The organism is Streptomyces sp. NPDC091292 (assembly GCF_044757265.1).
GTDB lineage: Bacteria > Actinomycetota > Actinomycetes > Streptomycetales > Streptomycetaceae > Streptomyces.
In genome coordinates this window covers 423,376-481,046 of sequence record NZ_JBIVUQ010000001.1, presented here as the reverse complement: position 1 = coordinate 481,046, position 57,671 = coordinate 423,376, and the positions used below count along the sequence as shown (strand labels likewise).

General features: G+C 70.4%; 43 protein-coding genes and 2 tRNA genes (2 of these 45 only partly in view). 13 read left to right on the top strand and 32 right to left on the bottom strand.

Going from position 1 to position 57,671, the window contains the following annotated elements; translation table 11 throughout:
- The 14 genes from ACIQNU_RS02015 to ACIQNU_RS01950 form a co-directional block, all read right to left on the bottom strand.
- Positions 1–1,201 carry the 5' portion of an Rne/Rng family ribonuclease gene (locus tag ACIQNU_RS02015; RefSeq protein WP_401359811.1) on the bottom strand. The gene continues 2,891 nt to the left of window position 1, outside the view, so 1,201 of the gene's 4,092 nt are visible here — the first part of the coding sequence; it begins with the start codon at positions 1,199–1,201; the stop codon falls past the left edge of the window.
- A 237-nt stretch (positions 1,202–1,438) separates the two neighbouring features.
- Positions 1,439–2,284 (bottom strand): TIGR03936 family radical SAM-associated protein, encoded by an 846-nt coding sequence (locus ACIQNU_RS02010; protein ID WP_401359808.1) that lies wholly within the window; start codon positions 2,282–2,284, stop codon positions 1,439–1,441.
- Between the two features lie 47 nt (positions 2,285–2,331).
- On the bottom strand, positions 2,332–3,501 hold the full coding sequence (locus ACIQNU_RS02005; RefSeq protein ID WP_401359806.1) for a hypothetical protein: 1,170 nt from the start codon (positions 3,499–3,501) through the stop codon (positions 2,332–2,334).
- A gap of 78 nt (positions 3,502–3,579) precedes the next feature.
- Positions 3,580–5,508 carry a TIGR03960 family B12-binding radical SAM protein gene (locus ACIQNU_RS02000; RefSeq protein ID WP_401359804.1) on the bottom strand — a complete coding sequence of 643 codons (1,929 nt, stop codon included), beginning with the start codon at positions 5,506–5,508 and terminating at the stop codon, positions 3,580–3,582.
- 39 nt (positions 5,509–5,547) lie between these two features.
- Positions 5,548–7,083, bottom strand: a complete 1,536-nt coding sequence (locus ACIQNU_RS01995; RefSeq protein ID WP_401359802.1) for a CHAD domain-containing protein — start codon at positions 7,081–7,083, stop codon at positions 5,548–5,550.
- 207 nt (positions 7,084–7,290) lie between these two features.
- Complete coding sequence (rodA, locus tag ACIQNU_RS01990) at positions 7,291–8,490, bottom strand: rod shape-determining protein RodA (protein ID WP_401359800.1); 1,200 nt, start codon at positions 8,488–8,490, stop codon at positions 7,291–7,293.
- Entirely contained in the window at positions 8,490–10,670 is a 2,181-nt protein-coding gene (gene mrdA / locus ACIQNU_RS01985; protein WP_401359798.1) for a penicillin-binding protein 2, read from the bottom strand. The genes rodA and mrdA overlap by 1 nt, the downstream gene beginning before the upstream one ends.
- A gap of 124 nt (positions 10,671–10,794) precedes the next feature.
- Positions 10,795–11,487 carry a rod shape-determining protein MreD gene (mreD, locus tag ACIQNU_RS01980; protein ID WP_401359795.1) on the bottom strand — a complete coding sequence of 231 codons (693 nt, stop codon included), beginning with the start codon at positions 11,485–11,487 and terminating at the stop codon, positions 10,795–10,797.
- Between the two features lie 11 nt (positions 11,488–11,498).
- Positions 11,499–12,446: a rod shape-determining protein MreC gene (mreC, locus tag ACIQNU_RS01975; protein ID WP_401359793.1), complete on the bottom strand. Its 948-nt coding sequence runs from the start codon at positions 12,444–12,446 to the stop codon at positions 11,499–11,501.
- Positions 12,447–12,649: 203 nt separating this feature from the next.
- Positions 12,650–13,669: a rod shape-determining protein gene (locus ACIQNU_RS01970; protein ID WP_401362371.1), complete on the bottom strand. Its 1,020-nt coding sequence runs from the start codon at positions 13,667–13,669 to the stop codon at positions 12,650–12,652.
- Positions 13,670–13,960: 291 nt separating this feature from the next.
- Positions 13,961–14,374, bottom strand: a complete 414-nt coding sequence (gene ndk, locus ACIQNU_RS01965; protein ID WP_401359790.1) for a nucleoside-diphosphate kinase — start codon at positions 14,372–14,374, stop codon at positions 13,961–13,963.
- Between the two features lie 154 nt (positions 14,375–14,528).
- Entirely contained in the window at positions 14,529–14,933 is a 405-nt protein-coding gene (locus tag ACIQNU_RS01960) for a DUF4233 domain-containing protein (protein ID WP_401359787.1), read from the bottom strand.
- A 3-nt stretch (positions 14,934–14,936) separates the two neighbouring features.
- Entirely contained in the window at positions 14,937–16,451 is a 1,515-nt protein-coding gene (locus ACIQNU_RS01955; protein ID WP_401359784.1) for a bifunctional folylpolyglutamate synthase/dihydrofolate synthase, read from the bottom strand.
- A gap of 465 nt (positions 16,452–16,916) precedes the next feature.
- Positions 16,917–19,541 carry a valine--tRNA ligase gene (locus ACIQNU_RS01950; RefSeq protein ID WP_401359781.1) on the bottom strand — a complete coding sequence of 875 codons (2,625 nt, stop codon included), beginning with the start codon at positions 19,539–19,541 and terminating at the stop codon, positions 16,917–16,919.
- A 136-nt stretch (positions 19,542–19,677) separates the two neighbouring features.
- Here ACIQNU_RS01950 and ACIQNU_RS01945 point away from each other — a divergent pair, with 136 nt between their 5' ends.
- Complete coding sequence (locus ACIQNU_RS01945) at positions 19,678–20,622, top strand: hypothetical protein (protein ID WP_401359778.1); 945 nt, start codon at positions 19,678–19,680, stop codon at positions 20,620–20,622.
- Positions 20,623–20,695: 73 nt separating this feature from the next.
- Here the strand turns inward: ACIQNU_RS01945 and clpX are convergent, their stop codons facing one another.
- The 5 genes from clpX to ACIQNU_RS01920 all read right to left on the bottom strand — a co-directional run bounded on the left by clpX (position 20,696) and on the right by ACIQNU_RS01920 (position 25,642).
- On the bottom strand, positions 20,696–21,982 hold the full coding sequence (gene clpX, locus ACIQNU_RS01940; RefSeq protein WP_401359776.1) for an ATP-dependent Clp protease ATP-binding subunit ClpX: 1,287 nt from the start codon (positions 21,980–21,982) through the stop codon (positions 20,696–20,698).
- Positions 21,983–22,138: 156 nt separating this feature from the next.
- Entirely contained in the window at positions 22,139–22,819 is a 681-nt protein-coding gene (locus tag ACIQNU_RS01935) for an ATP-dependent Clp protease proteolytic subunit (RefSeq protein WP_401359774.1), read from the bottom strand.
- Positions 22,820–22,887: 68 nt separating this feature from the next.
- Entirely contained in the window at positions 22,888–23,493 is a 606-nt protein-coding gene (locus ACIQNU_RS01930; protein WP_401362368.1) for an ATP-dependent Clp protease proteolytic subunit, read from the bottom strand.
- Positions 23,494–24,010: 517 nt separating this feature from the next.
- Complete coding sequence (gene tig, locus ACIQNU_RS01925) at positions 24,011–25,396, bottom strand: trigger factor (protein WP_401359772.1); 1,386 nt, start codon at positions 25,394–25,396, stop codon at positions 24,011–24,013.
- Between the two features lie 169 nt (positions 25,397–25,565).
- Positions 25,566–25,642, bottom strand: a tRNA-Pro gene (locus ACIQNU_RS01920).
- Positions 25,643–25,794: 152 nt separating this feature from the next.
- Here ACIQNU_RS01920 and ACIQNU_RS01915 point away from each other — a divergent pair.
- Positions 25,795–25,868, top strand: a tRNA-Gly gene (locus ACIQNU_RS01915).
- Between the two features lie 277 nt (positions 25,869–26,145).
- Here ACIQNU_RS01915 and ACIQNU_RS01910 read toward each other — a convergent pair.
- The gene (locus ACIQNU_RS01910) at positions 26,146–26,340 is read right to left on the bottom strand and encodes a hypothetical protein (RefSeq protein WP_389881636.1); all 195 of its coding nucleotides are present in this window, start codon (positions 26,338–26,340) and stop codon (positions 26,146–26,148) included.
- A gap of 646 nt (positions 26,341–26,986) precedes the next feature.
- On the opposite strand from ACIQNU_RS01910, the gene ACIQNU_RS01905 reads away from it, so the two are divergent.
- Complete coding sequence (locus tag ACIQNU_RS01905; RefSeq protein WP_401359770.1) at positions 26,987–28,195, top strand: acyltransferase family protein; 1,209 nt, start codon at positions 26,987–26,989, stop codon at positions 28,193–28,195.
- Position 28,196: 1 nt separating this feature from the next.
- Here ACIQNU_RS01905 and ACIQNU_RS01900 read toward each other — a convergent pair whose 3' ends face one another.
- From ACIQNU_RS01900 to ACIQNU_RS01890, 3 genes are all read right to left on the bottom strand, one after another.
- On the bottom strand, positions 28,197–28,652 hold the full coding sequence (locus ACIQNU_RS01900) for an HD domain-containing protein (protein WP_401359767.1): 456 nt from the start codon (positions 28,650–28,652) through the stop codon (positions 28,197–28,199).
- A gap of 99 nt (positions 28,653–28,751) precedes the next feature.
- A complete protein-coding gene (locus ACIQNU_RS01895; RefSeq protein WP_401359764.1) occupies positions 28,752–31,244 on the bottom strand; it encodes an ABC transporter permease in 2,493 nt (830 codons plus the stop codon).
- The gene (locus ACIQNU_RS01890) at positions 31,244–32,104 is read right to left on the bottom strand and encodes an ABC transporter ATP-binding protein (RefSeq protein WP_401359762.1); all 861 of its coding nucleotides are present in this window, start codon (positions 32,102–32,104) and stop codon (positions 31,244–31,246) included. Before ACIQNU_RS01890 ends, ACIQNU_RS01895 begins: the two co-directional genes overlap by 1 nt.
- Before the next feature lie 308 nt (positions 32,105–32,412).
- Between ACIQNU_RS01890 and ACIQNU_RS01885 the strand changes: the two genes are divergently transcribed.
- A complete protein-coding gene (locus ACIQNU_RS01885; RefSeq protein ID WP_401359760.1) occupies positions 32,413–33,609 on the top strand; it encodes a cation:proton antiporter in 1,197 nt (398 codons plus the stop codon).
- 28 nt (positions 33,610–33,637) lie between these two features.
- On the opposite strand, the gene ACIQNU_RS01880 is transcribed toward ACIQNU_RS01885, so the two are convergent.
- Positions 33,638–34,786 carry a PP2C family protein-serine/threonine phosphatase gene (locus tag ACIQNU_RS01880; RefSeq protein WP_401359758.1) on the bottom strand — a complete coding sequence of 383 codons (1,149 nt, stop codon included), beginning with the start codon at positions 34,784–34,786 and terminating at the stop codon, positions 33,638–33,640.
- A gap of 130 nt (positions 34,787–34,916) precedes the next feature.
- Between ACIQNU_RS01880 and ACIQNU_RS01875 the strand changes: the two genes are divergently transcribed.
- Positions 34,917–36,146, top strand: a complete 1,230-nt coding sequence (locus tag ACIQNU_RS01875; protein ID WP_401359755.1) for a GNAT family N-acetyltransferase — start codon at positions 34,917–34,919, stop codon at positions 36,144–36,146.
- A 25-nt stretch (positions 36,147–36,171) separates the two neighbouring features.
- Here the strand turns inward: ACIQNU_RS01875 and ACIQNU_RS01870 are convergent, their stop codons facing one another.
- Together ACIQNU_RS01870 and ACIQNU_RS01865 are read right to left on the bottom strand one after the other, a co-directional pair.
- Positions 36,172–36,981: an Fpg/Nei family DNA glycosylase gene (locus ACIQNU_RS01870; RefSeq protein ID WP_401359752.1), complete on the bottom strand. Its 810-nt coding sequence runs from the start codon at positions 36,979–36,981 to the stop codon at positions 36,172–36,174.
- Positions 36,982–37,246: 265 nt separating this feature from the next.
- Positions 37,247–37,732, bottom strand: coding sequence for a ribose-5-phosphate isomerase (locus tag ACIQNU_RS01865; protein ID WP_401359750.1), 486 nt, complete (start codon positions 37,730–37,732; stop codon positions 37,247–37,249).
- 73 nt (positions 37,733–37,805) lie between these two features.
- Between ACIQNU_RS01865 and ACIQNU_RS01860 the strand changes: the two genes are divergently transcribed.
- Positions 37,806–39,284, top strand: a complete 1,479-nt coding sequence (locus ACIQNU_RS01860; protein ID WP_401359748.1) for an amino acid permease — start codon at positions 37,806–37,808, stop codon at positions 39,282–39,284.
- Positions 39,285–39,409: 125 nt separating this feature from the next.
- Positions 39,410–40,723 carry an FAD-binding oxidoreductase gene (locus ACIQNU_RS01855; protein WP_401362365.1) on the top strand — a complete coding sequence of 438 codons (1,314 nt, stop codon included), beginning with the start codon at positions 39,410–39,412 and terminating at the stop codon, positions 40,721–40,723.
- 37 nt (positions 40,724–40,760) lie between these two features.
- Here ACIQNU_RS01855 and ACIQNU_RS01850 read toward each other — a convergent pair whose 3' ends face one another.
- Positions 40,761–41,354, bottom strand: coding sequence for a biotin transporter BioY (locus ACIQNU_RS01850; protein WP_401359745.1), 594 nt, complete (start codon positions 41,352–41,354; stop codon positions 40,761–40,763).
- A gap of 309 nt (positions 41,355–41,663) precedes the next feature.
- On the opposite strand from ACIQNU_RS01850, the gene ACIQNU_RS01845 reads away from it, so the two are divergent.
- Together ACIQNU_RS01845 and ACIQNU_RS01840 are read left to right on the top strand one after the other, a co-directional pair.
- Positions 41,664–42,305 (top strand): superoxide dismutase, encoded by a 642-nt coding sequence (locus tag ACIQNU_RS01845; protein ID WP_401359742.1) that lies wholly within the window; start codon positions 41,664–41,666, stop codon positions 42,303–42,305.
- A 196-nt stretch (positions 42,306–42,501) separates the two neighbouring features.
- Entirely contained in the window at positions 42,502–43,068 is a 567-nt protein-coding gene (locus tag ACIQNU_RS01840; protein ID WP_401359739.1) for a DUF4240 domain-containing protein, read from the top strand.
- Here the strand turns inward: ACIQNU_RS01840 and ACIQNU_RS01835 are convergent.
- Positions 43,065–43,694, bottom strand: coding sequence for a DsbA family protein (locus ACIQNU_RS01835; protein ID WP_401359737.1), 630 nt, complete (start codon positions 43,692–43,694; stop codon positions 43,065–43,067). The two genes, ACIQNU_RS01840 and ACIQNU_RS01835, sit on opposite strands and share 4 nt — an antisense overlap.
- 215 nt (positions 43,695–43,909) lie before the next feature.
- Here ACIQNU_RS01835 and pepN point away from each other — a divergent pair, with 215 nt between their 5' ends.
- Positions 43,910–46,510 carry an aminopeptidase N gene (pepN, locus tag ACIQNU_RS01830; RefSeq protein WP_401359734.1) on the top strand — a complete coding sequence of 867 codons (2,601 nt, stop codon included), beginning with the start codon at positions 43,910–43,912 and terminating at the stop codon, positions 46,508–46,510.
- A gap of 228 nt (positions 46,511–46,738) precedes the next feature.
- The gene (locus ACIQNU_RS01825) at positions 46,739–47,824 is read left to right on the top strand and encodes a hypothetical protein (protein WP_401359731.1); all 1,086 of its coding nucleotides are present in this window, start codon (positions 46,739–46,741) and stop codon (positions 47,822–47,824) included.
- Positions 47,825–47,936: 112 nt separating this feature from the next.
- Here the strand turns inward: ACIQNU_RS01825 and ACIQNU_RS01820 are convergent, their stop codons facing one another.
- A complete protein-coding gene (locus ACIQNU_RS01820; protein WP_401359728.1) occupies positions 47,937–49,067 on the bottom strand; it encodes a serine hydrolase domain-containing protein in 1,131 nt (376 codons plus the stop codon).
- A 178-nt stretch (positions 49,068–49,245) separates the two neighbouring features.
- On the bottom strand, positions 49,246–51,027 hold the full coding sequence (locus ACIQNU_RS01815; RefSeq protein ID WP_401359726.1) for a TIGR03767 family metallophosphoesterase: 1,782 nt from the start codon (positions 51,025–51,027) through the stop codon (positions 49,246–49,248).
- 543 nt (positions 51,028–51,570) lie between these two features.
- On the opposite strand from ACIQNU_RS01815, the gene ACIQNU_RS01810 reads away from it, so the two are divergent.
- A complete protein-coding gene (locus ACIQNU_RS01810; protein WP_401359723.1) occupies positions 51,571–54,906 on the top strand; it encodes a S8 family serine peptidase in 3,336 nt (1,111 codons plus the stop codon).
- A gap of 116 nt (positions 54,907–55,022) precedes the next feature.
- Here the strand turns inward: ACIQNU_RS01810 and ACIQNU_RS01805 are convergent, their stop codons facing one another.
- Positions 55,023–55,775 (bottom strand): hypothetical protein, encoded by a 753-nt coding sequence (locus ACIQNU_RS01805; RefSeq protein ID WP_401359720.1) that lies wholly within the window; start codon positions 55,773–55,775, stop codon positions 55,023–55,025.
- A 1-nt stretch (position 55,776) separates the two neighbouring features.
- A complete protein-coding gene (locus tag ACIQNU_RS01800; protein ID WP_401359718.1) occupies positions 55,777–56,289 on the bottom strand; it encodes an RNA polymerase sigma factor in 513 nt (170 codons plus the stop codon).
- Between the two features lie 223 nt (positions 56,290–56,512).
- On the opposite strand from ACIQNU_RS01800, the gene ACIQNU_RS01795 reads away from it, so the two are divergent.
- A protein-coding gene (locus ACIQNU_RS01795) for a TerD family protein (protein ID WP_401359715.1) crosses the window boundary here: on the top strand, positions 56,513–57,671 show its 5' portion. Its footprint extends 956 nt past the window's final position; 1,159 of the gene's 2,115 nt are visible here — the first part of the coding sequence; it begins with the start codon at positions 56,513–56,515; its stop codon lies beyond the right edge, outside the window.

Sequence of the window (57,671 nt, the reverse complement as noted above, 5' to 3'; positions counted from 1 at the left end):
CGGGCTCGGTCACCTGGGCGGCGGCGGGGGCCGCGGGCTCGTCGTCGGCGGCCCTGCGGCGGCGCCGGCGGCGTCCGCCGGTCTCCTCGGCCACGGGGGTCTCGTCGGCGGGCTCGGGGGTCTCCTCGGCGGCCTCGGCCGCTGCCGCTGCGGCGGCGCGCTCGGGGGTCTGGAACATCGGCTCGGTGAAGACCGGCGCCTGGAAGACGGCGACGGCGGGCCGTGCACGCCGGTTCCCGTCACCCTCGTCGTCCTGGTCGCGCACGGCCGGAGCGGGCGCGGAGAACCCTCCGGCGGCCTTACGGGCGACCCGGCGCCGGCCACGGCGCGGGGCCTCGTCCTCGTCGGCGCCGTCGGCGGGCGCCTCGACGGGGGTCTGGGTCGGGGTGCGGGGCGCCACGCTCTCGGCGGGGGCCTCCACGGCCTCCACGGCCTCGACGGCTTCGGCGGCCGGGGCGGCGGCACGGGTCGCGCGCCGGCGCGTGCGCCGGGGGGCCGCGTCCTCGGGCGTGTCGGCGCTGTCGGCGGCGGCCGGGGTGTCCTCGGCGACGGCGGGCGCCTCGGCGGGGACGGCCGGGGCGGTCGCACGGGTGGCGCGACGACGCGTACGCGCGGGGGGAGCGGCGGTGTCGGCGGGGGCCTCGACGGCTTCGACGGCCGGTGCGGCCGCGGCCTCGGTGGCCGACCCCGCGGCGCGGGTCGCGCGGCGGCGGGTGCGGCGGGGCGCCGCGGACTCGCCGTCCTGGGCGGTAGCGGCGGTTTCGGGCTGGTCGGGGGTGGACACGGCGGCCTCCTCGAATGCGGCGACCTGGTCGGTGCCGGGTGTGGCCTGCACGGTCAGTTCGGCGGCGGTCGGCCGGGCGTCGGCGGGCGCGGACACCCGGCGCGTGGCGCGACGGCGGGTGCGCCCGGCGGGCGCGGAGGCGTCCACCAGGGGGGCGGACGGCTCGGATACGGCCGGTTCGGATACGGCCGGGGCGTCGGTGACGCTCTCCACGGCCTGGGTCGGATCGGCGACGGCGTCCTCGTCATCCTCCGTGAGGACGGCCCCCGGGGTGTCATCGGCCGGTATGGCCGGTGCCACCGCGGTCGGTGGCCCCGCCGGGCGGGACGCCGCACGGCGCCTGCGGCGGGGCGGCAGAGTGTCGCTGGGGGTGGAATCGGTGTCGGAACCCTCGGCGGGTTCGATCGGTTCGAGCATGCGGGCGGTTCTCCCGTCAGGCTCCCGGGCGCCACGCCGAATCCGGTGACATCCGCGGCTCGCGCGTCTCGCGCGGCGCCGCCGTCCGGGGCGCGGGCGCCGCACGGGAGCTTTCTGTGTCCGTCTCGCCGGTTCCGTACGCCACGTATGCGTACGGCCTGGCGAAAGTCTTCTGGTCGGTGCGCTGCCCGACCCAGGTGGCTCCCGAGTACAAGGGCTGCGCTTCGACGACTGTCCTTACGCGGGGCCTTCCGGCGTCGACGCCGTCGCGATGGCGGATCCGGCGACCCCGACGGCCACTGTTTCGGCGGCCGTGGCCGCTTTTGCAACGGCCGGGGTGGTCGGGACTGCCTCGCGGTCGGGCGCGAGCGGGTCGGTCACCGTGCCGGTCTCTTCATCGAAAAGCCCCTGCGCCAGCCTGGTCACCGCTGCGGGGACCGGCGGCGCCAGGTCGGCCACAGCTCGGAGACCGGACAGGACGTCGTCAGGTCGAACGGCAGGTGTCACGTGCCGAACAACCAGCCGCAGTATCGCACAGGGCCGGTCGGTCGGCCTATCAGCCTCGGTGATGGCCTCGGTGGTCGCCTCGGCCAGGTGTGCCTCCAGGCTCGCGACAGCCGCGCGGGCGTCGAAGGTACGCATGCCGTTCTTGGTTCTGCGCTGGACCTCGACGGTGTCCGCCGCCTGGAAGGCGTCCACGGCGCGCCGCGCGTCACCAAGCTCGACGCCGTCGAGCCGCAGCTCCCATACGGAGGCCGTCAGCCGGTCGGCGAGGCCCGGGGTGTGGGCCTCGACCGCGTCGACGATGTCGATGCCGGTGGGCAGCGACTCGTCGAGGAGGTCACGCAGCTTCTGCGGGTCACGCGCCTCGGTGAGCGCGATCTCCAGATACTCCGCCTCACTGCCCGTGCCGGTGGGTGCGGCATTGGCGTACGACACCTTCGGGTGCGGGGTGAACCCCGCCGAGTACGCCATCGGCACCTCGGCGCGGCGCAGCGCCCGCTCGAAAGCGCGCTGGAAGTCACGGTGGCTGGTGAACCGGAGGCGGCCTCGCTTGGTGTAGCGCAGTCGGATGCGCTGCACCGCCGGTGCGGGCGGTGGGCCTTCGGGCTGTCGCTTGCCCAGTGTCGTCAGTCCTTCGTGAGAGCGGTCGTACTGCTACCTAGAGTACGACTCGCGGGCGCTCCTGGTTCCCGCCGGTCCTTGTCGAGGGAGATCGGGGCGGGCGCGGGCAGCGGCTCCCGGTCCGGTTCCGCCGGGGCGACGAACATGAAGCTGCGGAGGTCGGCGCGGATCTGCCGGGCGCTCTCGCGCGCCGCGCCGAGGGCCCGCCGGACGCCGCCCGCGACCTCCCGGGCCATGCGTGCGGCCGGACGCCACACGACGTCCCTGATGACGTGTCCGACCGGCGTCAGAACCGTCCGGTACGCCCATCGGACCGGTTCGACCAAGATCCACCGGAAGAGGGTGCCGAGGGCGCGGCCGACGGCGAGCGAGAGGTGTCCGGCGATCCGCCAGGCGTGTCCGAGCGCGGTGCCGATCTCCCTCGCGACGACGGCGATGCCGCGCCCGACCGGCACCAGGACCCAGCGCCACAGCGCGCCGGCGGGCAGCACGAGCAGGATGCGCAGGGTCCAGTAGAGGGCGGCGCCGATCCCGGTGGCGATCATCCGTACGGTCCACAGGAGACCCCGGCCGACCCAGACGAGCGCCCGTCCGACGGGCGCCAGGACCCACTCGAAGAGCCAGACGGCCGGGACGACGACCAGGTACCGGGTGAGCCAGGTGAGGGCGTGGCCTGTCGGGGTGAGGAGGGAGGCGTAGATCCAGCGGGCGACCGTCGCGACGACGGTGGCGGTCCCCCGGGCGAGCCAGGCGATGCCCGCGCCGACACCGCGCACCAGCCAGGCGACGGCGTGCCCGATCGGTGTCAGCAGGTGGGTCCAGAGCCATCCGAGTGGCACCACGACCAGAACCCGGACCAGCCAGGCCAGCGCCTGTCCCACGGGTACGACGACCCAGGTCCACAGCCATCCGAGGGGGACGACGACGAGGACGCGGCCGAGCCACAGCAGGCCGCGTCCCACGGGCCTCAGTACCGAACGGTCGAGGAACCGCGCCGCCACGACGAGCGCGTCCCACACCAGCCGCACCGGCACGACAAGGACAAGAACGACGATCCGCACCGGAATCCGGATCGCGACGGCGAGACACCCCTCGGCCTGCCGCTCGGGCAGCTCACGGCGGGACAGGTCACCGCGGGGCGGCGGTTCGAACTGGTGGCGATCGGCGGGGTCCATGCAGCAAGGGACGCACAGGACCCGCCCCGCCGTTGCGGAGGGGTGCCACCCGTGATGAACCGGTTACGCCACCGCCGCCTATCCGTTGACGACGGTCAACGGCAGCAGCTTCTTGCCGGTGGGACCGATCTGGATGGACGTGTCCATCTGCGGACAGACACCGCAGTCGAAGCACGGGGTCCAGCGGCAGTCCTCGACCTCCGTCTCGTCGAGGGCGTCCTGCCAGTCCTCCCAGAGCCAGTCCTTGTCCAGGCCGGAGTCCAGGTGGTCCCAGGGGAGGACTTCCTCGTACGTACGCTCGCGGGTCGTGTACCAGTCGACGTCCACGCCGAAGGCCGGCAGCGTCTTGTCGGCGCAGGTCATCCATCGGTCGTACGAGAAGTGTTCGCGCCAGCCGTCGAATCGGCCGCCGTCCTCGTAGACGGCGCGGATGACGGCGCCGATGCGGCGGTCGCCACGGGAGAGCAGGCCCTCGACGATGCCGGGCTTGCCGTCGTGGTAGCGGAAGCCGATCGAGCGGCCGTACTTCTTGTCGCCGCGGATCTTGTCGCGGAGCTTTTCGAGGCGGGCGTCCGTCTCCTCGGCCGACAGCTGCGGCGCCCACTGGAAGGGCGTGTGCGGCTTCGGGACGAAACCGCCGATGGAGACGGTGCAGCGGATGTCGTTCTGCCCGGAGACCTGGCGGCCCTTGGCGATGACGTTGACCGCCATGTCGCCGATCTGGAGGACGTCCTCGTCGGTCTCGGTGGGCAGGCCGCACATGAAGTACAGCTTCACCTGGCGCCAGCCGTTGCCGTAGGCGGTGGAGACGGTCCGGATCAGGTCCTCCTCCGAGACCATCTTGTTGATGACCTTGCGCATTCGCTCGGAGCCGCCCTCGGGCGCGAATGTCAGCCCGGAGCGGCGGCCGTTGCGCGTGAGTTCGTTCGCCAGGTCCACATTGAAGGCGTCCACGCGGGTCGACGGGAGGGACAGGCCGATCTTGTCCTCCTCGTACCGGTCGGCGAGGCCCTTGGCGATGTCGCCGATCTCGCTGTGGTCGGCGGAGGAGAGGGACAGCAGGCCGACCTCTTCGAAGCCGGTCGCCTTCAGGCCCTTCTCGACCATCTCGCCGATGCCCGTGATGGAGCGCTCGCGGACCGGGCGGGTGATCATGCCGGCCTGGCAGAAGCGGCAGCCGCGGGTGCAGCCGCGGAAGATCTCCACGGACATCCGCTCGTGCACGGTCTCGGCGAGCGGCACCAGGGGCTGCTTGGGGTACGGCCACTCGTCCAGGTCCATGACGGTGTGCTTGGACACCCGCCACGGGACACCGGACTTGTTCGGTACGACACGGCCGATGCGGCCGTCCGGCAGGTACTCGACGTCGTAGAAGCCCGGCACGTACACGCCGCCGGTCTTCGCGAGGCGGAACAGGACCTCTTCGCGCCCGCCGGGCCTGCCCTCGGCCTTCCACGCGCGGATGATCTCGGTGATCTCCAGGACGGCCTGCTCGCCGTCGCCGATCACCGCGCAGTCGATGAAGTCCGCGATCGGCTCGGGGTTGAACGCGGCATGGCCGCCCGCCAGCACGATCGGGTCGTCGACCGTACGGTCCTTCGCCTCCAGCGGGATCCCCGCGAGGTCGAGCGCGGTGAGCATGTTGGTGTAGCCGAGTTCCGTGGAGAAGCTCAGCCCGAAGACGTCGAACGCCTTGACCGGGCGGTGGGCGTCCACGGTGAACTGCGGGACGCCGTGCTCGCGCATCAGCTCTTCGAGGTCGGGCCAGACGCTGTAGGTGCGCTCGGCGAGGACCCCCGCGCGCTCGTTCAGTACCTCGTAGAGGATCATGACGCCCTGGTTGGGCAGCCCGACCTCGTACGCGTCGGGGTACATCAGGGCCCAGCGGACATCGCACTCGTCCCACGGCTTGACCGTGGAGTTCAGCTCGCCGCCCACGTACTGGATCGGCTTCTGGACATGCGGGAGAAGCGCTTCCAGGCGGGGGAAGACGGACTCGACAGGCATCGCGGCGTCTCTCATGAGCGGGACGGGTGACCCTCAAGCCTAACGTGTCCTGCGGACTGCCCGGCTCCCGCGCTCGGTGGTCTCCCACGCCTCCGGAAGAGCCTCCTCGCACCAGTACGCGCGCAGCTCCTCACGCCCGTACAGGACCCCGTACGTGAAGGCGCTCTCCCCCGCGCCGTGGGCCTGGGCGGCCAGGTCGCGCAGCGCGAGCCGGGTCATGACGCTGTCCTGGTGGTCGCCGAGCAGGCTCTGGAGGGTCTTCATCGAGCGGACGAGATCCTTGGCGGGCCTGCCCAGCGCGCCGACGGCGACCTCAGCCGCGTACCGGACACGCTTGGCCTTCTTACGGGCCTCGTGCAGGGCGAGATCGCGGTCGGTGCCGGGGTCCGTGTCGAGGGCGTGCAGGACCAGGTCCGAGAGGGTGCCGAAGTCCCGGCGCAGCGCCTTGCCGATCACCTGGCGCGGCTCCTGCGCGGCGGCCTTGCGCAGCGGCGGTGCGCCGACGAGGGCGTCAAGGGTGTCCAGGAGGGTGAGGTACCGCTTTCCGTCGAGTACGGCGATCAGACGCCGCCGGGACCCGCTGCTGCGGGCGTGCGCCCAGGTGCGCAGCCGGGTGCGGACGGGTCCGGCGACAAGGGTGCGGGGCAGTTCGCCGAGGTGGGCGGTGAGCCGTTCGGTGAGGACTTCCTGGTCGCGGTCGACGCCGAGTTCCCCGGCGAGCCACTTCAGCTCGTCGCCGATCGGGTCGGTGACCGCGCGGTCGAGGACCTGCCGGTACGAGCGGAAGGCGCTGCGCATCCGGCGCGTGGCGACCCGCATCTGGTGCACGGAGTCGGGGGCGTCGCGGCGCACGGCGGGGTCGAGGGCGACGATGGCGTCCCGCTGGGTGCGGAGGTAGGCGAGGACGTACGCGCCTGCGGTACGGGGATCGGAGACCGCAGCCTTCTTGCCGGACGTGCCGTTCTTCTTCCCCCGGGGGGCTGTCTCGGCGAGGGCCCTGGCGAGCTTCGACGGGGACGCCGAGCGGCGCAGCCCCGCCTTGCGGAGCTTCTTCTCGACCTTGTCGAGGAAGGCGGGGTCCCCGTCGTCCGCGAGTTCCACCTCGATCTCGGTCCACGCGGCGGTGCCGCCCCCGGTGGTGAGCCGTTCGGCGCGTACGGCGTCGACGCTGACCTCGGCGAGCAGCGCGCCGTCGGCGTCGAGGAGGTGGCGGATGTCGCGGGCGGACAGCAGCCGGACGACGGGGGCGAGTTCGGCGCCGCGGATACGGGACCTGACGAGCCCGGTCAGCTCACGCGGAACGGTGTCCGACAGCGGCGACCGGACCTCGTCACGCACCCCTTCGGCGACCGGCAGCTTGAGATGCCAGCCCGCGTCGGCGCCGCCGGTGCGCCGCCGGAGGGTGATGGAGGCGGCGGCGAGCCGCTGGTCGACGGTGTCGTAGTAGACGGCGTCGAGATCGGTCAGCCCCCGCTCGGCAACATCGGCAACCCCGGCCACGGCCCCAAGATCCGGCACCCCGCCACCCTCACCGACCTCGTACTTCCGTTCGATCTCCCGCTTGATGTCCGCCATAGCCCGACATTAGACGCGAATCCCAAACTTGGGCAGCCCACACGTCATACAGGGGCGCGGGGCCACGGACGGCCCGCACCCGAACAACCAGCCCAGCCGATCCAACCAAGGGGCGCGGGGAACTGCGCACCCAACCACAACGGCCCCGCACCCGAACAACCACCCAAGCCCCCCAAATAAGGGGCGCGGGGAACTGCGCACAACCGGTCAAGCCGACAGCGGTCTCTGCACCTTGATCGACTGAAGCAACCCAATCGCCACCCACACCGCAAACATCGACGACCCCCCATAGGAGACAAAGGGCAGCGGAAGCCCCGCCACCGGCATGATCCCGAGGGTCATCCCGATGTTCTCGAAGGACTGGAAGGCGAACCACGCGATGATCCCGCCGGCGACAACCGTCCCGTACAGCTCCGTGGTCTCGCGGGCGATCCGGCAGGCCCGCCAGAGAACGACACCGAGCAGCAGCACGATGAGCCCGGCGCCCAGGAAGCCCAGTTCCTCACCGGCGACCGTGAAGACGAAGTCGGTCTGCTGTTCGGGAACGAACTGCCCGGTGGTCTGGGACCCCTTGAACAGGCCCGTCCCGGAGAGCCCGCCGGAGCCGATCGCGATCCGGGCCTGGTTGGTGTTGTAGCCGACGCCCGCGGGGTCGAGGTTGGGGTTGGCGAAGGCCGCGAAGCGGTTGATCTGGTACTCGTCCAGGATGTGCAGCTGCCATACGGCGATGGCACCGATCGCTCCGGTGCCGAGGAGCCCGAACACCCAGCGGTTGGACGCGCCGGAGGCGAGCAGCACACCGAGCACGATGATCGCCATCACCATGACCGAGCCCAGGTCGGGCATCAGCATGACGATCGCGATCGGGATGGCGGCCAGGCCGAGCGCCTGGACGACGGTCCGGTGGTCCGGATGGTCACGGTCGCCCGCGTCGACCCGGGCCGCGAGCATCATCGCCATGCCCAGGATGATCGTGATCTTCACGAACTCGGACGGCTGGAGCGAGAACCCGCCGCCGATGACGATCCACGCGTGCGCGCCGTTGATGGTCGCGCCGAGCGGGGTCAGCACCGCCAGCACCAGCAGCACGGAGAGGCCGTAGAGGATCGGCACGGCGGTACGCAGGGTGCGGTGGCCGATCCAGATCGTGCCGATCATCAGGGCGATCCCGATGCCGGTGTTCAGCAGATGCCGGAAGAGGAAGTAGTACGGGTCGCCCTGGTTCAGCTCGGTGCGGTTGCGGGTGGCCGAGTAGACGAGGGCGGTACCGATCAGGGAGAGCGCGAGGGCCGACAGCAGTATCGGCCAGTCGAGCCTGCGGACCATCGAGTCCCGGGCGAGCAGCCGGGACAGCGAGGACCGCTGGGGCCCGTACCCGGAGACGGAGAAGCCGTTCCCACCCGCCATCAGTCACGCCTCCCGAGTGCGGCTGTGCCGGCCGGTCCCGCGAGCTGCTGCTCGGCCGGCGGCTCGTCCTTCTTGGGGTCGTACGGCTCGATCTTGGGCGCCTCGATGGAGCCGTCGCCCTGGATCTTCGGCAGGCTCTTCTGCGGCTGGGACAGCAGGGCCTGCTTGCTGTCGATCTTGCCGTCCGGGCTGACGCCGTACAGCGCGTTGTAGAGCTTGCGCACGGCGGGGCCCGAGGCGCCGGAGCCCGTACCACCCTGGGCGATCGTCATGACGATCGTGTAATCGTCGGTGTAGGTCGCGAACCACGAGGTGGTCTGCTTGCCGTAGACCTCCGCGGTACCCGTCTTGGCGTGCATCGGGATCTTGTCCTGCGGCCAGCCGCCGAATCGCCAGGCGGCCGTACCGCGGGTCGCGACTCCCGCGAGGGCACCGTCTATCTCGTCGCGGGTCTTCTTCGTCATCGGCAGCTTGCCGTGCGACTTGGGGGCGATCTCCTTCACGGTCTTGCCGTCGGGGCTGACGATCGCCTTGCCGAGGGTGGGGTTGTAGAGGGTGCCGCCGTTGGAGATGGCGCTGTAGATGGTGGCCATCTGGATCGGTGTGACGAGGGTATCGCCCTGGCCGATCGCGTAGTTGACGGAGTCACCGGCGCGCAGCAGATTGCCTTCGAGGCAGTTCTCGTAGCTCAGCTTCTGGACGTAGTCGCCGTCCCTCTTGCCGGTCTTGCACCATGCGGTCTTGTTGGCCTTCCAGAACGACTGCTTCCACTGGCGGTCGGGGACGCGTCCGGTGACCTCGTTGGGGAGGTCGATGCCGGTCTCCTTGCCGAGGCCGAACTGGTGGGCCGTCTTGTAGAACCAGTCCGCCGGGTCCTTCTTCGGCTTGATGCCGCCGTCCTTCTTCCACTCGTCGTGCGAGAGCCGGTAGAAGACGGTGTCGCAGGAGACCTCCAGGGCCTGGCCGAGGCTGATCGCGCCGTACCCCTTGGACTCGTAGTTCTTGAAGACCTGGTTGCCGACGGAGTACGAGCTGGAGCACTCGTAGCGCCCGTCGAAGGGGTAGCCCGCGTTGACGGCGGCCGTCGTCGGGATCACCTTGAAGATGGAGCCGGGGGCCGCCTGGCCCTGGATCGCCCGGTTCAGCAGCGGGTAGTTGGACGTCTTGCCGGTCAGCTTGGCGTAGTCCTTGCCGGAGATCCCACCGACCCAGGCGTTCGGGTCGTACGACGGGTTGGACGCCATCGCGACGACCCGGCCGGTCTTGGACTCCATGACGACGACGGCGCCGGAGTCGGCCTTGTAGTTCTCGTTGGTGTTCTTGTCGAACGCCTTGCGCGCCTCCTTCATCGCCTCGTTCAGCTCATACTCGGCGATCCGCTGCACGCGCGCGTCGATGCTGGTGACGACATTGGCGCCGGGTTCGGCCTTGTCGGCCTTGGCCTGGCCGATGACGCGGCCGAGGTTGTCCACCTCGTAGCGCGTGACGCCCGCCTTGCCGCGCAGCTCCTTGTCGTACTCCCGCTCAAGACCGCTGCGGCCGACCTGGTCGGAGCGCAGATACGGCGACTCGGTGTCCTTGGCCTTCGCGATCTCGTTGTCGGTGACGGGCGAGAGATAGCCGAGCACCTGCGCGGTGTTGGCCTCGCCGGGCGCGGCGTAGCGGCGTACGGCGGTGGGCTCGGCGGTGATGCCGGGGAAGTCCTCGGAGCGCTCCCGGATCTGGAGGGCCTGCTTGGGCGTGGCCTCGTCGGTGATCGGGATCGGCTGGTACGGGGAGCCGTTCCAGCAGGGCTGCGGTGTCTTGGAGTCGCAGAGCCGGACCTTGTCGGTGACTTCCTTCGGCTTCACGCCGAGGACGTCGGCGAGCTTGGTGAGGACGCCTTTGCCGTCGTCCTTCATCTTCATCAGGTCGGTGCGCGACGCGGACACGACGAGACGGGTCTCGTTGTCGGCGAGCGGGACGCCGCGCGCGTCGAGGATGGAGCCGCGTACGGCGGGCTGGACGACCTGCTGCACATGGTTGCCCGACGCCTCTTTGGCGTATTCGTCGCCGTTGCGGATCTGGAGGTACCAGAGGCGTCCGCCGAGCGTGAGCAGGAGCGAGACGACGAGTACCTGGATGACGACGAGCCGGATCTGGACCCGGGGTGTGCGCCCGGTCTCCGGAATGTTGGTCACTGCTGCCTCCCCACAGGCGGTGCCGAAGCCGGTGTCGGTGCCAATGCCGGTGCCAATGCCAATGCCGATGCTGGTGCCGGTGTGTGATGCCGTGCCGGATGCCGTGCGGTGCGGAGCCCCCCGTTCACAGCCGCTTGACCCCCTTGAGGCGTGGCGTCTTGGCCACCTTCACCCGGCCGGCCCTGGCCACCCGGGCCTTGGTCACCTTGCCGCGCAGCCGCCCGCGCTGGTTGCCGATCCGCAGTCCGGTGCCCGACGACAGCCAGCCGGACGCGACATCGCTCTTCGCCGCGGCATTGGTCTCGGCGAGTGGATCGTTGTCGGCGCGTCTGGCGAGGGCGATGATGAACGGCACCGTGAACGGCGCGAGCAGCAGATCGTAGAGCGCGGCCGTGAACAGCAGGCTGACGAGCCCCACATGGCGCGCGGCGGTGTCGCCGACGAGGGCGCCGACACCCGCGTACAACAGGGTGGAGCCGATGGCGGCGCTGACCACGACGAGCATCGGGCCCACGGCGGACTGGAGCCGTCCGTTCTCCGGCTTGGCCAGGCCCGCGAGGTAGCCGATGACGCAGAGCACGAGCGCGTACCGCCCGGCCGCGTGGTCGGCGGGCGGCGCGAAGTCGGCAAGGAGTCCGGCGCCGAAGCCGACGAGGGCGCCGCCCACATGGCCGTAGACGAGGGCGAGTCCGAGGACGGTGAGCAGGAGCAGGTCGGGCACGGCGCCGGGCAGTTGCAGGCGGGCGAGGACGCTCACCTGGATGACCAGGGCCGCCACCACCAGGGTGCTGGAGAGCAGCATCCGGTTCAAACGCATGGGTCCAGCTCCTACTGCTCTTGAGGCTGGCCGGCCTGGCCGGGCGCCGGTGCGGACGGGGTGACGGTGACGGTCACGGTCGGCGTGGGCGTGGGCTTGGGGGCGGGCGGGAGCACCGCGTCGCGCGGGTCCTCACGCGGGGCCTCGACGACGACACCGACGATGTCCAGCTTGGTGAAGCCGACAAAGGGCTGCACATAGATCGTGCGGGTCAGATCGCCGCCGGACGGGTCGACCCGGGTGACGATCCCGACCGGAACCCCGGGCACGAACGGCTTGTCGGCCTCCGAGCCGAAGGTGACCAGCCGGTCGCCCTTCTCCACCTTGGCCTTGCCGTTGAGAAGCTGCACGCGCAGCGGCCGGTCGCCGCCGCCGGACGCGAAGCCGAGTTCGTCGGTCTTCTCCATCCGGGTGCCGACGGTGAAGTCGGGGTCGTTGGCGAGGAGCACCGTGGAGGTGCTGGGGCCGACCGTGGTGATCCGGCCGACGAGTCCGTCGCCGTTGAGGACGGTCATGTCGCGCTTGATGCCGTCCTTGGCGCCGGCGTCGATGGTGACGGTCCAGGAGAAGCCCTGGGCCGCTCCTATGCCGATGACCTCGGCGCCCTTGATGCCGTACTGCCCGGCGCCCGCCGTCTTCAGCATGGTGTCGAGCTGGCGGACGCGGCTGCGGTTGCGGTCGTCACTGCCGAGCTTCGCCTTCAAAGCGGCGTTGGCCTTCTCCAACTGGGCGATGCGGTCGTGCCGCTCCCCCGAGTCGCGGACCGCGCCGATGGCGTTGCCGACCGGGTTCACGGCCGCTGATACGCCGTTCTCCACCGGTCCGAACACGGTGGCGGCGACCTTCCGGGCACCGTCGACCGGTGAGTCCTGTCCGCCGCGGATGTCCACCGTGATCAGTGCGAACGCGATGGCGATCAGCAGCACCAGGAGCAGCCGGCTCTCTCGTGTGTCCCTCACGTGCGGCGGCCGTGCCTTCCTCGTCGGAATTGTCTGGGGCTCATGCCTCTATATCAACGATCCGGCGCACACGAAGGCACATGCCCCGTACGGCGGATGAAGGGCGCGTGTCGTCCGGAAGGAAAGCAATGACTTCCCTCCGTACTGCTTCCGTACCGCATCGGTCGCCCGATGTCCGGTACGCGGCGGCACGCGCCCTTACGTCATCTGCGCGGTGAGGCGTCCAGAACCTGCTGGAGCGCTTCGAATTCCTCGACGCATTTGCCGGAGCCGAGGGCGACCGAGTCGAGCGGGTCCTCGGCGATATGGATCGGCATGCCGGTCTCGCGGCGCAGCCGCTCGTCGAGACCGCGCAGCAGGGCGCCGCCACCGGTGAGCACGATGCCGCGGTCCATCACGTCACCGGACAGCTCGGGCGGGCATTTGTCGAGGGTGGTCTTCACGGCGTCGACGATCGCGTTGACGGGTTCTTCGATGGCCTTGCGGACTTCGCCCGCGGAGATGACCACCGTCTTGGGCAGCCCTGACACGAGGTCACGGCCACGGATTTCGGTGTGTTCGTCGGAGTCCAGATCGTACGCGGAGCCGATCGTGATCTTGATCTGTTCGGCGGTGCGCTCGCCCAGCAGAAGGCTGTACTCCTTCTTGATGTGCTGGATGATCGCGTTGTCCAGCTCGTCGCCCGCGACGCGGATCGACTGTGCTGTGACGATTCCGCCGAGGGAGATGACCGCGACCTCCGTCGTACCGCCGCCGATGTCCACGACCATGTTGCCGGTGGCCTCGTGGACGGGAAGACCGGAGCCGATGGCCGCGGCCATGGGCTCCTCGATGATGTGCACCTGGCGCGCGCCGGCCTGTGAGGACGCCTCGATGACCGCACGGCGCTCGACGCCGGTGATACCGGAGGGCACACAGACCACCACGCGCGGACGGGCGAGATAGCGCCGCTTGTGGATCTTCAGAATGAAGTAGCGGAGCATCCGCTCGGTGATCTCGAAGTCGGCGATGACGCCGTCCTTCAGCGGTCGCACGGCCACGATGTTGCCCGGCGTGCGCCCGATCATCTTCTTCGCTTCGGCGCCGACCGCGAGAATGCCACCGGTGTTGGTGTTGATCGCGACGACGGACGGCTCGTTGAGAACGATCCCCCGGCCTCTGACGTACACCAGCGTGTTGGCGGTCCCGAGGTCGACAGCCATGTCACGGCCGATGAACGACATAGTGTTCCCCATGAGGATGCGTCTGGCCTTCCCAAGTGGAGCTTTTGATGGCTTTTCAGGTAGGCGAGTGAGTGCTGTGTGGCGTGAAGGCTTCCATCGTAGTCTCGCCTGCACGGACACGGCGCGAGGGTCTTCGCCATTGTCATCAGATGAATCCCCGCCCCGCTAATGGGGACGTGCCGATGGGGGGATGCGTTCCCCCGATCGGCGCGCATATGCCAAGGAGTGGCTGGATTTCTTCGGCTTTCCCCGGCCTTCTTCGGCCACCCCTCGGTGGGAACTGCCTTCCGGTCAGACCAGTCCGGGGAAGAAAATCTTCAGTTCCCGCTCGGCGGATTCCTCGGAATCGGATGCGTGGATCAGGTTCTCGCGGGTGATCGTGCCGAAGTCGCCGCGGATCGAGCCGGGCGCGGCGGAGATCGGGTCGGTGGGTCCGGCCAGTTGGCGGACGCCCTCGATGACGCGCTCGCCCTCGACGACCATCGCGACGACGGGCCCGGACTGCATGAACTCCATCAGCGGCTCGTAGAAGGGCCGGCCGACGTGCTCGGCGTAGTGCTGCTCCAGCGTGGCGCGGTCGAGGGTGCGCAGTTCGAGCGCGGTGACCCGCCAGCCGGCCTTGCGCTCGACGCGGCCGACGATCTCGCCGACCAGTCCCCGGCGGACGGCGTCGGGCTTGAGCAGGACGAGGGTGCGCTGGCTCACGGTGGTGGCTCCTTCGATCACGAGGGGGTACGGCACGGGTGTTCGTGCACGGGACGGGTGTACGGGCACGAGAAGTAGGGCACGCCGTGCGGCACAGGGGGTGCGGCACACGAGGTGCGGGGCTCAGAGGCTACAGGGCCCGGCCGGACGCTCGTTACGCAGCGTCAGGCCCTGGGGTAGGTCCGGGCGGCACCGTCGCGCCTTCCTCTGCGGCCTCTGCGGCCTCGGCGGCCCGCTCGGCGAATCGGGCCTTGGCCACGTCGATCTGCCGGCCGAAGTGCACCGACGCCCACCACAGGGCCGCGAAACACGCGCCGAGCAGGAACATCATCGGGACGACGAACCCGCTCGCGATCAGGGCGACCTGGAACGCCCAGCCGAGCGCGATGCCACCGGGCCGGGTGATCACGCCGCACAGCAGGACGCTCAGCAGCATCGCGATCCCGCAGACCGTCCACACCGTCCCGGTCGACAGATCGGGGTCCTTCATCGCGACGAGCCCGGCGAACCCGATGACGAAGAACTCGCCGATCAGCGTCGAAGCACACAGCGTCCGCACGGGTCAGCGCCTCCCCAGGAGCAGTCGGGCCTCGCCGACGGTGATGACGGAACCGGTGACGAGCACGCCCGCGCCGCTGAACTCCGCCTCCTCCTCGGCGAGAGTGATGGCCGCCTCGATCGCGTCGTCCAGGCGGGGTTCGACCTGGACCCGGTCCTCGCCGAACACCTCCACGGCGACGGCGGCCAGCTCGTCCGCGTCCATCGCGCGGTGGCTGGAGTTCTGGGTGACGACGACCTCGTTGAAGATCGGCTCGAAGGCTTCGAGGATGCCGCGCACGTTCTTTCCGTCACTCGCGCCGACGACACCGATCAGTCTGCTGAACCCGAACGCCTCGCTCATCGCCTCGGCGGTCGCGCGCGCGCCCGCCGGGTTGTGCGCCGCGTCCAGGACGACGGTCGGCGAGCGGCGTACGACCTCCAGGCGGCCCGGTGAGGTGACGGAGGCGAACGCCTTGCGGACCGTCTCGCCGTCGAGCCGCTGGGCGTGGCCCGCGCCGACGCCGAAGAAGGCCTCGACGGCGGCGAGCGCCACGGCGGCGTTGTGCGCCTGGTAGGCGCCGTGCAGCGGGAGGAACAGCTCGTCGTACTCACCGCCGAGCCCGCGCAGGGTCAGCAGTTGGCCTCCCACGGCGACCTGGCGGCTGACGACACCGAACTCCAGGCCCTCACGGGCGACGGTCGCGTCCACCTCGACGGCCTTCTTGAGCAGCACCTGCGCGGCGTCCACCGGCTGCTGCGCCAGGATCACGGTCGCGCCCTGCTTGACGATGCCGGCCTTCTCGGTGGCGATCTCGCCGGGCGTGTTGCCGAGCCGGTCGGTGTGGTCCAGGTCGATCGGGGTGACCACGGCGACATCGCCGTCGATCACGTTCGTCGCGTCCCAGGTGCCGCCCATGCCGACCTCGACCACGGCGACATCGACGGGCGCGTCCGCGAAGGCCGCGTACGCCATGCCCGTGAGCATCTCGAAGAACGACAGCCGGAAGTCCTGCTGCCCGTCGACCATCTCGACGTACGGCTTGATGTCCTGGTACGTCTCCACGAACCGCTCCGGCGCGATCGGGGCGCCGTCGAGGCTGATCCGCTCGGTGATCGACTGCACATGCGGCGAGGTGTACCGCCCGGTGCGCAGGTCGAAGCCGCCGAGCAGCGCCTCGATCATGCGGGCCGTGGACGTCTTGCCGTTGGTCCCGGTGATGTGGATCGAGGGGTACGCGCGCTGGGGGTCGCCCATGATGTCCATCAGCGCGGCGATACGGGTGACCGACGGATCCAGCTTGGTCTCGCCCCACCGGGTCGCCAGCTCGGTCTCGACCTCACGCAGCGCCCTGTCCACCTCGGGGTCGGCGGGCCGCGCCGGCACCTCGGACCCGGCGGCCCCGCCCTGCGTCCGCAGGGTCCGGCTGCCCGCCTCGATCAAGGCGAGATCGGGATCACGCTCGGTCTCGGCGTCCACGATGTCGTCGAACAACTCAAGCGGATCACGTTCCGGCTCACCGGGAGGGTACTCACTCACCCTCCCAGTCTACGGAGCCCCGGGGACCGGCAAGCACCCGTACCACCGCGAGCGAAACCAACCTGCCGTTCCCGCCGTGACCGGCGCCCCATCCGCCCAGCCGCCCGATCCTGCCGGTCCCGCAGTGGGCAGGCGTTCCACACACCCCGCCCCACCCACACCGCCCATCCGCCCAGCCACCCGATCCTGCCGGTCCCGCTGTGGGCAGGCATTCCACACACCCCGCCCCACCCACACCGCCCAGCCACCCGATCCTGCCGGTCCCGCAGTGGGCAGGCATTCCACACACCCCGCCCCACCCACACCGCCCATCCGCCCGATTCTGCCGGTCCCGCTGTGGGCAGGCATTCCGCACACCCCGCCCCACCAGCCCACCCCATTCAGCCGGTCCTGCTGTGGGCAGGCGTTCCGCACGGCGGAACGGGTGGGCACAGCCCCAAGACCACGGCCACCCGTACAAAGAACCTAAGCCGACGGCAACCGATCAAGCTGCGCCTGAATCCGCGCAATATCCTCATCGGCCTTCACCAGCCGCCCCCGAATCTTCGCAACAACGGGTTCCGGCGCTTTAGCCAAAAACGCCTCATTCCCCAACTTCCCCACAGCCTGAGCCTTCTCCTTCTCGGCCGCCGCCAAATCCTTGGCAAGCCGCTTACGCTCGGCCCCCACATCAATCGTCCCGGAGAGATCGAGCGCCACCTCCACCCCGGACACGGGAAGCGTCGCCGTGGCCACGAACCCCTCCCCCTCGGGCTGAAGCCGCAGCAACTGCCGAATCGCCGCCTCATGCGGAGCAAGCGCGGACCCGCCCAGCGAAACCCGCGCCGGCACCCGCTGCCCCGGCTGAAGCCCCTGCTCGGCCCGGAACCGCCGCACCTCGGTGATCACCGACTGAAGCGTCTCGATCTCCCGCTCGGCCCCCGCGTCCCGGAACCCGGAGTCGGTCGGCCACTCGGCGATCACGACGGACTCACCCCCGGTGAGGGTGGTCCACAGCGTCTCGGTCACGAAGGGAACGATCGGGTGCAGCAGGCGCAGCGTCACGTCGAGGACCTCACCGAGCACCCGCCCGGAGACCTCGGCCGCCTCACCGCCGTCCATGAAGGTGGTCTTGGACAGCTCCAGATACCAGTCGAAGACCTCGTCCCACGCGAAGTGGAACAGCGCGTCGGAGAGCTTCGCGAACTGGTAGTCGTCGTACAGGGCGTCGACCTGCGCGACGGTGGCGTTGAGCCGGGACAGGATCCACCGGTCCGTCGCGGACAGCTTCTCGGCGGGCGGCAGGTCGCCCTCGACGGTGGCGCCGTTCATCAGCGCGAACCGGGTGGCGTTCCAGATCTTGTTGGCGAAGTTACGGGACCCCTGGACCCAGTCCTCGCCGATCGGCACGTCCACGCCCGGGTTGGCGCCACGCGCGAGGGTGAAGCGGAGGGCGTCGGAGCCGTACTTGTCCATCCAGTCCAGCGGGTTGACCGCGTTGCCGAACGACTTCGACATCTTCTTGCCGAACTGGTCACGGACCATGCCGTGCAGCGCGATGGTGTGGAACGGCGGGGTGCCGTCCATCGCGTACAGGCCGAACATCATCATCCGGGCGACCCAGAAGAACAGGATGTCGTAGCCGGTGACGAGGACGGAGTTCGGGTAGAACTTCGCGAGGCTGTCGGTCTGTTCGGGCCAGCCGAGCGTGGAGAAGGGCCACAGGCCCGACGAGAACCAGGTGTCGAGGACGTCGGTGTCCTGCGTCCAGCCCTCGCCGGTGGGCACCTCGTCGTCGGGTCCGACGCAGACGACCTCGCCGTTCGGCCCGTACCAGACGGGGATGCGGTGGCCCCACCACAACTGCCGTGAGATGCACCAGTCGTGGAGGTTGTCGACCCAGTCGAAGTACCGCTTCTCCATCTCCTGCGGGTGGATCGCGACGCGCCCGTCGCGGACCGCGTCACCGGCGGCCTTCGCGAGCGGACCGACCTTGACCCACCACTGGAGGGACAGCCGCGGCTCGATGGTGGTCTTGCAGCGCGAGCAGTGGCCCACGGAGTGGACGTACGGGCGCTTCTCGGCGACGATCCGGCCCTCGGCGCGCAGGGCGCCGACGATGGCGCTGCGGGCCTCCAGGCGGTCCAGGCCCTGGAAGGGGCCGGGGACGGTGATGACGGCGTGCTCGTCCATCACGGCGATGGCGGGCAGGTCGTGGCGCCGGCCGATCTCGAAGTCGTTCGGGTCGTGCGCGGGCGTCACCTTGACGGCGCCGGTGCCGAACTCGGGGTCGACGTGCGTATCGGCGACGACGGGGATGAACCGCTCGGTGAGCGGGAGGCGGATGTTCCTGCCGACGAGGTGCTTGTACCGCTCGTCATCAGGGTGCACGGCGACGGCGGTGTCACCGAGCATGGTCTCGGCCCGGGTGGTGGCGACGACGATGGACTCGTCCCCGTCGCCGTACCGCATCGACACCAGCTCGCCGTCGTCGTCCTGGTACTCGACCTCGATGTCCGAGATGGCGGTCAGACAGCGGGGGCACCAGTTGATGATGCGCTCGGCGCGGTAGATCAGCTCGTCGTCGTAGAGCTTCTTGAAGATGGTCTGAACGGCCTGGGACAGACCCTCGTCCATGGTGAACCGCTCACGGGACCAGGCGACACCGTCACCGAGGCGGCGCATCTGCCCGGAGATCTGCCCGCCGGACTCGGCCTTCCACTGCCAGACGCGCTCGACGAACGCCTCGCGCCCGAGGTCGTGCCGGGACTTGCCCTCCTTGCCCAGCTCGCGCTCGACGACGTTCTGCGTGGCGATGCCGGCGTGGTCCATGCCGGGCTGCCACAGCGTCTCGTAGCCCTGCATGCGCTTGCGGCGGGTGAGGGCGTCGATGAGGGTGTGCTCGAAGGCGTGCCCGAGGTGCAGGCTGCCGGTGACGTTCGGCGGCGGGATGACGACGGTGAACGGCGGCTTGTCGCTCTTCTCGTCGGCCTCGAAGTAACCGCGCTCCACCCAGCGCTCGTACAGCTTCCCCTCTACCTCGGCCGGCGCGTACTGGGTCGGCAGTTCGGTGGTGGTCGCTGGGTTCTGCTGCTGAGTGTTCTCGGTCACGGGGGTCAGTTTAGAGGCGTCACGGTCGTGTACTGAAACCAGCGGGTTTCGTAACGGTGGGAGCCCCGGCGGCCCGCGCGCGCGGGCGTTGGGCCAGGATGTCAGGAACGCATAAACATCGGAGGGGAACCCACGCATGAGCTACAACCAGCCGGGCCCGTACGGCGGGCAGCCCCAGCAGCCCGGACCGTACGGTCAGCCGGGACCCTACGGCCAGCCGCCGCAGGCACCCCAGCCCGGCTACGGCTACCCGCAGCAGGCCCCGCAGCCCGGCTACGGCTACCCGCAGCAGCCCCCGCAGGGTGTACCGCCCCAGACTCCCCCGTACGGCCAGCCCGGCCAGCCCGGCTACGGCCAGCAGCCCCCGCAGGCCCCCTACGGCTACCCGCAGCCCCCGGCCCCGGGCAGCGGCAAGAAGAAGACGGGCCTGATCATCGGTGCGGTGGCGGTGGTGGCGGCGATCGGGGTGGGCGCGTACTTCGTCCTGGGCGGCGGCGGGGGCGACGGGGGCCTGGCGGACGACGGCCCGCACAAGCTGACGACGCCGGAGTCGGTGATCAACGGCGAGTACAAGCGCATGGGCCCGGAGAAGCCGCCCGAGGACGCCTCCTCCAGCGACTCGGCGGATCTCGCCAAGGGCGGGATCAGTGACGCCAAGGGCGTCCAGGCCGTCTACTCGACCGTCGATCTCAGCGACCCCAGCAAACTGGACCCGGCCACGATCGCGTCGTCGAAGGCCGTTTCGTTCCTGGGCCTCTACGGCAAGGTGAAGGACCCGGAGGCCGCGATCGACAGCGCCTTCGCGAGCATGAAAAAGAACAAGGACTACGAGCAGCTGACGTTCGTCGGCGACGCGAAGTCGGTCAGCCCGGACGGACTCGACGGCGCTGTCATGAAGTGCCAGAAGGCCGAGGCCGACAACGCGCAGACGGGGAAGACCGACACCCAGTACATGTGCATGTGGGCCGACTACAGCACGATCGGCCTGGCGGTCCCCGCCGCAGGCGGCACGGGCATCTCCCTCGACGCCTCCGCGAAGGTCTCGGCAGACCTGCGCAAGGACATACGCGTCAAGATCTGACACACATCCTGACGACGAAGGGGCCCAGTCACCGGACTGGGCCCCTTCTGTGTCTTCGCCATATGGGGCGTCGTTACGCCGTCTTCTGCTCCCCCGGTCCCCGCCCGCGGGCATCGCGGGGGATCAGGGTCGGGTTGACGTTGGAGTGGACCGCTTCGGCGGTGATGACGACTCGGGCGACGTCCTTGCGGGACGGGACCTCGTACATCACCGACTGGAGGACCTCCTCCATGATGGCGCGCAGGCCGCGCGCGCCGGTCTGGCGGAGGATGGCCTGGTCGGCGATGGCCTCCAGGGCCTCCCGCTCGAAGTCCAGCTCCACACCGTCGAGTTCGAAGAGGCGCTGGTACTGCTTCATCAGCGCGTTCCGCGGCTCCACCAGGATCTGGAGCAGCGCCTCACGGTCCAGGTTGTGGACGGATGTGATGACGGGGAGGCGGCCGATGAACTCCGGGATCATCCCGAACTTCACCAGGTCCTCGGGCATGACGTCCTCGAACTGGTCCTTGGCTTCGATTTCCCGCTTCGAGCGGATCGTCGCCCCGAAGCCGATGCCCTTGGCGCCCGCCCGGGACTCGATGATCTTCTCAAGCCCCGCGAAGGCACCGCCCACGATGAACAGGACGTTCGTCGTGTCGATCTGGATGAACTCCTGGTGGGGGTGCTTGCGCCCGCCCTGCGGCGGCACCGAGGCCGTCGTGCCCTCCAGGATCTTCAGCAGCGCCTGCTGCACGCCCTCGCCGGAGACGTCACGCGTGATCGACGGGTTCTCGCTCTTGCGGGCGACCTTGTCGATCTCGTCGATGTAGATGATGCCGGTCTCGGCCTTCTTGACGTCGTAGTCCGCGGCCTGGATCAGCTTCAGCAGGATGTTCTCGACGTCCTCGCCGACATAGCCCGCCTCCGTCAGCGCCGTCGCGTCGGCGATGGCGAACGGGACGTTCAGCATGCGGGCCAGTGTCTGCGCCAGCAGGGTCTTGCCGGAGCCCGTGGGCCCCAGCAGGAGGATGTTGGACTTCGCCAACTCGATGGCGTCCTCACGCCCTTGGCCCCCGCCGTTGCTACCGGCCTGGACTCGTTTGTAGTGGTTGTACACAGCGACCGAGAGGGCTTTCTTCGCGGCCTCCTGGCCAACGACATAGCCCTCAAGGAACTCGTAGATCTCGCGGGGCTTGGGCAGTTCCTCCCAGCGCACCTCGCTCGTCTCGGCGAGTTCCTCCTCGATGATCTCGTTGCAGAGGTCGATGCACTCGTCGCAGATGTACACACCGGGGCCTGCGATGAGCTTCTTGACCTGCTTCTGGCTCTTGCCACAGAACGAGCACTTGAGCAGATCGCCGCCGTCACCGATGCGTGCCACGAGGTGCTTCCCCTTCGCCTGGGAGACGCTCGCGTAAGCGACTCCTGGTGCCTCATATCCGACGGTACCTTGCCGGGCCCCCCGTTCGGGCCCCCCTTGGCGCGGTTCACTTTGACGTGCGCCACGCCAAGGGGCGGCAAATGGTGTCGTGGTGGGTCAGACGACCGCGCCGTTGTTCATCTTCCGGGTGGAGATGATCTGGTCGATCAGGCCGTAGGACAGGGCGTCCTCAGCGGTCAGGATCTTGTCACGCTCGATGTCCTCGCGGATCTTCTCGATCGGCGTGGTCGAGTGCTTGGCGAGCATCTCCTCAAGCTGCGCACGCATCCGGAGGATCTCGTTCGCGGCGATCTCCAGGTCGGAGACCTGACCGCGGCCCGTCTCGCTGTACGGCTGGTGGATCAGCACGCGCGCGTTGGGCAGCGCCATGCGCTTGCCGGGCGTACCGGCGGCGAGCAGGATCGCCGCGGCCGACGCGGCCTGGCCCATGCACACCGTCTGGATGTCCGGCTTCACGAACTGCATCGTGTCGTAGATCGCGGTGAGCGCCGTGAAGGAGCCGCCGGGGCTGTTGATGTAGACGGAGATGTCACGGTCGGGGTCCATCGACTCCAGGCACAGGAGCTGTGCCATGACGTCGTTGGCCGACGCGTCGTCGATCTGCACCCCGAGGAAGATCACCCGCTCCTCGAAGAGCTTCGCGTACGGGTCGTACTCGCGCACGCCCTGCGAGGTGCGCTCGACGAAGCGCGGGATGACATAGCGGGACTCGGCCGTGGGGCCGGTGTACTGGGCCTGCGGACGGTCGTAGAGGCCGCTGCCGGGGAAGTCGTTCACTGTCTCTCCTGAAAGGGGCTGAGGCGGTCGGCTGTGGCTTCGGGGGCCGGCGGGACGGGTTTCCCCCGTCACGCCGCCCCGGTGCCGCCGCCGCCCGGCATACCGGCCGCGGTGGGCATGATGTCGTCGATCAGGCCGTACTCCTTGGCCTCGATCGGGTCGAACCAGCGGTCGCGGTCCGAGTCGCGAGTGATCTGCTCGACGGACTGGCCGGTGTGGAAGGAGGTCAGCTCCGCCATCCGCTTCTTGGTGTGCAGCAGCCGCTCGGCGTGGATCTTGATGTCCGACGCGGAGCCCGCGAGGCCGGCGGAGGGCTGGTGGATCAGGATCTCCGCGTTCGGCAGCGCGAAGCGCTTGCCGGGGGTGCCCGCGCTCAGCAGGAACTGGCCCATCGAGGCCGCCATGCCCATGGCGATCGTCACCACGTCGTTCTTGATGTACTGCATGGTGTCGTAGATCGCCATACCCGCGGTGATCGAGCCACCGGGGCTGTTGATGTAGAGGTAGATGTCCTTCTCCGGGTCGGAGGCAAGGAGCAGCAGCTGCGCCGTGATCTTGTTGGCGATGTCGTCGTCGACCGCCTGGCCGAGGAAGATGATCCGCTCGCCGAGCAGCCGGTTGTAGACCTGGTCGCCGAGGCCACCACCGATGGGGTCGCCGGCGGCTGAGGGCATCAGATTCGTCACGTATCCACCTGCTCGTCTTACGACGGCGCCGGGCCGTCTCACGTCTTCTGCTGGGGCGTGGAGCCCCACGTCCGCGCCGCCCCTCGGCGACCACGGGGACTCCCCTGCCCTCGTATTCATGGACCCTAACGCGCAGGCGGCCGGGGGCCATCCCGCACAGGGAACTGTTCGCTGTGAGCGCATGACGCGGCGCTTGGCCTGACCGGATACCTTGGCCCGCTGTTGCCTTGAAAACTGCCGTCGACTCGGTGCTGTGCCCACCCGTGCCGCCCAGCGGCACGCCTGCCCACAGCGGTGGGGGCGCGACTGCTTACAGCGGTGAGGGGCGCGCGACCGCCCCCGCGGCCTGGTCCTGTGCGGATACCGCTGTGGGCAGGCGTTCCGCACGGCGGAACGGGTGGGCACAGCCCGGAGTACCGGTGCGCTGGAAGGGGCGGGGGGGGGTACGCCGAGGGGCCCTGGCGCGGTTTTGTCCGGTCCAGGGCCCCTCAGGTTTACGCGTGGATCAGGCGTCGGCCTTGGGCGCCGCGGGCTCCTCGGAGGTGACGGCGTCGGCGACGGTCTCCGCCGCCTCCTCCTCGTCGTCCTCCAGGTCCACGGCCTCACCGTTCGTGTCCTTGACGGTCGCGGCCTCGACCACGACGGCCAGCGCCTTGCCCCGGGCGACCTCGCCCACGAGCATCGGCACCTGGTTGCCCTCGACAACCGCCTGCGCGAACTGGTCAGGGGACATGCCGGAGGACGCCGCACGCCGCATGAGGTGCTCGGTCAGCTCCTCCTGGTTGACGTTCAGCTTCTCCTTGTTGACCAGCTCGTCCAGGACGAACTGCGTCTTGATGCCCTTGACCGCCGCTTCCTTGGTCTCGGTCTCGAACTCCTCGGCGGTCTTGCCCTGGATCTCCAGGTACTTGTCGAGGGTCAGGCCCATCTGACCGAGCTGGTGGTGCTCCAGGTTGTGCTTGCGGGTGTTGATCTCGTCTTCGAGCAGCTTCTCGGGGACGGGCACCTCGACCAGTTCGAGCAGCTTCTCCAGGACGCGCTCCTGCGCCTGCGTGGCCTGGTCGTACTGCTTCATGTTCTCCAGGCGCTTGCGGCTGTCCGCCCGCATCTCGTCGAGCGTGTCGAACTCGGAGGCGAGCTGCGCGAACTCGTCGTCCAGTGCGGGCAGTTCACGGGCGGCGACCTGGCCGACCTTGACGGTGACCTCGGCCTCCTTGCCCTCGGCCGTGCCGCCCTTCAGCTCGGAGGTGAAGGTGGCCTCGCCACCGGCCTCCAGGCCCTTCACGGCGTCGTCGATGCCGTCGAGCAGCTCACCGGAGCCGATGGTGTAGGAGACGTCCTTGGCGACGCCGTCCTCCAGCACCTCGCCGTCGACCTTGGCCTCCAGGTCGATCGTGACGACGTCCCCGTCCTGGGCGGCGCGCTCGACCGGCGAGGTGGACGCGAAACGCTCGCGCAGCTCCTCGACGGCCTTGTCGACGTCCTCTTCGGTGACCTCGACCGCGTCGACCTCGACCTCGATGCCGGAGTAGTCCGGAATCTCGATGGCCGGGCGGACGTCGACCTCGGCGGTGAAGTTCAGCGTCTCGCCGTCCTTCAGCTCCGTGATGTCGACCTCGGGCTGGCCGAGCACGTTCAGCTCGGCGTTGTTGACGGCGTCGGTGTAGAACTTCGGGAGCGCGTCGTTGACGGCCTCCTCCAGGACGGCACCCCGACCGAACCGCTGGTCGATGACGCGGGCCGGAATCTTGCCCTTCCTGAACCCCTTCACCGTGACCTGCTGGTTGATCTTCTTGTACGCCGCGTCGAGGCTGTCCTTGAGCTCCTCGAAGGGCACCTCGACAGTGAGCCGAACCCGGGTCGGGTTCAGGGTCTCCACGGCGCTCTTCACGGTTCGGTCTCCTTGTGGCTGACTTCTTGGGGTTCTGCCGGCCGCTCCCGGATCGGAGAGCCTCGGCGGATTCGCGCCCTGAGAGACGTTCGGAAACGTGCGGACATACGGGCGCGCAGTTTGCATAGTAGCCGCAGGCGGTACACGCCCCAAAAGGTGATCTTGACGCTGGTCGGGGTGGCGGGATTTGAACCCACGGCCTTCCGCTCCCAAAGCGGACGCGCTACCAAGCTGCGCCACACCCCGTCGGTGCGACACGTAGGGTACATGCCCACAGGCAGTGCGGCTCCCGCATTACGCGACGCCCCGCCGGGGGCGGGAATGCGGTGTGCGGCGAGAGGGTCCGACCCGCTACGATGCTGCCTGTGCCGCGGTCCGTGACCTGCGGCGCGACGCATGCGGGCGTAGCTCAATGGTAGAGCCCTAGTCTTCCAAACTAGCTACGCGGGTTCGATTCCCGTCGCCCGCTCCACAGCCTTCCGGCCCGGTCACCGCGCTTACCCGCGGGGACCGGGCCGAAGCCGTTCTTGTGGACCCGGGGTGGACTCTTGTGGACTCGGGGGCGGCTGCGAGAGGGCGCGCGGGGTCGCTCGCGGGTCGCTGCGGGGGCGCACGGGGGTCACTCCGGGAGCGTGGGGCGCATCTGACCGGAATCCATCGGTCCTGATCGCCCCAGCCGCCCCGCCGACAGCCCGTTCACCACGACGGCCGCGTCGACTCCTGTCCCCGCCGATCCCGGGTCCCCCGGGTCAGAAGCTGATCGAGTTGATCGTCTGGGCTATCGAGTCGAGGAACCGCTGGATCGACGGCGCCATCCCGCTCGACGCGAGGAAGAAGCCGAAGAGCACCGCGACGATCGCGGGTCCCGCCTTGATGGATCCCCCGCGGATCAGCACCACAAGGATGATCGCCAACAGCAACACCACTGACAGCGAAATGGCCACACTGATCACACACCCTCGGTCGGTCCGCTCTCCCGGCCCGGGGGTCCGCGCACGCACACCCCCGCCAGAACCATCGTGCCACCAACGCGCCCGCCCTATGCGACACGTGACGCATCGTCGGCCACGCGCGCGCGTGTGCGAGACACCGGCCGGACGGCGCCACCGCCCCCCGAGGGCCGCCGCACCCGTGAACTCAAGCCGCCCGCAAGAGAATTCGGCAAACCCACGCCAACCCTCTTTCGATCCAATCGTTTCCATGTCCACACATCACGTTCGCAGGTAATTCGAATTGTAATCGGCGACACATCACCGCCGCCTCCGACACTGCTTCGACGGCGGTACGTACGCCAACGAACCCGACATTTCACCAGAGTCGGCCGCAGGCGTTATGCGCCCTTTAAGGGGGATGAGAGTGGACGTAACCGTCAATATCGGTGCAGCGCAGAGGGATTCACGCCGGCAGGAGGACTTCCCCCCATCCTGGGTACGCGCACTACATGCAAGGAAATCCCCGGAATACGTCAGGAGAGGTTTTACGGAATCCCACCGCCGACGCTAAGGTGCCTCAGATGTTTCACATTGCCACGCCCCGAGCGGGTGCGGTGAGGTCCCGGCTCGTCTCCCCCAGCTCTTGGTGGGAGGGCCTGTGACGAACTCGCTGCGACCGCACGGCCACTCCGGCACACCGCTCCCCCAGGCCAGGGAGCCCGCCGCCGAAACGCCGGCCTCCCGCTCCCCCCGCTCCCCCCTCCCCGCATCCCCCCGCACGGCGGCCTCCGCCCCCGCCCCGGCCGCCCCCGAGCGGCAGCGCGACGCGTTCTTCGACAACGCGAAGTACCTCGCGATCGTCCTGGTCGCGATGGGCCACGCATGGGAACCCCTGACGGACACCGGCCGCACGGCCGAGGCGCTCTACATGACCGTCTACACCTTCCACATGCCGGCCTTCATCCTCATCTCCGGCTACTTCTCCCGCAGTTTCGACATGCGGCCCGACCGGCTGCGCCGGCTGATCACCGGAGTCGCCGTCCCCTACGTCCTTTTCGAGGTCGCCTACACCTTCTTCAAACGGTGGGCCGACGACGATCCCACGCAGCCCATCAGCCTGCTCGACCCCTGGTACCTCACCTGGTTCCTGATCGCCCTGTTCGTGTGGCGGCTCACCACACCGCTGTGGAAGATCGTCCGGTGGCCGGTGCCGCTGGCCCTCGCCATCGCCGTCCTCGCCTCGGTCTCCCCCGACATCGGCGACGACCTGGACCTTCAGCGCGTACTCCAGTTCCTCCCTTTCTTCGTCGTCGGCCTGTGCATGAAACCGGAACACTTCCAGCTGCTGCGGCACCGCACGGTCCGACTGCTGGCCCTGCCGGTCTTCGCCGGCGCGCTCGCCGTGGCCTACTGGGCCGCTCCGCGCATGAACACCGCCTGGTTCTACCACCGTGACAGCGCCCAGGAGCTGGGCGCGCCCTGGTGGGCCGGCGCCGTGATGACCTTGGCGCTCTTCGGCGCTTCCATCGTCCTCACCGCCTGCTTCTTCGCCTGGGTGCCACGGCGCCGGATGTGGTTCACGGTCCTCGGCGCGGGCACGCTGTACGGCTATCTGCTGCACGGCTTCCTCGCCAAGGGCTCCCGCTTCTGGGGCTGGTACGACGACTACGCCTGGCTGCGTGAGCCCTACGGCCAGGTGCTCGTGACCCTCGTCGCCGCCGTCGTCGTGACCCTCCTGTGCACCCCTCCCGTACGGCGTGTGTTCCGCTTCGCCATGGAGCCCACCATGGCGTGGGCCTTCAAGCGGGACGCCGCAGAACTGGCCCGCGACCGCACCGCCGACCGCTCCGTGAAGAGCCCCGTCTGAGTCAGAGCGGCGGCAGGCCCAGGAGGCGGCGCATCGCCGCGTACTTACGGGTCAGCCGGGCGCGGGTGTGCTCGTCGAGTACGGCGAGACGGGCCGGGTCTGCGTTGTGCGCGAGGTCCGACTCCTTGACCACGAGGGCCCCCGGGGTGTCCAGGATCCGCTGGGCGTACGACTCCGGGGGCTCGTCCTCCCGCTTGGTGAGCGCCAGGACGATGGTCTTGGTCAGCGCGGTGAGCGCGGCGCGGTCGAGCCACTCGGCGCTCAGCGCGTCGTCCTCCACGGCGTCATGGAGCCAGGCCGCCGCGATCTCCTCCTCGGAACCGCCCCGGTCCCGCACCCCGTCGGCCACCGCCTGAAGATGTTCGCTGTACGGGCGGCCCGCCTTGTCGGTCTGCCCGGCGTGCGCTTCCCGGGCCACCGCCTCGACCTCGGCCAGGGTCAGATACGGCTGCGGCATGCGAGCCCCTCTTCCGGTGTTCCGTGTCACTGCCGCCGACCCTAACGACGCCCGGCCCCCGGCTCCATGGCCCGGGGCACCGAACCCCCCTCCCTCCGCTCAGCCCCGTGCGTCCGCCGCGCGCAGGGCCGCCCGCGCCGGAAGCGTGGCCGCGGTGAGCCCGAGGACGAGGATCGCCGCCGCGAAGGATCCGTAGACCAGCGGGGGTATGTAAGGGCTCTCGCCGGTCAGGCCCTTCATCATCGGTATCAGGGTGGCGAGCGCGATGGCCGTGCCCAGGACGATGCCGGCGCCCGCGACGAGCAGGGCCTCCCAGTGGATCATCCGCATCACCTGGCTGCGGGTGGAGCCGATCAGGCGGAGGGTGCCCAGTTCGCGGCGGCGGGCGAGGACGGTCATCACCAGGGTGTTGCCGGCGGCGACGGCGGCGAAGCCGCCGAGCACGGCCGCCATGGTGGTGTTCGCCCAGGCGTTCAGCTCCCGGTCGAGGGAGGCCGCCGTGGTGTAGTCGCCCCGGTCCAGGACCGTGCCGAACCCGGCGAGGGCGTCGGCGCCGCCGCCCTTCGTCCATATCTCCGTGTCGGACGCGTCGGTCACATGGCCGGTCAAGTCCTCGCGGGGAAGGGTGACTTGGGAGAGGCCGAGGCCCCGGCCGTAGACCGCGGTGACCAGCGGGGACGCTTCGGTGCCGTCCGGCAGCCGCAGCTTCAGCCGGTCGCCGACCTCGACATGGGCCGAGCGCGCGAGGCTCGCGTCCAGGGCGATGCGGCCGGGCCGCAGGTCCAGGGCGCCCTCGCGGACGTCCAGGTCCTGCACCCGGGTCAGGTCGCGGACCGATGCGGTGACTCCCTGGGCGGACGCGGTCTGCAGCCAGCGGTCGCCGCCGGAGCCCAGGGAGACCAGGAGCGAGGTCTTCAGGAGGCCGACGGCCGCGGTGACCCCGGGCCGCCCGGCCACCTCGGTGACCGCGCCGGGTGCCGGGCCTCCGGCCGGTCGCACGATGTGGTCGGCGACGATGCCGGCCCGCTGCTGGCGCTCAGTGGCCCGGTCCTCGCTGCTGTGCATGAACACGAGCGTCGACGAGAAGGCCATCGCCAGCACGATCGGGGTGATCGCGGAGGCCAGACGGCGCGCGTTGGTACGGGAGTTGGCCGCGGCGAGCGAAGCGGACGCTCCCGCGCCGCGCAACGGCAGCCCGAACAGCTCCGCGCAGGCGCGGGCGACCAGGGGGCCGAGCAGGGCGACGGCGAGCATGAAGAGCATGACGACGCCCAGCGCGGCGTTGGCCGCGTCCTCGCCGGTCGCGGACGCGGCGAGCCCGGCGCACACACAGCCGCCGACGGCCGCCGCGACGCCCAGGGGCGTGCGGATCCAGCCGGGGCGCAGGCGTTCCGTCGCCGCCTCGGCCAGCGCCTGTCCCGGCTTGATGCGGGCCGGGCGGAACGCGGCCGACCAGCCCGCGAGGAGTGCGGTGACCAGTACCGTGCCGACGGCGGTCAGCAGGGGGATCCAGGACACGGTGAGGTCGACCGCGCGCGGGATCGCGCCCTTGTCCTGGAGCTGCCCGAACCACCAGGTGGCCAGGGCGATGCCGGGCAGACAGCCGAGCAGGCCCGCGAGGGGTGCGACGAGCAGGGCCTCGGTGGCGACGGTGCGGCGGATCTGGCGTGGTGTGGTGCCGATCGCCCGCAGCAGTGCGAATTCGCGGGACCGCTGGCCCACGGAGAGCGCGACCGTACCGGCGGCGGTGAAGACGGCGACCATCGTGGCGACACCGCCGAAGGAGCCGCCGATTCCGCTGAGGAGTTCCTTGGCCCCCGCCAGCGAGGCGTCCTCGACGGCGCCCCGGTCGTCGCCGGTGTGGACCTCGGCCCGCTTGCCCAGGGCGTCGGCGACCTGGGATTTCAGCGTGGCCGCGCTCACCCCGTCGCGGGGCAGGACGGCGATGGCGTCGATGGTGCCCGGGTGGCCGGAGGCACCGATCGCCTCGGAGTCCGTGAACCACACGGTGGGTGTGGTCTGTCCGTCGGTGGGGGTCACGAGCCCGGAGACCCGGACGGTGTGCGGGCCGTCGGCCGTGGTGAGGGTGATCCGCTCGCCCACCTGCGCCTGCCGCCCGGCCGCCGCGCCAGAGGCGCCGGTCGTCAGCACCACCTCGCCCCGGCCCGGCGCCCGGCCTTCCGTCAGCTTCTCGCCGGTGAACCCCGTCGAGCCCCAGCCGTGTCCCGTATAGGGGCCCTGGTCGGACCGGACCGGGAAGGTGACGTCGGCGATCGCCGCCCGCGCGCCCGGCACCGAACCGGCCTTCGCGACCAGGGAATTGTCCAGCCGGGCGCGGTCCGGGAGGGGCGTCGCCGTGTCGACGCGGCTCTCGCCCCGGCCGGTGACGAAGTGGGCCTGCTGGTCGGCCGCGGCCAGGACGGGGGCGCCCGCATAGCGCGCGGGCGGTACCGAGGCCCGTAGCCCCGTCTCCAGGAGGATGCCGCAGGCAGCCACGATCATGGCGGCCATCGCGAGCGCGACGAACGTACCGACGAAGGCCGCCGGTTTGAAGCGGACGGCCGCTCGCGCCAGGCCGTTGGGAGCGAACATCAGGCCGCCGCCCCCGCCGGGACACGGGCCGTCAGCGCGGTCATGCGGGCGGCGATCCGCTGGGCGGACGCGCGCTCCAGGCAGTCGACGATCGAGCCGTCGGCGAGGAACAGCACGCGGTCGGCCCAGGCCGCCGCCCCCGGGTCGTGCGTGACCATCACGACCGTGGCGCCCAGGTGGTCGACGGCCGAGCGCAGCAGGCCGAGGATCTCGGTCGCGGTCGTGGTGTCGAGGGCGCCGGTCGGCTCGTCGGCGAAGATCACGTCGGGCCGGGTGACCAGGGCGCGCGCGATGGCGACGCGCTGCTGCTGGCCGCCGGAGAGCTGACCCGGACGCCGCCGGCCCTTGTCTCCGAGGCCGACCTGGTCGAGGACCTCGGCGGCGCGGCGGCGGTCGGGGCGGTGGCCCGCGAGCCGCATCGGCAGCACCACGTTCTGCTCGACGGTCAGGGACGGCAGCAGATTGAACGACTGGAAGACGAAGCCGAGGCGGGCGCGGCGCAGGGCCGTCAGACGGTTCTCGCTCATGCCCGTGATCTCCGTGCCGGCCAGGTGGACCGTGCCGTCCGTGGGGCGGTCGAGGCCCGCCGCGCACTGGAGGAACGTGGACTTGCCGGAGCCGGACGGGCCCATCACCGCGGTGAAGCTGCCCCGGGCGAGGGCGACGTCTATGCCGCGCAGGGCGTGCACGGCGGAACTCCCCCTGCCGTACCGCCTGCGGACACCGCGCAGTTCCACGGCGCGCTGCTCGGGCACCGGAGCGCCCGCCGGAACCGGGTGGGGTCCCGTCCGGTCCGCGTGAGCCGGGCGCCGCGCCTCCCGCTCCGTCGACCGCGCGGCACTCTTCTTTCGCAGGGCCATGTCCGGGCCACCTTCCGTCCTCGTACGTCCGTGTTCGCATCCGTGATCGACTTCGCGATCGATGCTTCGACCGTACGGAGCCCAGGACCCCCCGGACCATGAGGTACACCGCCAAGTCAGGGTGGGGAGAACCCCACCTCCGACCCCACCCACTGGCCTCAGTCACCTCCCCGACCCCAGGCCGACATCCCTCCGATACTTTCTATGTCAATCATTTGGTAAGCTAACTATTGACGCTTTCTTGACACCCCCTTTGCCATGCTCACAAAGGAGAGAAGCCCATCGGACACGCAGACACCCTGATCGCCATGGGTGGGGCCTTTCTCGCCGCCGCCGTCCTCGCTCGGCTCGGCGGTCGTATCGGACTCCCCACCATTCCGCTCTTCATCCTGGCCGGGATCCTGCTCGGCCCGCACACACCCGGCATCGTGCTGGTCGCCGACCCGCACGACCTGGAGATGCTCTCCGCGCTCGGCCTGGTGCTGCTGCTGTTCTACCTCGGCCTCGAATTCCACATGGACGACCTCAAATCCGGCGGTCGCCGGATGGCGCTCGCCGGGGGCACCTACCTCGCGCTGAACGTCGGCGCGGGCCTGGGTTTCGGATTCGCCCTCGGCTGGGGCACGTCCGAGGCGCTGGTGCTCGCCGGGGTCCTGGGCATCTCGTCGTCCGCGATCGTCACCAAGGTGCTCGTCGACACCGGGCGCCTCGGCAACCCCGAGACCAAACCGATCCTCGGCATCATCGTCGTCGAGGACATCTTCCTGGCCCTCTATCTGGCCGCGCTCCAGCCGATCCTGTCCGGCGCCGACAGTCTCGCCTCCGCGGTGATGGACGGCGGCAAGGCCTTCGGATTCCTCCTGCTGCTCGCGCTCGCCGCCCGATTCGGTACGAAGGTCGTGGGCCGGCTGTTCGCCGTCAAGGACGACGAGCTGCTGGTGATCTCGTTCCTCGGCGCCGCCGTACTGGTCGCCGGGGTGTCGGAGTGGTTCGGCGTCGCGGACGCGATCGGCGCGTTCATGGTCGGTCTGATGCTCGGCAGTACGGCGTCCGGTGAGCGCATCCGCAAGCTGGTGCACCCGCTGCGGGACGCGTTCGGCGCGATCTTCTTCTTCGCGTTCGGGCTGTCCATCGACCCGGGCGACCTGCCGGTGGTGCTGTGGCCGGTGCTGGCCGCGGTGGCGCTGACGCTCGTCATGAACGTGCTGGCGGGGCTCGGCGCGGCGCGGCTGTACGGGTTCGGAGCCGGGCCCGCCGCGAATATCGCGACCACGCTTCTCGCGCGCGGGGAGTTCGCGTTGATTCTCGCGACGATGGCCGCAGGCGCCGCCGGGATGGACAGCCGGTTGTCGCCGTTCATCGCCGGGTATGTGCTGGTGCTTGCCGTGCTGGGGCCGATGGCTGCGGGGCGTTCGCACTGGCTCGCACGGATCTTGCCCGGCCGGAAGTCGGGGGGCGACGGTCCCAAGGGTGGGAGTCCTGTGCTGGCCGACGCTTCTGTGTGACCGCCGGTCGGTCAAGCCTCGCGGGAGATCAAGCCTCGCGGGAGATCAGAAGCAGTGCCCTGTCGTCGTTGACGTCCTTGGCCACCGTTTCGATCAGGTGCCAGGCCGCGCCGTGGAAGCCGCCCGCGACATAGCGGTCGGCTTCCCCGGTGAGGCGGTCCATACCCTCCGCGATGTCCCGTTCCGAGGTCTCCACCAGGCCGTCCGTGAACAGCATGAGAACGTCTCCGGGGCGCAGGGAACCCTTGATCGGGTCGAACTGCGCCCCGGCGTACACCCCGAGCAGGGGGCCCTCCGCGGCCTTCTCCTCCCAGCGGCCCGAACCCGCGCTGAGCTGGAGGCCCGGCGGGTGCCCCGCCGAGAACAGTTCATAGTCGCCCGACTCCAGGTCCAGGACCAGATGGATGGAGGTCGCGAAGCCCTCGTCCCAGTCCTGGCGGAGCAGATAGCCGTTGGCGGCGGGCAGGAAGGCGTGCGGCGGCAGGGAGCCGAGGAGTCCACCGAAGGCGCCGGACAGCAGCAACGCGCGCGAGGCCGCGTCCATGCCCTTGCCCGAGACGTCCGTGAGGACGACTTCCAGGGAACGGCCGCCGTTCGTACGGGCCGCCACGACGAAGTCGCCCGAGAAGGACTGGCCGCCGGCGGGGCGCAGCGCCATCTCGCGGTGCCAGCCACGCGGCAGGGTGGGCAGCTTGCTCTGCACTCTGATGCGTTCCCGCAGGTCGAACAGCATGGTGCCGCCGCGCCGCCAGGGCACGCCGACCCGGCTGCGGAACTGGGCTATGAGGAGTCCGAAGAAACCACCGGCGGCGACCACCAGGACGACGCCGGGCGTCACCCGGGACGGGCCCTCCGTGTACGGGCCGAGGTGGACGGACTCCACGATCAGGGCGGCGGCAGCCGCCGCGTACAGACCGAGCAGGCTGGCCGGGCGCAGCAGGAGGCCACCGGCGACGATCGGGAGGACCAGGGCGGCCGGTGAGCACCACACGGAGTTCACGAGCGTGCCCGCGGCGATCAGCGGCACGGTGAGCAGCAGCCCGGCGAGAGCGATCCAGTCGGAGCCGTCACCGCGGAAGTAGTCGACGCCCGATTTGCGCAGGCCGGTGCGGACCCGGTGCATACGCTTCTTCATCCGGGCCGTGAACGTTTCGGCTTCCGCTCGTCGTCGTGCCATTGCACGTGGACCCTATCCAGCGCACCAGCCCCTTCGCACGGGAGGTCCCACTTGTCCCCTGTTCGTGAGCCACCCGGACCGAGTCGAAATCCACTCGCTCATCCCGCATCGTCCTGATAGGCATGGCGACATGACGACTGAACTGCGGGTGCTGAAACCAGCCGAATGGGAAGCCTGGTACGGGAGGCTGGAGCTGGCCTTCGGCGGAGTCCGGGAGTCGACCGAGGAACGCAAGCTCTACAACGAATTGACCGAGATGGATCGTTCCATCGGCGTCTGGGACGGCGACGAGTGCGTGGGCACCGCCGGGGCGTTCACCTTCCGCATGGCGGTCCCGGGCGGCGCCCTGGTGCCCGCCGCCGGCGTCACCATGGTGAGTGTGGCGGCGACCCACCGCAGGCGCGGGGTGCTCACCTCGATGATGCGGCGGCAACTCGACGACGTGCGCTCCTGGGGCGAGCCCGTGGCGGTCCTGACGGCCTCCGAGCCGGTGATCTACGGCCGCTTCGGGTACGGCGTCGGGACGTACCAGATGTACGCCGAGATCGACACGGACCGGGTCACCCTGGCCGTACCGCCGGGCACGGACGACGTACGGCTGCGGTTCGTGGAGCCGGAGGACGTACGGGACGCGTGCGAGGGCGTGTACGCGCGGCAGGTGACCGGGCGCCCGGGGATGATGGCGCGGCGGCCCGGCTGGGAGCGGCTGCCGCTGCTCGACCCGGAGAGCGAGCGGCACGGGGCGTCACCCCTCCAGTGCGTGGTCGCGGAGCGCGGCGACGAGATCGTGGGGTACGCGCGCTTCCACAACAAGCCCGAATGGGAGCTGTCGGGCCCCAAGGGCACGATCATCCTGGAAGACCTGGAGGCCCTGGACCCTGCGTCGTACGCGGCGCTGTGGCGGTTCCTCTTCGAGATCGACCTGACCTCGACGCTGCGGGTGCGCAACCGGCCCGTCGACGATGCCTGGCAGCAGTTCGTGTCGGACATCCGCCGATGCAACGTACGCGCGCGGGACTCGCTTCACGTACGGCTCGTGGAGCTGGGGGCCGCGCTGGAGGCGCGGACGTATCAGACGCCCCTCGATGTCGTGTTCGACGTCGAGGACGCCTTCTGTCCCTGGAACGAGGGGCGTTGGCGGCTGACCGGCGACCACAAAGGCGCGTCCTGCAAGCGCACCGACGACGCTCCCGACCTCGCCCTGTCGGTACGGGAGTTGGCCGCCGCGTACCTCGGCGGTGTGAGCCTCACGTCGCTGGGCGCGGCCGGGCGGGTACGGGAGGTGCGGGCCGGGGCGCTGTCGGAGGCGTCCATCGCCTTCGGCTCCGATGTGGCGCCCTGGCTGCCGCACGGGTTCTGACGGCACCCGCACGCGCGTGCGTGCGTCACGCGCGCTGGCAGGTGGGGCACCAGAAGAGGTTACGGGCGGCGAGACCGGCGGTGCGGATCTCGCCGCCACAGATGTGGCAGGGCTGCGTCGCCCTGCGGTACACGTACACCTCGCCGCCGTGATCGTCGACGCGCGGCGGGCGGCCCATCGCCTCGGGGGTGTGCTCCGGCCGGACCGTGTCGATGCGGTTCTCGCGGACGCCCTCGCGCATCAGAGCCTTCAGATCGGCCCAGATCGCGTCCCACTCCGCGCGCGTGAGGTCGCGGCCCGCGCGGTACGGGTCGATGCCGTGCCGGAACAGCACCTCCGCGCGGTAGACGTTGCCGACACCCGCGACGACCTTCTGGTCCATGAGGAGCGCGGCGATCGTCGTACGGCTCCGCGAGATGCGCTGCCACGCGCGCTCGGGGTCGTCCGCGTCGCGCAGCGGGTCCGGGCCGAGGCGGTCGTGTATCGCCTGCTTCTCGGCGTCCGTGATCAGGGCGCAGGTCGTCGGGCCCCGGAGGTCGGCGTACGCGGTGTCGTGCGCGAGGCGGAGGCGGACCGTGTCCGTGGGCGGCGGGATCGGCGGCGTACCGAAGTCCAGTTTGCCGAAGAGGCCCAGGTGGATGTGGATCCAGCCGGATACGGCGAAGCCGAGGAAGAGGTGCTTGCCGTGGGCGTCGACCTCGGTGAGCGGGGTCTTGTCGAGGAGCGCGGCGCTGTCCGAGAACTTGCCCTGGGGGCTGGTCACGCGGACCGTGCGGTCGGCGAAGCGGGTGCGGTGGGCCGCCGCGAGGTGGTGGATGGTGTGCCCTTCCGGCACGGGACGACTCCTCTGCGGTTGGGCGGATCTTGCCGCCGCTGCGCGGCGGCGTTTCCCACCCACCCGCCCTATTGGTTACCCGGGGTTGCCCGGTGGACGCGCCGGGGGGGGGCGGTGGCGAGGGTGGGGGTGCGGGTGCCCGGGGCGGGTGGGTGGGTAGGAGAGCGGGTGCCCGATGCGGGTGGGTGGGCAGGAGTGCCGGTGCCCGGGACGGGTGGGTGGGCAAGAGAGCGGGTGCCCGAAAAGGGCCGGTGGGTGGGAGATCTCAGGGCTGGGGGTGGTGCGCCGGGATCGGGGGGACCGTGCCCGCGTCCTCGTAGGCCGACAGCATGTCGATCCGGCGCTGGTGGCGTGGTTCCGTCGAGAACGGGGTCGTCAGGAACGTCTCCACGAACTTCGTCGCCTCGTCCTGGGTGTGCATCCGGGCGCCGATCGAGAGGACGTTGGCGTTGTTGTGCTCGCGGCTCAGCGCGGCGGTCTCCTCGCTCCAGGCGAGTGCGGCGCGGACGCCCTTGACCTTGTTCGCGGCGATCTGCTCGCCGTTGCCGGAGCCGCCGATCACGATGCCCAGGGCCTCCGGGTCCGCGACCGTCCGCTCGGCGGTGCGGAGGCAGAACGGCGGGTAGTCGTCCTGGGCGTCATAGATGTGGGGTCCGCAGTCGATCGCCTCGTGGCCATGGGCCTTGAGCCATTCGACCAGGTGGTTCTTGAGTTCGTAGCCGGCATGATCCGAGCCGAGGTACACGCGCATGGCTACGAGTGTGGCATGGCGGCGGGTGGGCAGAAACGCTTGGGTCGACCACCCGAGAAGCTAAGGAATGTCCATGACCTCGCAGCCCCACCTTGCGAAGGCAGACGAAAACCCCGGTGAAGGCGCCGGGGATCCGCACGGCGACAAAGGCGGCGCCCCCCACGGCGACGGACTGAAAGCCGGGCTCAAGAATCGGCATCTGTCGATGATCGCCATCGGCGGTGTCATCGGCGCCGGACTCTTCGTCGGCTCCGGCACCGGCATCGCCGCCGCGGGCCCCGCCATCCTCGTGTCGTACGCCCTGGTCGGCCTGATGGTCGTCCTGGTGATGCGGATGCTCGGCGAGATGGCCGCGGCCCGGCCCGCGTCGGGGTCCTTCTCCGAATACGCCGACCAGGCGCTCGGCCGTTGGGCGGGCTTCTCGATCGGCTGGCTGTACTGGTTCTTCTGGGTGGTGGTCCTCGCGGTCGAGGCGACCGCGGGCGCCGTGATCCTCAACGGGTGGATTCCCGCCGTGCCGCAGTGGGGATGGGCGCTCGTCGTGATGGTCGTGCTGACCGCCACCAACCTTGTCTCGGTCGGCTCCTACGGGGAGTTTGAATTCTGGTTCGCCGGCATAAAGGTCGTCGCGATCGGCGCGTTCGTCGTGATCGGGCTGCTCGCCGTGTTCGGGGTGCTGCCCGGGTCGGACAATCCCGGTGCCGGGTTCGCGCATCTCACGGACACCGGAGGGTTCCTGCCGCACGGCTGGGGGTCGATCCTGACCGGTGTGCTCATGGTGGTGTTCTCGTTCATGGGCAGCGAGATCGTGACCCTGGCGGCCGGTGAGTCACGGGACCCGCAGCGCGCGGTGACCAAGGCGACGAACAGTGTGATCTGGCGGATCGCCGTCTTCTATCTGGGCTCCGTCTTCGTGGTGCTGACGCTGCTGCCCTGGAACGACAGGTCGATCGCCGAGGACGGCTCGTACGTCGCCGCGCTGAACTCGATCGGCATCCCGCACGCGGGGCAGGTCATGAACGTGATCGTGCTCACGGCGGTGCTGTCGTGTCTCAACTCCGGTCTGTACACGGCGTCCCGGATGGCGTTCTCGCTCGGCAGGCGCGGGGACGCACCGGGGGCGTTCGGGCGCACCACCGCGCGCGGGGTGCCGCAGTCCGCGATCCTCGGGTCGGTCGTCTTCGGGTTCGTGGCGGTGTTCTTCAACTACCGGTGGCCCGAGACGGTGTTCGCGTTCCTGCTGAACTCGTCCGGTGCGGTGGCCCTGTTCGTTTGGCTCGTCATCTGTTTCACGCAGTTGCGGATGCGGGGCATGATCCTGCGCGAGTCGCCGGAGAAGCTGGTCGTACGGATGTGGCTGTTCCCGTATCTGACGTGGGCCACGATCGCGATGATCTCGTTCGTCCTGGTGTACATGCTCACCGACGACAACGGGCGGGAGCAGGTGCTGCTGTCGCTGCTCGTCGCCGCTCTGGTGGTGGGCGTCGCCGTGGGCCGCGATCTCGTCCAGCGTGAGCGGACAGGATCCGCACGATCCGCCGGGAAAAGCTGACGGCGCCTGTCAGGTTATGCGGCCATCCTCCACCGGGTCGGAGTCGAAGAAGAGACGGAGGAAGTGCCGTGGGCGTCGTGGGCTCGGTGGACTTGGCGGACTTCAGCGCGGACCGGGTGGTGTTCATGCCGGGAGGCGAAACATGCGGGGCATATGAGGAGGAGACGGCCGGTTTTCAGACCGGGTTCGCGCAGCGGCCCGCTGTCGTGTTCGCCGCGTCGTCGGCGGACGACGTCGCCGCAGCGGTGGCTTATGGCGCCGCGGCGGGGCTGCCGGTAGGGGTGCAGGCGACGGGGCACGGGCTGCCCGGCGCGGTCGAGGGCGGTGTCCTCGTCAGCACGCGGCGCATGGACGGCGTCCGGATCGACGCCGGGGCCCGTACCGCCCGGATCGGGGCCGGGGCCCGCTGGGGCGCCGTCATGGAGGCCGCGGCGCCGCACGGCCTCGCCCCGCTCAGCGGCTCCGCGCCGGGCGTGGGCGCCGTCTCGTACACGCTGGGCGGTGGACTGGGGCTGCTGGGGCGGGAGTTCGGCTACGCGGCCGATCACGTCCGGTCCGTCGACCTGGTGACGGCCGACGCCCGGCGGCAGCGCGTGACCCCGGAGAGCGATCCCGAGCTGTTCTGGGGGCTTCTCGGCGGCGGACACACCCTCGGTGTCGTGACGGCCCTGGAGATCGGTCTGGTGCCCGTCTCGCGGCTGTACGCGGGTGCCCTGGCGTGGGACGGGGGCGCGGTGGATCCGGCGGCCGTGCTGCGCGCGTACGAGGCGTGGGCGGCGACCGTGCCGGACACGGTGACGTCGTCCTTCGCGGCGGTGGCACTCCCGGACCTGCCGATGTTCCCCGAGGCGGTCCGTGGGCGGTACGTACTGTCGGTGCGGATCATGTTCACGGGCGGTACGGCCGAGGGTGAGCGGCTGGTGGCACCGCTGCGGGCGGCGGGCCCTGTGCTGTCGGACTCGCTGCGGGAGATGCCGTACACGGAGACGGGCGGCGTCTTCACCGAGCCGGACGTCCCGCACGCGTACTACGGCGACAGCGCCGTGCTGCGGGAGCTGGACGTGCCGGCCGTCGCGGAACTCCTCGCGCTGACCGGCCCCGGGTCGCCCGTGATGTGCGTCGTCCAGATCAACCACCTGGGCGGCGCCCTCGCGAAGGAGCCCGCTGCGCCGAACGCGGTGCCGCACCGCGACGGGCGCTATCTGGTGCGGGTGCTCTCGGGTCTCGCGGGGACGGACGTCGCGACGGTACGGGCGCACTACGCACGCGTGCTGGCTGTTGTTGAACCGTGGACAACAGGGCGCTCGCTGAACTTCGCGTTCGGTGGGGCGGACCAGGGCGCGGAAGGTTTGTACGGCCCGGACACACGGAAGAGGCTCGCCGCGTTGAAGGGCCTCCACGACCCGGCGAACCTCTTCCGGCGGAACTACGGCGTCTGACGCGCCGAGCCGAGCCGCCCCGAGCCGCCCCGCGGCGTCAGCGCTTGACGAAGCGCCAGGCGGTGGGCAGCGCGCCCATCGCCAGCGCGGCCTTCAGGGCGTCGCCGATCAGGAACGGGGTGAGTCCGGCGGCGATGGTCTGCGAGACCGACATACCGGTGGCGACGGCCAGATAGGGCAGGCCGACCGCGTAGATCACGACGGAACCGGCGACCATGGTGCCCGCCGTGCGCAGCATCGAACGGTCGCCGCCGCGGCGGGCGATGGCGCCCACGAGGGTGGCGGCGAGCAGCATGCCCAGGACATAGCCGAAGGACGGCGCGGCGGTGCCGGAGCCGCCCTCGGCGAACCAGGGCATGCCCGCCATGCCGACGAGCGCGTACAGGGCCAGCGAGAGGAAGCCGCGGCCCGCGCCCAGGGCGGTGCCGACGAGGAGGGCCGCGAAGGTCTGGCCGGTGACGGGCACCGGGGAGCCCGGCACGGGTACCGCGATCTGGGCCGCGATCCCCGTGAGCGCGGCGCCGCCGACGACCAGCGCGACGTCCCGCACGCGGGCGCGCGCGACGGACGACGCGGGGAGCAGGTCGGCGAGGACCTGACTGGGACGGGTGGGGACGACAGCGGTGCTCATCGGGACTCCGCGGGATAGGGCGGCGGTGCGGGACATCGTGACGCTATCCCAGCGGGACCCGGGGTCTCACCGTCGGTGGTCGACAAAGCAGCCGCTCAGCCCTTGATGGACTTCATACAAAGGCCGCCACGAAATCCCCCGGTCGACGTGACGCTCGTCACTGAAGGACTGTGGGGTCTCACCAAAGGGGCCGGGGCCGCCGTCGCGTCGACCTCCGTACCCAAGTACGTGCCCCCGCACGCGCGTCGACTCTTCTGCTGCTAGCGTGCAGTTGCAAGTGCTTTGCAATAACAGGTCGGAGGGGACCGCATGGCCGTCTACACACTTCCCGAACTGCCGTACGACTACGCCGCGCTCGCACCCGTGATCAGCCCCGAGATCATCGAGCTGCACCACGACAAGCACCACGCGGCTTATGTGAAGGGCGCCAACGACACGCTGGAGCAGTTGGAGGCGGCGCGCGAGAAGGACCAGTGGGGCGCGGTCAACGGTCTGCAGAAGAACCTCGCCTTCCATCTCTCCGGCCACATCCTGCACTCGATCTACTGGCACAACATGACCGGTGACGGCGGCGGTGAGCCGCTGGCCGCCGACGGTGTGGGCGACCTCGCGGACGCGATCACCGAGTCGTTCGGGTCGTTCGCCGGGTTCAAGGCGCAGCTCACCAAGGCGGCGGCGACCACGCAGGGGTCCGGCTGGGGCGTCCTCGCGCATGAGCCGGCGAGCGGGCGGCTGATCGTCGAGCAGGTGTACGACCACCAGGGCAATGTCGGCCAGGGCGCCACGCCGATCCTCGTCTTCGACGCCTGGGAGCACGCCTTCTACCTCCAGTACAAGAACCAGAAGGTCGACTTCATCGAGGCGATGTGGCGGGTCGTCAACTGGCAGGACGTGGCCAAGCGGTACGCGGCGGCCAAGGAGCGCGAGGACCGGCTGCTGCTCGCCCCCTGAGCACCCAGGCCCCTCGAACGTCCCCCTCGTGATCGTCTTCTCACCTTTCACGTGGCGGGCGGATGAAACGGAAGGCCCCGCGAGGACGTGACTCGCGGGGCCTTCCGCGCACTCCCCACTCGCCCGAACACCGCCCGAACACCGCCCGTGCCCAGGTCAGGGCCGATTGTCAGACCCTCGTGCCACTCTTCGGAGCATGGACACCGAGACGTTCTGGCAGCTCATCGAAGACGCTCGCGCGGCCGAGTCCGCCGCGCCCACGTCGGGCTCCGGCATGGACGAGTCGCGCGCCGTCGCCGAGCGGGCCGCCGCCCTGCTCGCCACCCGGCCCGCCGAGGAGATACAGGGTGCGCAGCAGACGTTCTGGAACCTGATGGCCGCGTCGTACGGCATCAGGCTCTGGGGCGCGGCGTACACGATCAACGGCGGCTGCTCGGACGACGGCTTCGACTACTTCCGGGGCTGGCTGATAGCCCAGGGCCGTGAGGTCTTCGAGCGGGCCGTCGCGGATCCGGACACCCTCGCCGACTCGCCGGCCGTCCGGACGGCGGCGCGGACCTGGGACGAGCTGGAGTGCGAGGCCGTGCTCGGGATCGCCTGGGACGCGCACCGGCAGGCGACCGGCGAGGAGCTGCCCGCCTGCTGGAGCGTCCGCTATCCGGATCTCGACGACGCGGCTGCCTTCGATTTCGACGACAAGGAAGCGGTGGCGCGCCACCTGCCGAAGCTGGCGGCCCTCTACGCCGGCTGGCTGGCCGACTAGTCGAAGATCGGCCCCTGCGTCCGGGTGCGCTTGATCTCGTAGAAGCCAGGGATCGACGCGACCATCAGGGTGCCGTCCCACAGCCTGGCCGCCTCCTCGCCCTTCGGGGCGGGCGTGACGACCGGGCCGAAGAAGGCGATCTGCTCGCCGTCCGCGCCGGGCACGGCGATGACGGGGGTGCCCACGTCCTGGCCGACCTTGTCGATGCCCTCCTTGTGCGAGGCGCGCAGCTCCGCGTCATAGGTGTCGGAGTCCGCGTAGTCCGCGAGCGAGGCGGGCAGGCCCACGTCCTCCAGGGCGCCCGCTATGGCCTCCGGCGTCGGGCCCTCGCCACGGTTGTGGAAGCGGGTGCCGAGCGCGGTGTACAGGTCGCCGAGCACCTCGTCACCGTGCTTCTGCTGGGCGGCGATGACGACGCGCACCGGGCCCCAAGCCGCCTTCATGCCCTCGCGGTACTGCTCGGGCAGCTCGTCCATCTTCGGTTCGTTGAGGACGGCCAGGCTCATCACATGCCAGCGGACCTCGATGTCCCGGACCTTCTCGACCTCAAGGACCCAGCGCGAGGTCATCCACGCCCAGGGGCACAGGGGGTCGAACCAGAAGTCGACGGGGGTCTTCTCGGACATGTCTCTCCTTGTGGGGGCCCGGCGCCCTCGGGCGCCGACGACGGAATCCGCGTGCCATGTACATCAGCCACAACGTCAACGGTCGCACCGGCCATTCCCGGACGCGGCGGGCCATTCCCTGGTGTCCCGCGACGGAGCCCCGTGGGAGGATCGACCCCGTTCGAAAACGTCCCATACGTCCAAACAGTCATGCGAGCCACAAGGGAGTGCCGCCCGTGCCCGGTGAGAATCTGTCCCGCGACGAGGCCCAGGAGCGGGCCGCTCTGCTGTCCGTCGACGGATACGAGATCGCGCTCGATCTGCGGTCGGCGACCGGCGAGGGCGGCGCCGAGCCGACGACGTTCCGGTCGGTCACCACGATCCGCTTCCGGTGTGCCGAGCCCGGCGCTTCGAGCTTCGCCGATCTGATCGCGCCGAGCGTCACGGCGGTGTCGCTCAACGGCAGGGACCTCGACCCGGGCGCGGTCTTCGACGGCACGCGGATCACTCTGGAGGACCTTGCCGACGAGAACGAGCTGGTGGTCGACGCCCAGTGCGCGTACAGCCGCACCGGCGAAGGCATGCACCGGTTCGTGGACCCGGAGGACGGCGAGGTCTACCTCTACACGCAGTACGAGCCGGCCGACTCCCGCCGGGTCTTCGCCAACTTCGAGCAGCCCGACCTCAAGGCGCCGTTCCGCTTCGAGGTGACGGCGCCCGACGGCTGGACGGTGTGGAGCAACGGCACGGGTGAACTCACCGACGGTGTCTGGCGGTTCGCGGAGACCAAGCCGATCTCGACGTACATCACGGCGGTCGTGGCCGGGCCGTACCACCATGTGACCGACCACTACACGCGCGTGCTGGACGACGGGTCGACGCTGGAGATCCCGCTCGGCGCGATGTGCCGCAAGGGCCTCGCCCGGCACTTCGACGCGGACGACGTGTTCCTGGTGACCAAGCAGGGCCTGGACTTCTTCCACGACCACTTCGACTATCCGTACCCGTTCGGCAAGTACGACCAGGCGTTCGTGCCCGAGTACAACCTGGGGGCGATGGAGAACCCGGGCTGTGTCACGTTCCGCGAGGAGTACATCTACCGCGGCAAGGTGACGCAGGCGGCGTACGAGCGGCGGGCCAATGTCATCCTGCACGAGATGGCGCACATGTGGTTCGGCGACCTCGTGACCATGCGCTGGTGGGACGACCTGTGGCTGAAGGAGTCCTTCGCGGACTTCATGGGCTCGTTCTCGATGGTCGAGGCGACCCGGTTCACCAACGGCTGGATCACCTTCGCCAACAACCGCAAGGCCTGGGCGTACCGCGCCGACCAACTGCCCTCGACGCATCCCGTCACGGCCGACATCCGTGACCTGGAGGACGCCAAGCTCAACTTCGACGGCATCACGTACGCCAAGGGCGCGTCCGTCCTGAAGCAGCTGGTGGCGTACGTCGGGCGGGACGCGTTCCTGGAGGGTTCGCGGCGCTACTTCAAGCGGCACGCGTACGGCAACACGCGCCTCGGTGACCTGCTCGCCGTCCTGGAGGAGACCTCGGGGCGGGACCTGGCAGCCTGGTCGCGCGCGTGGTTGCAGACTGCGGGCGTCAACTCGCTTTCGCCGCAGGTCACGCTGGACGCCGAGGGCCGGATCACCGAGCTGTCCGTGTTCCAGGAGGCCGCACTCCCGGCCCACCAGCCCGCCGCCGAACCCGGCGTACTGCGCCCCCACCGCGTCGCGATCGGCCTCTACGCGCGCGAGGACGTCTCCGGGGCGCTCGTCCGGTACGCGCGCGCGGAGGTCGACGTCTCCGGGGCGCGTACGGTCGTCGGCGAGCTGGCCGGTGAGCGGGCTCCTGAGCTGGTCCTCGTCAACGACGACGACCTGACGTACTGCAAGATCCGCTTCGACCAGAACTCGCTGGACACCCTGCGCGAGCGGCTGGGCGATCTCACCGATCCGCTGGCGCGGGCGCTGTGCTGGTCCGCGCTGTGGAACCTCACGCGGGACGCGCTGATGCCCGCACGGGACTTCGTGGACCTGGTGCTGCGATTCGCGGGCCGCGAGTCCGACATCGGGGTGCTCCAGATGCTGCACGCCTGGGCGCGGTCGGCGGTCACGCACTACGCGGCGCCCGACTGGCGCGACGAGGGCGGGCGGCTGCTCGCCGAGGGCGCGCTGCGGGAGTTGCGGATCGCCGAGCCGGGCAGCCAGCACCAGCTCACCTGGGCGCGGTTCTTCGCGTCCGTGGCGTCCGGTGACGCGGATCTCCAGCTCCTGAAGGGGCTGCTGGACGGTGGCGCGAAGATCGACGGGCTCGATGTCGACCAGGAGCTGCGCTGGACGTTCCTCGAACCGCTCACGGCGCACGGAGCGGCCGACGAGTCGGTGCTCGCGGCCGAACTGGCGCGGGACGACACCGCGTCGGGCAAGCGGCACCAGGTGCGGTGCCTGGCGTCGCGCCCGTCGGCGGCCGTCAAGGCGCAGGCGTGGGCGTCCGTCGTGGAGTCGGACGCGCTGTCCAACGCGCTCGTCGAGGCGACCATCGCGGGCTTCGCCCAGCCGTCGCAGCGGGAGTTGACCGCGCCGTACACGGAGAAGTACTTCGCGGCGATCGAGCGGGTCTGGGCCGAGCGGTCCATCCAGATCGGGATGGACGTCGTTCGGGGTCTTTTCCCCGGGCTCCAGGACGACCGGAAGACGCTGGACGCGGCCGACGCGTGGCTCGGGGAGCACGGGGACGCGGCGCCCGCGCTGCGGCGGCTGGTCGCCGAGGCCCGCGACGACCTCGCACGGGCGCTGCGGGCGCAGTCCTGCGACGCCGGGACGGAGCGGTAGCAGCCGCGGCCGGTATTCCGGGCCGCCGGGACGGAGCTGTGACAAGCGGCCGGTTTCGGGGCGCCGGGACGGAGTTGTGACAACTGGCCCGTCCCGCACCCGTAACCCCGGACGGACCAGCGTCTTTCGGCGCTCGAACGCCCGTACTTTAGGGCGAGCTTGTCCGGATTTGTCGACGGACGTGTAACACGGGTTACGGGGGCGCACGGGGGCGGGAATGGCGGGGGCATGAACCACGACACCCCGCTCTCCCCCCGCCCCCTGCGCCATCTCTCGGACGTCCGGCTCCGTGTGCTCAGCTCCGCCCAGCTCCGGGCGCACGGTGTGTCGGCCGCCGAGACGAACGCGCAGTGCCGGCCCGGCGGGGCCTGGCAGCAACTGCTGCCCGGTGTCTTCCTGCTCCACTCCGGCCCGCCGACCAGCGAGGAGCGGCTGCACGCCGTCCTGCTGTACGCGGGCCGCCCACCGGGCCGTTCGGGCCACGGCACCCGGGCCAGGCCCGCGGTACCGGCCCAGCCGACGGGCGAACCCCCGGCGCCCCCCACACCCCCCGAGGTGATGATCACCGGACTCGCGGCGCTCACGCTCCACGGGTTCACGTCCGCTCCCCCACTCCTCTCGCTCGACCGCTTCGACGTCCTGGTGCCCAGGACCCGGCGGCTGCGGTCCACCGGGTGCGCGCGGCTGGTGCGGACGGCGGCGCTGCCGGTCGCGCGGCAGGTCACGGGGGTTCCCGTGGCGCCGGTGCCCCGGGCGCTCGCCGACGCGGTCGCGCAGCTCACGGACGCGCAGGCGGTCCGCCGGCTGCTCACCGAGGCGGTACGCGACGGGCACTGCGAACCGGCCGCCGTGGTAAGGGAGTTGACCCGGGCGCGGCTGCTCGGCCGCCCGCATGTCGTCAACGCCGTGGACGCGCTGGTCGCCGAGGGCCGCACCATCGCCGAGGACCGGCTGTACGCCATGGTGAGCGAGTGGGGGCTGCCCGACCCGGTGTGGAACGTGGATCTGCGGCTGCCCGGCGGGCCGCACCTCGGCGGCGTCGACGCGTACTGGCCGGATCAGGCCGTCGCCGTCGAACTCGACACCAGGGCGCCCCGGTCGGGCGATCGGCGCGACAGCGAGGCCGAATCGCTCCAGTGGTCGGAGTGCGCGCGCAAGCGGGAGCACCTGGAGCGGCTGGGTATCACCGTGGTGCACCTCACTCCGCGCAAGCTGCGGGACGCGCCGGAGCAGCAGGCCACGGTCGTGCGGACGGCGCTGATGGCGGCGGACGACCGCGATCCGGCCGCGTATGTCGTGGTGGTGCCGAGGTGAGGCGCCGGGCGCCGGGCGCGCGCCGGTAGGAGGGGAGTGAGGGGGCGGGCGCCCCGAACCGGGCGGGCGCCCCCTCACCTTTCACCCGTGGATCACCTGATTCACCGGTGGATCACTTGCCGCAGAACTCCGCCTCCTGTATCGCCGCCGAGTCGCCCGCCCAGTCCCCGTTGAGGTTGTAGGCGAGCGCGTGGCGGCCGTCGCGGGTGGTCACGGCGCCGGACGAGGAGCCGTGGATTCCGCCGCCGTGGCCCCAGATCTCCGTACCGCAGGAGGTCTTCTCGCTCATCAGGCCGAGCCCGTAGCCGATGCCGGGCTGGATCTCGATCGTGGTGGTCATCTCGTTGAGCTGCTTCTTCGGGAGCAGTTGGCCGCGCAGCAGCGCGGTGTAGAAGCGGGTCAGATCCTTCGATGTGGAGATCATCTCGCCCGCCGACGAGGCGAGCGACGGGTTCAGCTCGGTGACGTCGTAGATCTCGGTGGCCGCCGGGTCGTCGGAGAGCTTGGAGTAGGCGCGGCTGCTCGGGCGCGGTACGCCGGTGTCGTTGCCGGGCACCGTCGTGGAGCGCAGGCCCAGCGGCTTCACGATCCGCTCGCGGACCGCGTCGCCGTACGGGCGCCCGGTGATCTTCTCGATGATCATTCCGGCGAGTACGTAGTTGGTGTTGGAGTAGTTCCAGGACGTGCCGGGGTCGAAGTCCGGGCGGTGGTCCATGGCGATCCGCACCAGGTCGCGCTGCGCGAGGCTGTCGTAGCGGTGCTCCATGAAGCCGTCGTGCAGGAAGTAGGTGCGGCCGAAGCCCTCGTCGGCGGTGTAGTTGTAGATCCCGCTGGTGTGGTTGAGGAGCTGCCGTACGGTGATCTTGCCGCCGTCGTGGCCGTTGCCCCGGACGACGCCGGGCAGCCACCGGTCGACCTTGTCGTCCAGCGACAGGCGGCCCTCCGCTTCCAGTTGGAGCAGCACGGTCGCCACGAACGTCTTGGTGATGCTGCCGACCCGGTAGCGGTCGCCGGTGCCGCGCGGTGCGCCGGTGGTGCGGTCGCCGACGCCGGTCGCCGCCTTCCACGTGCCCTTGTCGTCCCGTGCCAGGGCGGTCACGCCGGGGACGCCGGCGCGCACGTTGGCCTCCATCGCCCGCCGGGTCGCGGAGTGGTCGTCCGTACGGGTCCCGGCCTGCGCGGGAGCCGTGAACGCCGTCGCCGCGACGGCCACCGCCGCCGCGCCGACCACCGCGGCCCGCATGCCCCTCGTACCCCGCGTGCCCCTCCCCGTACCACTGCCTCGCTGCACCCTGTTCTCCTTCTGCCCTCGTGACCGGCTCTGTCGGACGAGGGGACTCCGGGGTGCGGGCGGGGGTTGACCGAGCCGTACGGGTTGAGAGCTTTTCAGCCCTTTCGCTGACCCCTTCCGCCCGGCCCCTTCAGCCCTTCCGGAGGAGCAGTTCCGTGTTCCGGTCGCCCGGTGAGCCGGACAGGGTCGTGCGGGCGCCCGGCGCGTTGAAGGACAACTCGCGGTAGAGCGCGGCGAGACCGGTCTGGGAGAGATCGGCGAAATCCGTGCGGTGCGGCGCCGCCGACTCGATGAGTGTCGTGAACAGGGACAGCGTGCCGTCGTGGTTGTCGGTGATCTCGATGACCCGGCCGAGCTGCGGGAAGTCGACGTGCGACGCGGTCGAGATCTCCCAGAAGGTGCCGTGCGGGGTGATGGCGTTCTTGTGGCTGTGGCCGTTCACCCAGGCGAGGACATTGCGGTGGCGGCCGAGCAGCGCCACGATCTCGTCGCCGCCGTGCCGCGCCTCACCGGGGCGGCCCGGGTCGGGGCGCAGATTCCGCATCGTCCGGCTGGTGTGGTGGCTGAAGACGAGGACGTACTCGTCCTTGTGCTCCTTGAGGGTGCGCTCCAGCCAGCGGAGCTGGGCCGTGCCGAGCGAACCCTCGTAGTGGCCGCCGGGGTCGGTCGAGTCGAGGCTGATGCCGAGCACGTCGTCGGAGACGCGGAAGGAGTAGTACTGGGTGCGGGCGGCGAGGTTCGCCTCGGTGTAGCCGTGCCCGTGCGGTCCGGGGCCGGTGTGCGCGGGGTCGAGGTGGGCCCGGAGGTACTCGGCGGGGGTGAAGGGGGCGCGGGCCTCGTCCGGGGTGACGGACCGCATGTGCCGGGCCTCGCTCTTCAGCAGCTCCTTGAACGCGGTACCGAGCGGGTCCTTGCCCGCCTTGACCGCCTTCCAGACGGCGGCGCCTCGGTCCTCCGGCAGGGTCATCAGCTTCCGGCCGCCGACCGCGTACTCGGCGAGGAAGGAGTCGCCCGGCGCGTAGCAGCCGCCGGGCAGCGCGTCGTGGTTGCCGACCGTGGAGTACCAGGGCAGCCGGAGCCCGGGGCTGCGCAGCTCGCGGATCGCGGCGTCGAGGAAGCCGTCGATCCGGGGGAAGCCGAGCTGCTTGTCGGCGTCGCGCAGGGCCGCGTCGGGCTGCCAGTACAGCTTCAGACCGGAGTTCTGGACGCCCTCGTAGTGGCGTGGATCGCCGGTGTTGGGGGTGATCCGGCCGCCGCTCATCACCCGGAGGTACCAGTCGAGTTCGGAGCGGGCGTTGTTGTCGGTGTTGTCGCCCGTGGTCATCACGAAGTGGAGCGGGGCGCCGGTCGCGGGAGCGCCGCGCAGGGCGTTGACCCGCTCGACCAGGCTGACGGCGCCCGCGACGGACAGCGACTCCTGGGGCCGCCAGGCGCTCGCGGTCTGGGCGCGCAGATACTCGTAGCGCAACGGGTGCTGGACGTCGACCAGGTGCAGATCGGTGAACTGGACGAAGGCGGCGAGGGCGGTACGGCGGTCCGCGCGGCCCGCCCTGGGCGCGGCGGCATCGGAGCGGACGACACGCTTCCAGGCGGGTCCTTCGCCGAGGCGCCGGTACCCGGCGGAGCCCGAAGCGGAAGCGACCGAGGTGAGGGTGGTGCCCTTCTGGTAGGGCGCGAGAGGCCCGGCGGGCGCCTGGCGGGAGACCGCCTCGGCGCCGTCCGGTGCGACCGGGACGACCGGGCCGGTGGGTGCGCCGGCGGCCGAACCGCTGCCGGGTCCCAGGGCGTAGCCGATCCCGGCGGACAGGGTCACGGCTCCGGTGGCGGCGAGGAGGGCGCGGCGGTCGAGGACCAGGCGGTCGAGGGCACGGCGGTCGGGGACGGTGGCGGCGACAGAGCGTAGGCGCGACATGGCGCGGCCTTTCCGGGTGCGAACGCTTCGGGGGGTGGTCCCGGGGCGTCCGCGGTGCGCGAACCCCCCGTTCTCCCTGGATGGTTGGCACCGGGGGTGACCTGTGCGTGAACGAGGGAGCAACGCGTGACGCCCATCACCGGACGTGGATCACGACGTTCCCCGGGCGCCCTCGGGGATACCTCTGACCGAGGGCGGGCGCTCACTCCGCGTTCATCTGACGGGGTACAGGGTGGGGCTCGGAGCTACGGGAGCCGGTTCGCGGTACGGGGTTCGGATCCGCGGGGACAAGGCTCCGATCACCCGTGGACAAGGGTCCGGACACGCGTAGACCCCGACATCAGGGGGCGCCAAATCCCCCTATCGCCCGCCTTACGGCCCATGACGTATGGCGGAAGTACGCCATGGCCCCATCACGCCACGGACAACTCTCCCCAAACAGCGGTCATTTACGTAAGGCTGAGCGGTCATCCGGCCCCGACATCCGGAACATCGCGGGCAGGGGTCGGTCCTACCGTCGCTCCGATACGTACAGGGATGCAGATGACCCCCGATCCCCAGCGCGCACCCAGATCCGGTGCGAGACGCGTGGCCCGTATAGCGGTGGCCGCGGGCCTCGCGGCGGCACTTTCCGCGGCCGGGCCGATACCCATGGCCTTCTCCGCGGACAGCGGCTCCACGCCGGCCGACACCACCGTCAAGCAGTCGGGCAAGCCGAGCGATCCGTCGGGCGGCAAGCTCGGCGACGCCGACGCCGACCGGCTCGCCGAGGCGCAGGCCGCCGGCGAGAAGAACGTCACGATGATGGTCGCCACCGCACCCGGCGCGACCCGGCAGGTCGCCGAACAGCTCGACGCCGTCAAGGGCGGCTCGGTCGGCCTCACCTACGACAAGCTCGGCTACGTCCGCGCGACGCTCCCGACGGCGAAGGCCGAAGCGGCGATCAAGGCGGCGGCGAAGCTCTCCTCGGTGCAGGGCATCGACCTGAGCGAGGAGATCCAGCTCGACGACCCGACGCCGCAGGGCGACAGCGCCAAGGGCGCCAAGAAGTCCCCGGCGCCCGGCAGCTACCCGGCGCCGGACAAGAACACCCCCGCGAAGAACCCGTACAACCCGTCCTTCGAGACGGGCGCCGTCGACTTCGTGCAGGACAACCCGAAGGCGGACGGCCGGGGCGTCACCATCGGCATCCTCGACTCCGGTGTCGACCTGGGCCACCCGGCGCTCCAGAAGACCACCACGGGCGAGCGCAAGATCGTGGACTGGGTCACCGCGACCGACCCGATCGTGGACGGCGACGCCACCTGGCGCCGGATGACCAACCCCGTGTCGGGCCCCGTCTTCACCTACGGCAACCGGACCTGGAAGGCCCCGGCGGGCGACTACCAGGTCAACATCTTCCGCGAGTCGGCGTCCATCGGCGGCGACGCCAACGGCGACCTGAACCGCGACGGGGACACCACCGACGAGTGGGGCGTCCTCTACGACGCGAAGAACAACACGGTCCGCGTCGACCTGAACAACAACAACGACTTCACCGACGACGTGCCGATGAAGCCGTACAAGGACGGCTTCCAGATCGGCTACTTCGGTACGGACAACCCGGCGACCGACGTCGTCGAGCGGGTCCCGTTCGTCATCGAGGTCCGCAAGGACGTGCCGACCGACCCGTACGGCGGCGACTGGGTCGGCAAGAAGGCCGACTTCGTCAACATCGGCATCATCGAGTCCGAGCACGGCACGCACGTCGCGGGCATCACGGCGGCGAACAGCCTGTTCGGCGGCAAGATGAACGGCGCGGCGCCCGGCGCCAAGCTGGTCTCCTCGCGCGCCTGCTCGTGGAGCGGCGGCTGCACCAGCGTCGCGCTCACCGAGGGCATGATCGACCTCGTCGCCAACCGCGGCGTCGACATCGTCAACATGTCGATCGGCGGTCTGCCCGCGCTCAACGACGGCAACAACGCGCGCGCGTTGCTGTACACGCGGCTGATCGACACCTACGGCGTCCAGCTCGTGATCTCCGCCGGCAACGACGGCCCCGGTCTGAACACGATCAGCGACCCGGCCGTCGCGGACAAGGTCATCTCCGTCGGCGCGACCATCTCCAAGGAGACATGGGCCGCCAACTACGGCTCCGGGGTCACCAAGAAGTACGCGATGATCCCGTTCTCCTCGCACGGCCCCCGGGAGGACGGCGGCTTCACGCCGACCATCTCGGCGCCCGGCGCGGCGATCCAGACGACGCAGACCTGGCTGCCCGGCGGCCCGGTCGCCGAGGCCGGCTACCAGCTCCCGGCCGGCTACTCGATGCTCCAGGGCACCTCGATGGCGTCCCCGCAGGCCGCGGGCGCGTCCGCGCTGCTGCTGTCCGCCGCCAAGCAGAAGAAGATCGACCTCACGCCGGCGAAGCTCCGTACCGCGCTGACGTCGACCGCCAAGCACATCAGCGGTGAGACGCCCAACAGCGAGGGCAGCGGTCTCATCGACGTGGTCGACGCGTGGAAGCTGATCAAGCGCGGTGTGTCGGCGAACGAGTACACGGTCAAGGCTCCCGTCGACACCACGATCGACTGGGCGCTCAAGGAGCCGGGCTTCGGCACCGGTCTCTACGACCGTGACGGCGGCCTGAAGGTCGGCCAGAAGAAGTCGTACGACGTGGTCGTCACGCGGACGACGGGTCCGAACCGCTCGGTCCCGCATCTGCTGAGCCTGAAGAACAACGACGGCACGTTCCGTATCGCGGGCTCCCCGCTGGTCCTGCTGCCGCTGAACAAGCCGGTGACGGTGAAGGTCGAGGCGCAGCCCCGTTCGGTCGGCGCGCACAGCGCGATCCTGGAGGTGGACGACCTCACCACGCAGGGCGTCGACCAGCAGATCATGACGACCGTCGTGGTCGCCACGCCGCTCGCGAAGCCCTCGTCGACGTTCTCCGCGTCGGGTGTCTCGCAGCGCAACAGCACCATCTCGTACTACGTGACGGTGCCGGAGGGCGCGAAGACCCTTGAGGTCGCGATGAGCGGTCTGAAGGAGACGGGTCAGACGCGTTTCATCACGATCCACCCGTACGGCGTCCCGCTCGACCCGACGTCGACGCCGATGTGCTACCCGAACTACAACCCGGCCAACACCTGCCGTCCGGACCTGCGTTCGTACACGGACCCGGTCGCGGGCGTCTGGGAGATCGAGGTCGAGTCGCGGCGTACGTCGCCGTTCCTCGACAACCCGTTCAAGCTGGACGTGGCCCTGTACGGCATCGAGTTCGACCCGGCCGTGCAGACCGTCCCGGAGGCGAAGGCCGGTACGCCGACCCCCGTTTCCTGGAAGGTGACGAACAAGTTCGCGGCGCTCGACGCGAAGCTGAAGGGCGGTTCGCTCGGCTCGTCCAAGACGGACCGGCCGACGATCGCGAACGGTGCGGGGCAGACCACCACGGTGGTCGTGCCCGAGGGCGCCGAGCGGCTGGACGTCGCGATCGGCAATGTCTCGGACACGGCGGCCGACCTGGACCTGTTCGTCTACAACGCGGCCGGCACCCTGGTGGCCCAGTCCGCCGGCGGCTCGTCGGAGGAGGCGGTCTCGATCAGCAAGCCCGCCGCCGGTGAGTACACCGTCGAGGTCGACGGCTACTCGGTCCCCTCGGGGAGCACCGCCTACGACTACCGGGACGTGTACTTCTCGTCCGCGCTCGGCACGGTCAAGGTGGACGAGTCGAAGACGTACAAGCTGTCCGCCGGCGGCTCGGCGCAGATCTCGGCCGACGTCATCGCGAACGCGGCGGCGCCGGAGGGCCGGGAGTTCTTCGGCCAGGTGCAGGTGCTGAACGCGCGCGGTACGGCCGCGGGCATCGGCAGCGTGAAGATCGGCAAGGTCATTCCGTAGCGGTGCGGTAGCCGGTACGGAAGGTCCGTAAGGTACGGAATCGGTGGGGCGGGCTCCTTTCGGGGCCCGCCCCACCTCTGTGCGCGCCCCCCGCGCGCGCACTCCCCCGTTGGTCTTCAGCAGGTCATGCCGCGGGCGCCGGGCAACGCCTTGGTGATCCAGGCCCGTTGGTCGGGAAGGTCCGCTCCGGTGGCCCAGATGTCAGGCGCGTCGGACCCGTACGGGATGCCGATCAGGGCCGTCTCGCCGACGTGCAGGCGCGGGTCGACCGCCCGGTCCATGACGAACGTGACGGCCTTCTCGCCGTCGCTCGGCTTGTAGTAGCGGCCGACGGTCAGGGTGATCCGGTCCTGGACGCCGTCGCCCAGCGGCTCGACGCGGGTCACCTCCCCTTCGACGATCAGCCGGGCGCAGGCCACGTAGCCCTCCGGCGACAGACTTCCCCCACCCGGCTGCCCGTCGTCCTTGCGCCCCTCGTCCCCCAGCCCCTCCTCCGGCGCCACACCCTTGTTGTCGCCCTTACTCGCCGCCGAGGTGTCGTTCGCCCCCATCCCCCCGCCCTGCACGACCAGCCAGCCGAAGCCACCGAAGACGGCGAGGGCGCAGGCGGTGACGACCACCCCGAGGGCGATACGGAAGCGGCGGCGGGGCCGGGGTACGGGGACAGGGGCGGGCCCGGGTGCGGGGGCGGGGGCGGGGGCCGCCAGGGTGTCGCCCAACTGCTGGATCCATACGCGGAGTTCGGCGATGTCCGCGACGGCGGCGCGATGCGCGGCCAGGGTCGCGGCGTCGGCCTCCGCCCCCTGCGGCAGGGGTTCGTCGGTGAGTGCCAGCATCAGCAGGTCGTCGTACGGCTGCTCCCCGGTCACGTCACACCACCTCGTCCTCGTGCAGTCGTGCGCGCAGGGCCCGTACCGCCGTGTACAGCCTGCTCTTGACCGTGCCCTCCGGGATGTCCAACTGCTCGGCGATGTCCCGTACCGGAAGGTCCGCGTAGAAGCGCAGGACGACGACCTGCCGGAGGTTGTCCGGGAGTTCGTCCAGGCCCTGGGCCACGGCGAGCGAGGTCACCCGGGTCTCCCCGCCGCCGGGGTGCTCCTGGCGCAGTCCGGCGAGGCGCTCGCCGAGCCGTTCCTGCCGGCGCCGCGCGCGGTGCCAGTCCATGGCGAGGTTCGAGGCGACGACGGCGGCCCAGGCGGACACGTCGCGGGGCGCCTCGTGCCCCTGGGCGGCCCGTTCGAGCAGCCGCAGCCTGACCTGCTGCACCCCGTCCGGCAGATCGGCGTACGGGACCCCGCCGAGCGCCAGGACCGCGCGCACCCGGTTCTCCTGGGCCGCGTTCAGCGGGTCCGCGTCACGACCTCTGCGCCACAGCAATGCCACCCTCCCCAACCCCGCGTTTCCCCTAAGACGCCGGAGGGGCCGGAAACGTTCGAAGGAATTCTCGGTGATGCGAACGGGGTGCGGTTGCGGGTGCGGCCACGGGTGCGCTTACGGGTGATCGCCACGGAGGGTTTCGTTCCGGATTCTTCGTATCCCCGCCCATCCGTCCTTCACCGAAGGAACCCATCGACTTCACGGCGTCTCCACTGTCACCATGTGCCCCATGACGCACATCACCAAAGGCGCCAACACCCCTGTTCCCGCAGCCCCGGTACGGGTCGCCGTGTGCCGTGGCCAGGCACCCGGAGCCCCGACCGTGGACGCGTCCGCGCTGCTGCTCGACGCGCGCGGCAAGGTACGCGGCGATGCCGACCTCGTCTTCTACAACCAGCCGCACCACCCGTCGGGCGCGGTGCGGCACGCGGGCACGGCGGAGGGCGGCGGTCAGATCGCCGAGTGGCTCGAACTGGATCTCCCGGCCGTCGAGCCGGAGGTCCAGCGGGTGGTGATAGCCGCGTCCTGCGACGGCGGGGTGTTCGGCGCGGTGCCCGGTCTGTATGTGCAGACGGTCGGCCCCGACGGGCTTCCGGTGGCGCAGTACACGGTGACCGACGCGTCGACCGAGACGGCGTTCGTGCTCGGCGAGTTCTACCGGCGGAACGGTGTCTGGAAGTTCCGGGCGGTGGGGCAGGGGTACGACTCCGGACTCGCCGGTCTGGCCACGGACTTCGGGATCTCGGTGGCGGAGGAGCCCCAGGACGCCGCGCCCGCGCAGGCGCCGCTCCAGCCCACACCGCCGCTCAACCCCACGCCGCCGCTCAACCCCACGCCCACGCTCCACCAGTCGGCGCAGCATCAGGGCACCCCCCAGGACGCCACCCCTTCCACCCCCGCCGCCCCCGCCGCCCCCGCTGCCCCCGCCGCCCCCTTCGTCTTCGGCGCCGAGTTCCAGCCCTTCGCCCGGCGCGGGCGCGGCAACGACGTCGTCACCGTCGACGCCCCCGTACCGCCGGGCCCGGTGATCGTCGAGGCATGGCACCAGGGCGAGGGCTACTTCGGTGTCCAGACCCTCGACCACCGCAACAAGAACGACGAGTTGCTGTTCAACACGAGCGGGCACGACTTCCGCGGCCGGACGCTCACCCTGATCCCGCCGGACCGCCCGCTGCGGCTGCGCGTGGAGGCGGACAGCGACTGGACCGTGGTGGTGCAGCCCGTGTCGGTGGTCCGCCATCTCGGCACCGCCATCGAGGGCCAGGGCCCCGAGGTGATCGTGTACACGGGGACGGCGGCCGATCTCGACGCGCGGTTCGACGGGGACGAGGACGGGGGCGGCGGCTTCGCGATCTGGTGCCTGGAGACGGAGACCGCCCAGGACCTGG

Excerpts from the sequence above, each read along its gene's own strand:
- ACIQNU_RS01945 (WP_401359778.1), top strand. The coding sequence starts at position 19,678 with ATGAGCTACAACCAGCCGGGCCCGTACGGCGGGCAGCCCCAGCAGCCC.
- ACIQNU_RS02000 (WP_401359804.1), bottom strand. The coding sequence starts at position 5,508 with ATGCCTGTCGAGTCCGTCTTCCCCCGCCTGGAAGCGCTTCTCCCGCAT.
- ACIQNU_RS01810 (WP_401359723.1), top strand. The coding sequence starts at position 51,571 with ATGACCCCCGATCCCCAGCGCGCACCCAGATCCGGTGCGAGACGCGTG.
- mreD (WP_401359795.1), bottom strand. The coding sequence starts at position 11,487 with ATGCGTTTGAACCGGATGCTGCTCTCCAGCACCCTGGTGGTGGCGGCC.
- ACIQNU_RS01860 (WP_401359748.1), top strand. The coding sequence starts at position 37,806 with ATGACCTCGCAGCCCCACCTTGCGAAGGCAGACGAAAACCCCGGTGAA.
- ACIQNU_RS01875 (WP_401359755.1), top strand. The coding sequence starts at position 34,917 with ATGACGACTGAACTGCGGGTGCTGAAACCAGCCGAATGGGAAGCCTGG.
- ACIQNU_RS01815 (WP_401359726.1), bottom strand. The coding sequence starts at position 51,027 with ATGTCGCGCCTACGCTCTGTCGCCGCCACCGTCCCCGACCGCCGTGCC.
- ACIQNU_RS01995 (WP_401359802.1), bottom strand. The coding sequence starts at position 7,083 with ATGGCGGACATCAAGCGGGAGATCGAACGGAAGTACGAGGTCGGTGAG.
- ACIQNU_RS01890 (WP_401359762.1), bottom strand. The coding sequence starts at position 32,104 with ATGGCCCTGCGAAAGAAGAGTGCCGCGCGGTCGACGGAGCGGGAGGCG.
- ACIQNU_RS02005 (WP_401359806.1), bottom strand. The coding sequence starts at position 3,501 with ATGGACCCCGCCGATCGCCACCAGTTCGAACCGCCGCCCCGCGGTGAC.
- ACIQNU_RS01895 (WP_401359764.1), bottom strand. The coding sequence starts at position 31,244 with ATGTTCGCTCCCAACGGCCTGGCGCGAGCGGCCGTCCGCTTCAAACCG.
- ACIQNU_RS01840 (WP_401359739.1), top strand. The coding sequence starts at position 42,502 with ATGGACACCGAGACGTTCTGGCAGCTCATCGAAGACGCTCGCGCGGCC.
- ACIQNU_RS01825 (WP_401359731.1), top strand. The coding sequence starts at position 46,739 with ATGAACCACGACACCCCGCTCTCCCCCCGCCCCCTGCGCCATCTCTCG.
- rodA (WP_401359800.1), bottom strand. The coding sequence starts at position 8,490 with ATGGCGGGTGGGAACGGCTTCTCCGTCTCCGGGTACGGGCCCCAGCGG.
- ACIQNU_RS01970 (WP_401362371.1), bottom strand. The coding sequence starts at position 13,669 with ATGTCGTTCATCGGCCGTGACATGGCTGTCGACCTCGGGACCGCCAAC.
- ACIQNU_RS01850 (WP_401359745.1), bottom strand. The coding sequence starts at position 41,354 with ATGAGCACCGCTGTCGTCCCCACCCGTCCCAGTCAGGTCCTCGCCGAC.
- ACIQNU_RS01900 (WP_401359767.1), bottom strand. The coding sequence starts at position 28,652 with ATGCCGCAGCCGTATCTGACCCTGGCCGAGGTCGAGGCGGTGGCCCGG.
- ACIQNU_RS01930 (WP_401362368.1), bottom strand. The coding sequence starts at position 23,493 with ATGCCCTCAGCCGCCGGCGACCCCATCGGTGGTGGCCTCGGCGACCAG.
- ACIQNU_RS01820 (WP_401359728.1), bottom strand. The coding sequence starts at position 49,067 with ATGCGGGCCGCGGTGGTCGGCGCGGCGGCGGTGGCCGTCGCGGCGACG.
- ACIQNU_RS01880 (WP_401359758.1), bottom strand. The coding sequence starts at position 34,786 with ATGGCACGACGACGAGCGGAAGCCGAAACGTTCACGGCCCGGATGAAG.
- ACIQNU_RS01855 (WP_401362365.1), top strand. The coding sequence starts at position 39,410 with ATGCCGGGAGGCGAAACATGCGGGGCATATGAGGAGGAGACGGCCGGT.
- ACIQNU_RS01885 (WP_401359760.1), top strand. The coding sequence starts at position 32,413 with ATGGGTGGGGCCTTTCTCGCCGCCGCCGTCCTCGCTCGGCTCGGCGGT.
- ACIQNU_RS01865 (WP_401359750.1), bottom strand. The coding sequence starts at position 37,732 with ATGCGCGTGTACCTCGGCTCGGATCATGCCGGCTACGAACTCAAGAAC.
- ACIQNU_RS01845 (WP_401359742.1), top strand. The coding sequence starts at position 41,664 with ATGGCCGTCTACACACTTCCCGAACTGCCGTACGACTACGCCGCGCTC.
- ACIQNU_RS01835 (WP_401359737.1), bottom strand. The coding sequence starts at position 43,694 with ATGTCCGAGAAGACCCCCGTCGACTTCTGGTTCGACCCCCTGTGCCCC.